Source organism: Neobacillus dielmonensis, from assembly GCF_000612665.1.
GTDB classification, from domain to species: Bacteria; Bacillota; Bacilli; order Bacillales; family Cytobacillaceae; genus Neobacillus; species Neobacillus dielmonensis.
The window spans coordinates 1-57,671 of record NZ_HG942046.1 but is presented as its reverse complement, the minus strand read 5'-3'; the positions used below and the strand labels follow the sequence as shown (position 1 = coordinate 57,671).

57 protein-coding genes and 1 other annotated feature (1 of these 58 running past the window's edge) are annotated in these 57,671 nt (G+C 40.4%); of the genes, 3 read left to right on the top strand and 54 right to left on the bottom strand.

Features of this window, described 5'->3' with window-relative positions; translation table 11 throughout:
• The 46 genes from BN2425_RS05970 to BN2425_RS05745 form a co-directional block, all read right to left on the bottom strand.
• Window positions 1-560, bottom strand: partial view of a dihydroorotate dehydrogenase gene (locus BN2425_RS05970; RefSeq protein WP_042456230.1) — the 5' portion only. The gene continues 382 nt to the left of window position 1, outside the view; 560 of the gene's 942 nt are visible here — the first part of the coding sequence; the start codon lies at window positions 558-560; the stop codon falls past the left edge of the window.
• Entirely contained in the window at window positions 557-1,330 is a 774-nt protein-coding gene (locus BN2425_RS05965; RefSeq protein ID WP_042456228.1) for a dihydroorotate dehydrogenase electron transfer subunit, read from the bottom strand. The genes BN2425_RS05970 and BN2425_RS05965 overlap by 4 nt, the downstream gene beginning before the upstream one ends.
• Complete coding sequence (gene carB / locus BN2425_RS05960) at window positions 1,327-4,533, bottom strand: carbamoyl-phosphate synthase large subunit (protein ID WP_042456226.1); 3,207 nt, start codon at window positions 4,531-4,533, stop codon at window positions 1,327-1,329. Before carB ends, BN2425_RS05965 begins: the two co-directional genes overlap by 4 nt.
• Window positions 4,526-5,617 carry a carbamoyl phosphate synthase small subunit gene (locus BN2425_RS05955; RefSeq protein WP_042456224.1) on the bottom strand — a complete coding sequence of 364 codons (1,092 nt, stop codon included), beginning with the start codon at window positions 5,615-5,617 and terminating at the stop codon, window positions 4,526-4,528. Before BN2425_RS05955 ends, carB begins: the two co-directional genes overlap by 8 nt.
• A complete protein-coding gene (locus BN2425_RS05950) occupies window positions 5,614-6,900 on the bottom strand; it encodes a dihydroorotase (protein WP_042456222.1) in 1,287 nt (428 codons plus the stop codon). Before BN2425_RS05950 ends, BN2425_RS05955 begins: the two co-directional genes overlap by 4 nt.
• The gene (locus tag BN2425_RS05945) at window positions 6,860-7,801 is read right to left on the bottom strand and encodes an aspartate carbamoyltransferase catalytic subunit (protein ID WP_042456558.1); all 942 of its coding nucleotides are present in this window, start codon (window positions 7,799-7,801) and stop codon (window positions 6,860-6,862) included. The genes BN2425_RS05950 and BN2425_RS05945 overlap by 41 nt, the downstream gene beginning before the upstream one ends.
• A gap of 164 nt (window positions 7,802-7,965) precedes the next feature.
• Entirely contained in the window at window positions 7,966-9,276 is a 1,311-nt protein-coding gene (locus BN2425_RS05940; RefSeq protein WP_042456220.1) for a solute carrier family 23 protein, read from the bottom strand.
• 159 nt (window positions 9,277-9,435) lie between these two features.
• Window positions 9,436-9,978: a bifunctional pyr operon transcriptional regulator/uracil phosphoribosyltransferase PyrR gene (pyrR, locus tag BN2425_RS05935; protein WP_042456219.1), complete on the bottom strand. Its 543-nt coding sequence runs from the start codon at window positions 9,976-9,978 to the stop codon at window positions 9,436-9,438.
• A 238-nt stretch (window positions 9,979-10,216) separates the two neighbouring features.
• Window positions 10,217-11,128, bottom strand: coding sequence for an RluA family pseudouridine synthase (locus BN2425_RS05930; protein ID WP_042456216.1), 912 nt, complete (start codon window positions 11,126-11,128; stop codon window positions 10,217-10,219).
• On the bottom strand, window positions 11,100-11,591 hold the full coding sequence (lspA, locus tag BN2425_RS05925; protein ID WP_042456214.1) for a signal peptidase II: 492 nt from the start codon (window positions 11,589-11,591) through the stop codon (window positions 11,100-11,102). Before lspA ends, BN2425_RS05930 begins: the two co-directional genes overlap by 29 nt.
• Before the next feature lie 79 nt (window positions 11,592-11,670).
• Window positions 11,671-11,964, bottom strand: coding sequence for a hypothetical protein (locus tag BN2425_RS05920; RefSeq protein WP_042456212.1), 294 nt, complete (start codon window positions 11,962-11,964; stop codon window positions 11,671-11,673).
• A 158-nt stretch (window positions 11,965-12,122) separates the two neighbouring features.
• Window positions 12,123-14,894 carry an isoleucine--tRNA ligase gene (gene ileS / locus BN2425_RS05915; RefSeq protein WP_042456210.1) on the bottom strand — a complete coding sequence of 924 codons (2,772 nt, stop codon included), beginning with the start codon at window positions 14,892-14,894 and terminating at the stop codon, window positions 12,123-12,125.
• Between the two features lie 74 nt (window positions 14,895-14,968).
• Window positions 14,969-15,203, bottom strand: a binding site (T-box leader).
• A gap of 50 nt (window positions 15,204-15,253) precedes the next feature.
• Window positions 15,254-15,769, bottom strand: coding sequence for a DivIVA domain-containing protein (locus tag BN2425_RS05910; protein ID WP_042456208.1), 516 nt, complete (start codon window positions 15,767-15,769; stop codon window positions 15,254-15,256).
• 83 nt (window positions 15,770-15,852) lie between these two features.
• Window positions 15,853-16,626, bottom strand: a complete 774-nt coding sequence (locus BN2425_RS05905; protein ID WP_042456206.1) for a YlmH family RNA-binding protein — start codon at window positions 16,624-16,626, stop codon at window positions 15,853-15,855.
• A 29-nt stretch (window positions 16,627-16,655) separates the two neighbouring features.
• Entirely contained in the window at window positions 16,656-16,919 is a 264-nt protein-coding gene (locus BN2425_RS05900; RefSeq protein WP_042456204.1) for a YggT family protein, read from the bottom strand.
• A gap of 6 nt (window positions 16,920-16,925) precedes the next feature.
• The gene (locus BN2425_RS05895; RefSeq protein WP_042456202.1) at window positions 16,926-17,378 is read right to left on the bottom strand and encodes a cell division protein SepF; all 453 of its coding nucleotides are present in this window, start codon (window positions 17,376-17,378) and stop codon (window positions 16,926-16,928) included.
• A gap of 11 nt (window positions 17,379-17,389) precedes the next feature.
• Entirely contained in the window at window positions 17,390-18,067 is a 678-nt protein-coding gene (locus tag BN2425_RS05890; RefSeq protein ID WP_042456200.1) for a YggS family pyridoxal phosphate-dependent enzyme, read from the bottom strand.
• An 8-nt stretch (window positions 18,068-18,075) separates the two neighbouring features.
• Entirely contained in the window at window positions 18,076-18,891 is an 816-nt protein-coding gene (pgeF, locus tag BN2425_RS05885) for a peptidoglycan editing factor PgeF (protein ID WP_042456198.1), read from the bottom strand.
• A gap of 75 nt (window positions 18,892-18,966) precedes the next feature.
• Window positions 18,967-19,230 carry a YlmC/YmxH family sporulation protein gene (locus BN2425_RS05880; protein WP_042456196.1) on the bottom strand — a complete coding sequence of 88 codons (264 nt, stop codon included), beginning with the start codon at window positions 19,228-19,230 and terminating at the stop codon, window positions 18,967-18,969.
• A gap of 92 nt (window positions 19,231-19,322) precedes the next feature.
• Entirely contained in the window at window positions 19,323-20,102 is a 780-nt protein-coding gene (gene sigG, locus BN2425_RS05875; RefSeq protein WP_042456194.1) for an RNA polymerase sporulation sigma factor SigG, read from the bottom strand.
• Window positions 20,103-20,260: 158 nt separating this feature from the next.
• Entirely contained in the window at window positions 20,261-20,980 is a 720-nt protein-coding gene (sigE, locus tag BN2425_RS05870) for an RNA polymerase sporulation sigma factor SigE (protein ID WP_042456192.1), read from the bottom strand.
• A gap of 44 nt (window positions 20,981-21,024) precedes the next feature.
• On the bottom strand, window positions 21,025-21,963 hold the full coding sequence (gene spoIIGA, locus BN2425_RS05865; protein ID WP_042456191.1) for a sigma-E processing peptidase SpoIIGA: 939 nt from the start codon (window positions 21,961-21,963) through the stop codon (window positions 21,025-21,027).
• Window positions 21,964-22,183: 220 nt separating this feature from the next.
• The gene (gene ftsZ / locus BN2425_RS05860) at window positions 22,184-23,326 is read right to left on the bottom strand and encodes a cell division protein FtsZ (RefSeq protein WP_042456190.1); all 1,143 of its coding nucleotides are present in this window, start codon (window positions 23,324-23,326) and stop codon (window positions 22,184-22,186) included.
• A 45-nt stretch (window positions 23,327-23,371) separates the two neighbouring features.
• The gene (gene ftsA, locus BN2425_RS05855) at window positions 23,372-24,667 is read right to left on the bottom strand and encodes a cell division protein FtsA (RefSeq protein ID WP_042456189.1); all 1,296 of its coding nucleotides are present in this window, start codon (window positions 24,665-24,667) and stop codon (window positions 23,372-23,374) included.
• 118 nt (window positions 24,668-24,785) lie between these two features.
• Complete coding sequence (locus BN2425_RS05850; RefSeq protein WP_042456187.1) at window positions 24,786-25,148, bottom strand: small basic family protein; 363 nt, start codon at window positions 25,146-25,148, stop codon at window positions 24,786-24,788.
• Window positions 25,148-25,879, bottom strand: a complete 732-nt coding sequence (locus tag BN2425_RS05845) for a DUF881 domain-containing protein (protein ID WP_042456185.1) — start codon at window positions 25,877-25,879, stop codon at window positions 25,148-25,150. The genes BN2425_RS05850 and BN2425_RS05845 overlap by 1 nt, the downstream gene beginning before the upstream one ends.
• Before the next feature lie 37 nt (window positions 25,880-25,916).
• Window positions 25,917-26,621: a DUF881 domain-containing protein gene (locus BN2425_RS05840; protein WP_042456556.1), complete on the bottom strand. Its 705-nt coding sequence runs from the start codon at window positions 26,619-26,621 to the stop codon at window positions 25,917-25,919.
• The gene (locus tag BN2425_RS05835) at window positions 26,602-27,393 is read right to left on the bottom strand and encodes a cell division protein FtsQ/DivIB (protein ID WP_042456183.1); all 792 of its coding nucleotides are present in this window, start codon (window positions 27,391-27,393) and stop codon (window positions 26,602-26,604) included. Before BN2425_RS05835 ends, BN2425_RS05840 begins: the two co-directional genes overlap by 20 nt.
• 220 nt (window positions 27,394-27,613) lie before the next feature.
• The gene (murB, locus tag BN2425_RS05830; RefSeq protein ID WP_042456182.1) at window positions 27,614-28,522 is read right to left on the bottom strand and encodes a UDP-N-acetylmuramate dehydrogenase; all 909 of its coding nucleotides are present in this window, start codon (window positions 28,520-28,522) and stop codon (window positions 27,614-27,616) included.
• 63 nt (window positions 28,523-28,585) lie between these two features.
• Window positions 28,586-29,689, bottom strand: coding sequence for an undecaprenyldiphospho-muramoylpentapeptide beta-N-acetylglucosaminyltransferase (gene murG / locus BN2425_RS05825; protein WP_042456180.1), 1,104 nt, complete (start codon window positions 29,687-29,689; stop codon window positions 28,586-28,588).
• Window positions 29,690-29,939: 250 nt separating this feature from the next.
• On the bottom strand, window positions 29,940-31,040 hold the full coding sequence (spoVE, locus tag BN2425_RS05820; RefSeq protein WP_042456179.1) for a stage V sporulation protein E: 1,101 nt from the start codon (window positions 31,038-31,040) through the stop codon (window positions 29,940-29,942).
• A gap of 47 nt (window positions 31,041-31,087) precedes the next feature.
• Window positions 31,088-32,440 carry a UDP-N-acetylmuramoyl-L-alanine--D-glutamate ligase gene (murD, locus tag BN2425_RS05815; RefSeq protein WP_042456177.1) on the bottom strand — a complete coding sequence of 451 codons (1,353 nt, stop codon included), beginning with the start codon at window positions 32,438-32,440 and terminating at the stop codon, window positions 31,088-31,090.
• Complete coding sequence (gene mraY / locus BN2425_RS05810) at window positions 32,441-33,415, bottom strand: phospho-N-acetylmuramoyl-pentapeptide-transferase (RefSeq protein WP_042456175.1); 975 nt, start codon at window positions 33,413-33,415, stop codon at window positions 32,441-32,443.
• Between the two features lies 1 nt (window position 33,416).
• Window positions 33,417-33,866, bottom strand: coding sequence for a hypothetical protein (locus tag BN2425_RS05805; RefSeq protein ID WP_042456174.1), 450 nt, complete (start codon window positions 33,864-33,866; stop codon window positions 33,417-33,419).
• A 2-nt stretch (window positions 33,867-33,868) separates the two neighbouring features.
• Window positions 33,869-35,329 carry a UDP-N-acetylmuramoyl-L-alanyl-D-glutamate--2,6-diaminopimelate ligase gene (locus BN2425_RS05800; RefSeq protein ID WP_042456173.1) on the bottom strand — a complete coding sequence of 487 codons (1,461 nt, stop codon included), beginning with the start codon at window positions 35,327-35,329 and terminating at the stop codon, window positions 33,869-33,871.
• 165 nt (window positions 35,330-35,494) lie between these two features.
• Window positions 35,495-37,414, bottom strand: coding sequence for a stage V sporulation protein D (locus BN2425_RS05795; protein ID WP_042456172.1), 1,920 nt, complete (start codon window positions 37,412-37,414; stop codon window positions 35,495-35,497).
• A gap of 128 nt (window positions 37,415-37,542) precedes the next feature.
• A complete protein-coding gene (locus BN2425_RS05790) occupies window positions 37,543-39,774 on the bottom strand; it encodes a penicillin-binding protein (protein WP_042456169.1) in 2,232 nt (743 codons plus the stop codon).
• On the bottom strand, window positions 39,771-40,127 hold the full coding sequence (ftsL, locus tag BN2425_RS05785) for a cell division protein FtsL (protein ID WP_042456167.1): 357 nt from the start codon (window positions 40,125-40,127) through the stop codon (window positions 39,771-39,773). Before ftsL ends, BN2425_RS05790 begins: the two co-directional genes overlap by 4 nt.
• Window positions 40,128-40,191: 64 nt before the next feature.
• Window positions 40,192-41,127, bottom strand: a complete 936-nt coding sequence (gene rsmH / locus BN2425_RS05780) for a 16S rRNA (cytosine(1402)-N(4))-methyltransferase RsmH (protein ID WP_042456165.1) — start codon at window positions 41,125-41,127, stop codon at window positions 40,192-40,194.
• Window positions 41,128-41,210: 83 nt separating this feature from the next.
• Window positions 41,211-41,642, bottom strand: a complete 432-nt coding sequence (gene mraZ / locus BN2425_RS05775; RefSeq protein WP_042456164.1) for a division/cell wall cluster transcriptional repressor MraZ — start codon at window positions 41,640-41,642, stop codon at window positions 41,211-41,213.
• Window positions 41,643-41,878: 236 nt separating this feature from the next.
• Window positions 41,879-43,513, bottom strand: a complete 1,635-nt coding sequence (bshC, locus tag BN2425_RS05770; RefSeq protein WP_042456158.1) for a bacillithiol biosynthesis cysteine-adding enzyme BshC — start codon at window positions 43,511-43,513, stop codon at window positions 41,879-41,881.
• A gap of 91 nt (window positions 43,514-43,604) precedes the next feature.
• Window positions 43,605-43,994, bottom strand: a complete 390-nt coding sequence (locus BN2425_RS05765) for a DUF3397 domain-containing protein (RefSeq protein ID WP_042456156.1) — start codon at window positions 43,992-43,994, stop codon at window positions 43,605-43,607.
• Window positions 43,995-44,897 (bottom strand): 2-dehydropantoate 2-reductase, encoded by a 903-nt coding sequence (locus BN2425_RS05760; RefSeq protein WP_042456154.1) that lies wholly within the window; start codon window positions 44,895-44,897, stop codon window positions 43,995-43,997.
• Between the two features lie 157 nt (window positions 44,898-45,054).
• The gene (locus BN2425_RS05755; RefSeq protein WP_042456152.1) at window positions 45,055-46,596 is read right to left on the bottom strand and encodes an acyl-CoA carboxylase subunit beta; all 1,542 of its coding nucleotides are present in this window, start codon (window positions 46,594-46,596) and stop codon (window positions 45,055-45,057) included.
• A gap of 22 nt (window positions 46,597-46,618) precedes the next feature.
• A complete protein-coding gene (locus BN2425_RS05750; protein WP_042456150.1) occupies window positions 46,619-46,831 on the bottom strand; it encodes an acetyl-CoA carboxylase biotin carboxyl carrier protein subunit in 213 nt (70 codons plus the stop codon).
• A 12-nt stretch (window positions 46,832-46,843) separates the two neighbouring features.
• Complete coding sequence (locus BN2425_RS05745) at window positions 46,844-48,181, bottom strand: acetyl-CoA carboxylase biotin carboxylase subunit (protein ID WP_042456147.1); 1,338 nt, start codon at window positions 48,179-48,181, stop codon at window positions 46,844-46,846.
• 234 nt (window positions 48,182-48,415) lie between these two features.
• Between BN2425_RS05745 and BN2425_RS05740 the strand changes: the two genes are divergently transcribed.
• The gene (locus BN2425_RS05740; RefSeq protein WP_042456146.1) at window positions 48,416-48,892 is read left to right on the top strand and encodes an N-acetyltransferase; all 477 of its coding nucleotides are present in this window, start codon (window positions 48,416-48,418) and stop codon (window positions 48,890-48,892) included.
• 123 nt (window positions 48,893-49,015) lie between these two features.
• On the opposite strand, the gene BN2425_RS05735 is transcribed toward BN2425_RS05740, so the two are convergent.
• From BN2425_RS05735 to BN2425_RS05720, 4 genes are all read right to left on the bottom strand, one after another.
• Window positions 49,016-49,648 (bottom strand): RsfA family transcriptional regulator, encoded by a 633-nt coding sequence (locus BN2425_RS05735; protein WP_042456144.1) that lies wholly within the window; start codon window positions 49,646-49,648, stop codon window positions 49,016-49,018.
• Window positions 49,649-49,809: 161 nt separating this feature from the next.
• Complete coding sequence (locus BN2425_RS05730) at window positions 49,810-50,568, bottom strand: enoyl-CoA hydratase/isomerase family protein (protein WP_042456140.1); 759 nt, start codon at window positions 50,566-50,568, stop codon at window positions 49,810-49,812.
• A 98-nt stretch (window positions 50,569-50,666) separates the two neighbouring features.
• A complete protein-coding gene (gene rpmF / locus BN2425_RS05725; RefSeq protein ID WP_042456138.1) occupies window positions 50,667-50,840 on the bottom strand; it encodes a 50S ribosomal protein L32 in 174 nt (57 codons plus the stop codon).
• Window positions 50,841-50,922: 82 nt separating this feature from the next.
• Window positions 50,923-51,450: a YceD family protein gene (locus BN2425_RS05720; RefSeq protein WP_042456137.1), complete on the bottom strand. Its 528-nt coding sequence runs from the start codon at window positions 51,448-51,450 to the stop codon at window positions 50,923-50,925.
• Window positions 51,451-51,741: 291 nt separating this feature from the next.
• On the opposite strand from BN2425_RS05720, the gene BN2425_RS05715 reads away from it, so the two are divergent.
• The gene (locus BN2425_RS05715) at window positions 51,742-52,953 is read left to right on the top strand and encodes a nucleotidyltransferase (protein WP_042456135.1); all 1,212 of its coding nucleotides are present in this window, start codon (window positions 51,742-51,744) and stop codon (window positions 52,951-52,953) included.
• Window positions 52,954-53,143: 190 nt separating this feature from the next.
• Here BN2425_RS05715 and BN2425_RS05710 read toward each other — a convergent pair whose 3' ends face one another.
• A complete protein-coding gene (locus tag BN2425_RS05710) occupies window positions 53,144-54,172 on the bottom strand; it encodes a SepM family pheromone-processing serine protease (RefSeq protein WP_042456133.1) in 1,029 nt (342 codons plus the stop codon).
• 8 nt (window positions 54,173-54,180) lie between these two features.
• Window positions 54,181-54,960 (bottom strand): patatin-like phospholipase family protein, encoded by a 780-nt coding sequence (locus tag BN2425_RS05705; RefSeq protein ID WP_042456131.1) that lies wholly within the window; start codon window positions 54,958-54,960, stop codon window positions 54,181-54,183.
• A 189-nt stretch (window positions 54,961-55,149) separates the two neighbouring features.
• On the opposite strand from BN2425_RS05705, the gene ylbJ reads away from it, so the two are divergent.
• Window positions 55,150-56,370, top strand: a complete 1,221-nt coding sequence (gene ylbJ, locus BN2425_RS05700) for a sporulation integral membrane protein YlbJ (RefSeq protein WP_042456129.1) — start codon at window positions 55,150-55,152, stop codon at window positions 56,368-56,370.
• A 9-nt stretch (window positions 56,371-56,379) separates the two neighbouring features.
• On the opposite strand, the gene coaD is transcribed toward ylbJ, so the two are convergent.
• Together coaD and rsmD are read right to left on the bottom strand one after the other, a co-directional pair.
• The gene (coaD, locus tag BN2425_RS05695) at window positions 56,380-56,877 is read right to left on the bottom strand and encodes a pantetheine-phosphate adenylyltransferase (protein ID WP_042456127.1); all 498 of its coding nucleotides are present in this window, start codon (window positions 56,875-56,877) and stop codon (window positions 56,380-56,382) included.
• A 12-nt stretch (window positions 56,878-56,889) separates the two neighbouring features.
• A complete protein-coding gene (gene rsmD, locus BN2425_RS05690) occupies window positions 56,890-57,450 on the bottom strand; it encodes a 16S rRNA (guanine(966)-N(2))-methyltransferase RsmD (protein ID WP_042456126.1) in 561 nt (186 codons plus the stop codon).
• Window positions 57,451-57,671: the final 221 nt, after the last annotated feature.

Below are 57,671 nucleotides of genomic sequence, written 5' to 3'. Positions count from 1 at the left end.
CCATCTGCTCCGCCAGCCTCAACTGCCTTGGCCATTTCCACAATATTAGTCACGTTTGGCGATAGTTTTACGTAAACAGGAACCTCTGAAACTTGCTTTACTTTACGGGTTAGTTCCTTTGCCACCTCTGGTATAGTGCCAAAGGCAATGCCTCCAGTTTTAACGTTTGGGCAAGATATGTTTAACTCAAGAGCGTGAACATTGGGAGCAATTGATATTTCCTTTGCAACTTTCACATAATCCTCTTCAGTAGAACCGGCAACATTGGCAATGATCGGCACATCATATTGTGACAACCACGGAAGCTCTTGTTCAATGATTTTCTTCATACCCGGATTTTGTAAACCAATCGCATTTAACATACCTGATGAGGTTTCTGCCACCCGCGGTGTCGGGTTCCCGAAACGAGGTTCTGCCGTTGCCGCTTTAATCATGATGGCACCCAGTTCACTTAAGTCATAAAATTGACTGTATTCCTTACCAAAGCCAAAGCAGCCTGATGCCGGCATAACCGGATTTTTCAGTTTCAGCCCCGGCAATTCAATATTCAATCTGCTCATATTAAAACCTCCCCGGCCCGGAAGACTGGACCATCCGTACATACTTTTTTATACGAGGTCCCTGATGGGTCATCCTTCTCTTTGCATACACAGGCAAAACAGGCCCCGATGCCGCAGCCCATCCGCTCTTCAAGGGATAAAAACACCTTTTGATCAGGGTAGCCTTGCTGCAGTGCTCTGAGCATCGGTACCGGTCCGCATGCATATAGACAATCAAATTGGATATTTTTTAACACATCTGTTACAAATCCTTTTGTTCCATATGTTCCGTCAACTGTGGCAATGAATGTTTTTCCATACTTTTCAAACTGTTGTTCATAAAATACAGCGGCGACCGTTTGAAAACCTAAAACATGAATGACCTTTACCCCTTTTGCCGTCAGCTGTTTGGACAATTCATATAGCGGTGGAACTCCAATTCCTCCACCAACAAGGACTGCCGTTTCCCCGGCAGAGACTTCATCAACCGGGAACCCATTTCCCAGCGGCCCAAGGATATCTAGCTCCATTCCTGCCCTCATTTCGGATAGCATCTGCGTGCCTTTTCCATCTTTCCGATAAATAAGCGTCATTTGCTTGGAAATGGGGTTATAGGAAGAAATACTGATTGGTCTCCGTAAAAGCGGGTCCCAATGATTTGAGACCCGAATGTGAACAAATTGACCTGGAGCGGTGATTTCGCGGACTAATTCCGCTTGAACAATCAGTTCATAAATATCGGCTGCGATTTCGGTTCGGCTAAGAATTTTACAAATTTCCTTTTTCATCATGCAAACACAGCCTCCCGGTCAGGAGTATTCATGGCTTCCGTAGAGAAATTCATCGACTCAATTACCTTTAGGATGGCCTCGGCTGTATCAAGAGATGTTAAACATGGAACTCCGTTCTCGACTGCCTCACGGCGGATTCGGAATCCATCTCTCTCTGGCTGTTTGCCTTTGGTCAGGGTATTGATGATAAACTGGGCTTCACCCTGATGAATGACATCCAGCACGGTTTGGCCGTCTGCGCCAATTTTCTCCACTACCTTAACAGGAAGTCCTGCTTGAGTAAACAAGGCTGCGGTTCCGCTGGTGGCCATCAGTCTGTAGCCGTTTGCGGCAAACCTTGCGGCAAGCTTTAGGGCTTCTTGTTTATCCTTATCGGAGACTGTGAACAAGACTGTCCCGAACTTCTGAATGGAAATCCCTGATGCTACTAAGCCTTTATATAAAGCTTTTTCTAGAGTGGAATCCTTGCCCATTACTTCCCCGGTCGACTTCATCTCCGGTCCAAGAGTGATATCCACATCTTTTAACTTTGCGAATGAGAAGACAGGAACCTTGACAAAAACCCCTTTCTTCTCGGGAACCAAACCTGGATCGTACCCTTGGTCGGCTAAAGAGAACCCTAAAATTGCCTTGGTCGCAATTTTAGCCATTGGGACATTGGTAATTTTGCTTAAGAATGGGACCGTCCTGCTTGATCTTGGGTTTACCTCAATAACATATACTGAGTTGTCCGCTACCACATATTGAATATTCAACAGCCCGACAATTCCAAGTCCTAAGGCTAATTTTTCCGTATAGTTCACCAAAGTTTGTTTTATCTCTTCCGATAACGTCTGTGGCGGGTATACGGCAATGGAATCACCCGAGTGGACCCCTGCCCGCTCAATATGCTCCATGATACCTGGAATGATTACTTGTTTCCCATCACAAATCGCATCCACTTCAATTTCTTTCCCAGTGATATAACGGTCAATTAACACTGGATGCTCAGGATTGATTTTTACTGCATTTTTCATATAATGGAGCAGTTCTTCTTGGTTGTAGACAATTTCCATTGCCCGACCGCCAAGTACATAGGATGGCCGGACTAAAACAGGGTAGCCAATTTGCTCTGCAATAACGACTGCTTCTTCCACCGATAATGCTGTTTTTCCAAGCGGCTGTGGTATATCGAGTTCTTCCAGTGCCTGTTCAAACTTATCACGGTCTTCCGCACGATCTAATGCTTCCAAGCTGGTACCTAGAATTTGCACTCCATTTTCAGAGAGCTTTGCCGCTAGATTAATAGCGGTTTGGCCGCCAAACTGAACGACAACGCCCATTGGTTTCTCTAAATCGACGATGTGCATCACATCTTCTATGGTCAGCGGTTCAAAATAAAGCTTGTCAGAGATACTAAAGTCGGTTGAAACCGTTTCAGGATTGTTATTGATTATTATTGCTTCATAGCCTGCTTCTTTAATGGCTTTAACAGAATGGACTGTTGCATAATCAAATTCAATCCCTTGACCAATCCGGATCGGGCCGGAACCGAGAACAATCACACTTTGCTTTTTTGTCACCAAAGACTCATTTTCTTCTTCATAGGTACCGTAGAAATATGGAGTTTCCGACTCAAACTCGGCTGCACAGGTATCTACCATTTTATACACTGGAATAATATTCAGATTCTTACAGAATTCGTAGATATCTTTTTCGTTTGCTTCCCACAGCCCGGCAATCTTCTTGTCCGAAAATCCCTTTTGCTTTGCCTCTTTAAGCAGGTCCCCATGAAACGGATTTGCGGTTAACTTTGTTTCAAGCTCAATGATTCTTTCAAACTTCTTTAGGAAAAATAAATCAATTTCGCTCCAGTCATGGATCGTTTCAATCGTTACTCCACGCTTTAGGGCCTCAGCTATGTAAAACAACCGCTCATCTCCTGCTTTGCGGATGCGCTTTTCGATAATGGAATCATTAATTTCAGCCGCCCCGTTTAATTCAAAATGATATACACCAGATTCAAGCGAGCGAATTGCTTTTAATAAGGATTCTTCAAATGTCCTGCCAATGGCCATAACCTCGCCGGTGGCCTTCATTTGTGTTCCTAATCTTCTGTTTCCTGATTCAAACTTATCAAACGGCCATCTTGGAATTTTCGTTACGATGTAATCAAGTGCCGGTTCGAAGCTGGCATAGGTTTTCCCCGTTACCGGGTTCAGCATTTCATCTAACGTTAAACCCACGGCAATTTTAGCTGCAAGCTTGGCAATTGGATAACCGGTTGCCTTTGATGCGAGGGCAGAAGACCTGCTTACCCTTGGATTTACCTCAATCACATAGTAGTTATAACTGTTTGGGTCCAGTGCGAGCTGCACATTACAGCCACCCTCAATACCGAGCGCGCGAATAATCTTCAATGAAACATTACGAAGCAGCTGATATTCTCTATCTGCAAGAGTTTGGCTTGGTGCGACGACAATGGAATCCCCTGTATGTATGCCGACAGGATCAATATTTTCCATATTACAAACGACAATCGCATTATCTGCACTGTCACGCATGACTTCGTATTCAATTTCTTTAAAACCTGCAATGCTCTTTTCGAGCAGGCATTGATGAACCGGGCTGTTTTTCAATCCGCTTGTGACAATTTCCTCAAGTTCTTCTCGATTGTTGCAAATACCGCCGCCAGTGCCGCCTAATGTGAAGGCAGGACGGACAATTACTGGAAAGCCAATTTTGTCAGCAAAAGCAATCGCTTCGTCTAACTGATGAACGATTTCACTTTCAGGGACCGGCTGTTCTAGCTCGTTCATTAGCTCGCGAAATAATTCACGGTCCTCAGCCTGATTGATGGCTGACAACTTGGTACCTAGAATCTCAACGCTACACTCGTCTAGGACTCCCGATTTTGACAATTCCACAGCCAAATTGAGCCCGGTTTGGCCTCCTAGAGTGGCCAACAGAGCATCCGGCCGTTCTTTGCGAATGATTCGGCTGACAAAATCGACTGTCAATGGTTCAATATAGACGACATCCGCCATCTCTGTATCGGTCATAATGGTGGCAGGGTTAGAGTTTACAAGAATCACACGGTAGCCTTCTTCTCTCAGCGCAATACATGCCTGGGCTCCGGCATAATCAAATTCCGCTGCTTGGCCGATAATGATGGGTCCTGATCCGATTACTAAAATGGAGTGAATATCTTTACGTTTAGGCATGGGATGTAACCTCCTGTTTTTGTGATTCAATTAATGCGAGAAATTGATCAAATAAGCCATTGGCATCTTCCGGTCCTGGTGAAGCCTCCGGATGGTATTGAACCGTAAAGGCAGGGAAATCCAAATGCTTTAAGCCTTCTATTGATTCATCATTGACCGCAATATGTGTAACCGCTAATCTAGTATTTTTTACGGACTCCATCTCAACTGTATATCCATGGTTTTGTGAAGTAATCGCCACTTTTCCAGTTTCTAAATCCCTTACAGGGTGATTGGAGCCGCGATGTCCGAACTTCATTTTGACTGTATCGGCACCGCATGCAAGCGCAAATAATTGATGCCCCAAGCAAATTCCAAACAACGGAACTTTTCCCAGAACTCCTCTCAGCATATCGACTGCTTCTGGAACATCCTTGGGGTCCCCTGGTCCATTGGAAAGCATGATTCCGTCCGGACTTAAGTTTAGGATTTCTTCGGCTGTTGTATAGTAAGGAACCACCACAACATCGCAGCCCCGTTCATTTAGTTCACGCAATATTCCATGTTTCATGCCAAAATCCACAAGGACTACTCTTTTTCCTCGTCCCGGACTTGGGTACGCATTTTTGGTTGATACTTGCCGCACTTGATCGATAGGAAGTTTTGTTGAACGCAGTTTTTTCATCACTTCCTGTGCATCGGCTTCGATACTGCAGATGGCCCCTTTTAAAGTGCCATACTGACGAATGATTCTTGTTAATTTTCGTGTATCAATCCCAGCAATGCCTGGTATCTTTTTCATTTCAAAGTATTCATTTAAGGTAAATTCACTTCTCCAATTAGAAGGAAACTCAGCCGCTTCTTTTACGATAAAGCCTTTTACGGCCGGATGTATGGATTCAAAATCATCCCGGTTAATTCCATAGTTTCCGACCAAAGGATAAGTAAGGGTTACTAATTGGCCGCAATACGAAGGGTCAGAAAGAATTTCTTGGTAACCTGTCATACCAGTATTGAATACAACTTCTCCAATTGTTTCTGTGTCACTGCCAAAACCTTCGCCTACAAAAATTGTACCGTCTTCAAGAATTAATTGTTTCTTCATACCGTAACAGCTCCCTTTTCCCAAACGATGTTTCCTTCAGCGATTGTTAACACAGGCCAGCCTTTACAATTCCAGCCAGAAAATGGTGTGTTTTTACCTTTTGATAAAAATTCATCCGGGTTAATCATTCGCTCTTCATCCAAATCTAGTAGTACTAAATCAGCCGGAGAGCCCACTTCTAATTTTCCATATGGAAGTCCGAAGCTTCGAGCAGGTTTTATTGTCATCCAGTCAATCAGCTGCTTTAATGTAATGATGTTTTTTAATACAAAATTCGTATAGAGCAATGAAAAGACTGTTTCTAGGCCAACAATGCCAAATGGTGCCAAGAGCATTCCTTCATTCTTCTCTTCGGTCGTATGCGGGGCATGATCCGTCGCAATAAAATCAATCGTTCCGTCTAAAAGGCCCTCGATTAACGCCTGCTTATCAGCGTCATCGCGTAGCGGAGGGTTCATTTTAAAATTAGGGTCAAGTCCTGGAATGTCATCTTGACTTAATAATAAATGGTGTGGTGTTACTTCCGCAGTGACATGAATACCCGCCCGTTTCGCGTCACGCACCGTCCGGACAGATTCCTTTGTGCTGATATGGCAGACATGATAATGGCAGCCTGAAGCTTCAGCCAACAGGACGTCCCTAGCAATTTGCACCGACTCACAAACGGACGGAATTCCATTTAAGCCATGCAGCTTGGAGAATGCCCCTTCATGTACACTGCCTTTATTGATTAAGGTATTTTCCTCACAGTGCGCTACAATCGCCATATTTACTTCTTTTGCTTTTTTCATGGCCTCGAGCATTTTTGCGGCCGATTGAACTCCAACCCCGTCATCGGTAAATGCAAATGCTCCCGCTGCTTTTAAGGCCTCAAAATCTGTCAAATCCTGCCCTAGTTGCCTGGTGGTAATCGATGCATACGGCAGGACCCGGACATTTGCAGTTTCCTTAATCCGTTTCTGCAGGTTCTCCATTTGTTCCTTTGTATCTGGTACCGGTCTTGTATTTGGCATCGCTGCTACGGTAGTAAAACCGCCGCGTGCTGCTGCCTTAGTGCCAGTCGCGATCGTCTCCTTTTTCTCTCCCCCTGGCTCCCGAAGGTGGACGTGAAGATCAACAAATCCTGCAGAGACCAACAGCCCTTCAGCATTGATAGACCTGTCTGCACTCTCAGAAACTTTTTCTTGTATTTTAGTAATAATCCCGTTTTCTATTAAAATATCGTTTTGTTTCTTTTCTCCATTAGATGCTATGTAACATGCGTTCTGAATAAGTAGTTTCATATTGTTTTCCTCCTTTTAAACTTTCGATTGCGCGTTTTAGGACCGCCATCCTGACAAACACGCCGTTTTCCATCTGTTTAAAGATTCTTGAACGGCTGCATTCAACCAGGCTGTCAGCTATTTCAACATTACGGTTAACGGGGGCCGGATGCATAATAATGCTATGCGGTTGCATCCTCTTTTCTCTTGCTGTCGTTAAACCAAATTGCTGATGATATTCACCTGCTGAAAAACTTTCTCCCTTTTGATGCCGTTCATGCTGAACACGGAGCAGCATCACAACATCCGCTTGCGTAATCGCTTCGTCAATGGGGCGATATTTCGAAAAATTAAAGCCCCTTGTGTCAAACCATTGCTCAGGTCCTGAGAAAATAACTTCGGCACCCAGTCTTGTCAGGACGTCAGCATTGGATCGAGCTACCCGGCTATGCCGGATGTCACCGATAATCGCAATTTTCAGCCCGGCAAAGCGGCCAAATTCTTGGTAAATCGTCATTAAATCAAGAAGGGATTGGGTTGGATGGTGTCCACAGCCGTCGCCGCCATTTATGATTGGGATATTCACTTTTCCTGTCAGCCCATCGAAGTAGCGGTCCTGATCATGACGGATCACTATCGCTTTTACCCCTATGGCTTCCAATGTTTTCACCGTATCGTAGAGGGTTTCCCCTTTTTTGACACTCGATGTCTGCACTTCAAACGGGATGATCTCTAAGCCTAATTTCCTTTCGGCCATTTCAAAGCTGCTTTTCGTTCTCGTACTTGCCTCAAAAAATAAGTTTGCGGCAAATATCTTTTCTTCCGGACACCATTTCATACCTCGTTTAAATTGTCCAGCATCATTCAATATTTGATAAATTTCCTCAACAGTTAATTCATTTGTGGTTAATAAATGATGCAACATGTGAATTCCACCCTTCTTAATTTGGCTAAAAAAAGCACCCTAACGCTTTGTCAGGGTGCTTTAACATCTGCTTAACTGGAGAAAAAATAGTGAATTTTCATCCCGTTCTAAGCTAACACCCTTATAAGCCTCTCTGGACTTCATTTAAAAGGTTTTGCTGGTTATGCAGTTTTCTGATCATTGTTACCTTCCGTTTCAAACATATTTTCACTCGCAACTGGTCTTCCTGGAAGTATTAGATTTAACAATACCCCAATAATGGCTGCAAGAGCCATACCCTGAACTTCGATATTAAATGGAAGCTTTACAACTGCCCCTCCGATTCCAATAACTAAAATAACAGAGGAGATCACAAGGTTTCGATTATTCGCAAAGTCTATCTTACTATCCACTAACATCCTTAAGCCTGATGAAGCGATGATCCCAAACAACAGAATAGACACACCACCCATGACAGGTGTCGGAATAGTACCAATTAGAGCAGTCATTTTACCAATAAACCCAAAGATAATTGCAAATATTGCGGCTCCTGCAATGACGTAGACACTATAAACTCTTGTAATGGCCAAGACTCCAATATTTTCTCCATAAGTAGTTTTTGGCGGCCCTCCGATTATGGCTGAGATTAGAGTGGCAGTACCATCACCAAGTATCGATCTGTGTAAGCCTGGTTCTTTAATATAATCTCTTCCAACGACCTTGCTTAGAACAAGCTGATGGCCGATGTGTTCAGATAATGTTACTACGGCAACTGGCACCATTAAGGCAACTAAATCCCACGAGAACTTCACTTTGTAGCTGACAAAAGGAATTAGAAAATCTGGCATTTCAAACCAATGTGCTTTTAATACTGGTGAAAAATCCACTATCCCAATTAGTAAGGAGTATACATATCCAACGATAATACCTGCTAAAATCGGGATAATGCTTAACATTTTCTTGGCGTAAATGGTAAAGATAATGGTTGCCGCCAAGGTTACCAAGGCTGCCGAGAAATGGAGCATGCTGTATTTTCCGGCGGGATTATTCATCGCCATACTTACAGCTGTACCGGAAAGCGCTAGGCCAATGACAATAATGACAGGACCAACAACAATCGGAGGAAGCAGATTCATAATCCATCTGTGTCCTGCTCTACTGATGACCAAAGCAACTATGCCATATACCAAACCTGCTAAGAATGTACCGACCATCGCTGCTCCTGGACCGCCTGCAGCCTTCGCAGCAATAACTGGTGCAATAAACGCAAACGATGATCCTAGATAGGCCGGAACTTGCATTTTGGTAATCAATATGAAAGCTAAGGTTCCTAGTCCGCTCGATATTAGAGCGATTGCTGGACTTAATCCGACAAGATACGGAACGAGAATGGTTGAGCCAAACATCGCAAACAGGTGCTGCAGGCTTAATGTCAACCACTGCGACGTTTTTGGTCTATCTTTAACATCTAAGATTATATTCTTGTTATTCATCTTCATTCTCCCCAGTTTTTTTTATAGTCTCTATTTAGGATTTGCTTTCCTTAAAAAAATAACCCTCTTTGTCCATAGAGATACAAAGAGGGTTAGAGAATGCCTAATAGCAATTCCCCCTTTGTCAGACTCTCAGGACTGAATTAAAAGGGCGATTATTTAATTTTCAAAAATACTAACTTGATCTGCCTGATCAACTTCAGATAACTCAACGACAATTCTTTCAATGCTAGATGTTGGAATATTTTTTCCTACATAGTCTGCCCGTATTGGAAGCTCTCGATGACCACGGTCCACTAAAACAGCTAACTGAATCGCTGCCGGCCGGCCAAGGTCAATTAGAGCATCCAGCCCGGCTCTAACCGTTCTGCCAGTATATAAAACATCGTCAACAAGGATCACTTTTTTGTCATTAATACTAAAAGGAATATCGGAACCTTTCACAAGCGGTTCTTGGTTATCCGTCTTAATTGTTAAATCATCCCGATATAAAGTGATGTCTAATTCGCCCACCGCGATTGAATTTCCTTCAATTTCTTCAATCCTAGTTGCAAGGCGCTTGGCTATAAAGATGCCCCTTGTGCGGATGCCAACGAGCACACAATCTTGGATCCCTTTATTTTTTTCAATGATTTGATGGGCAATTCTAGTCAGTGCTCTTCCAATTGCCTGCTCATCAAGTACAACAGCTTTTTGAGTCATAAATTTTAGCACCTGCTTTATAATAAAATTGTTGATTTCCGTTCCAATCAACTAAATCAACTTATACTTTTAACACCAGATAAAATAAAAAACCTCTCATCCGATATGGGTGAGAGGGAATAGGTAATTTTAAATTACAGGCATGATAAACACCTGTTATCCGTTCCTTCTCAGCCTCACGGGACTGATTTAAAGGCTTATTAAACTATTGTTATCTTACTGTAATTTTGAACCCCTGTCAACGATTATTTCTCAATGAATCCAGTAATTGTTCCATATATTCCGGCAGCGGTGCTGAAAATTCTAAATACTCATTTGTTCTCGGGTGTGTAAACCCAAGGATGCCAGCATGCAACGCTTGTCCACCAATATCTAACGTCTTTTTCGGACCATACTTTGGATCACCCGCAAGTGGATAGCCGATGTATTTCATATGAACCCGAATTTGGTGAGTCCTACCGGTCTCCAATTGGCATTCAATAAAAGTAAAATCCTTAAAACGTTCGAGGACATGAAAATGTGTAACAGCGTGTTTCCCATTATCCACCACCGTCATACTTTGCCGTTCCTTTGGATCCCTCCCTAGTGGAGCATCTATTGTCCCGAAATCATGGGGGATGATTCCATGGACTAATGCTTTGTATTTCCTGGTAACAGTTTTATTTACTAATTGATTCACTAGGCCTTCATGGGCCATATCATTTTTGGCAACCATTAAGAGTCCTGATGTATCTTTATCAATCCGATGGACGATTCCTGGCCTTAGGACACCGTTTATACCTGATAAATCTTTACAGTGGGCCATAAGGCCGTTAACTAATGTCCCTGTCAAATGGCCTGGTGCGGGATGAACCACCATTCCCTTTGGTTTATTAACAACCAGTACATCCCGATCTTCATAATAAATATCCAAATCCATTTCCTCAGGTACAACATCTAATTCCTCTGGTTCTGGTATGTTTATTTCTAGTTGGTCATTAAGGCTGCACTTATAATTTGTTTTGACTTTCTTTCCATTTACTACGACATTTCCTTCTTTTATCCATTCCTGGACCTGTGTTCTTGACCATTCCTCATTAAGACTGGCAACCACTTTATCAATGCGGTCTCCCACCTGGTCTTCAGGAATGGTGTGATCCATTTTCTCCATACGATTTCTCCTTTGACGACTTCTCTTCCAACAGCATTTGAATAATAAGTAAACCTACTCCGATGACCAGAGCGGAATCAGCAATATTGAAGACAGGAAAGTTATAACCAAAAATATAAGAGTGAATAAAGTCCACCACTTCTTTCCGGAATACTCGATCAATAAAATTGCCAATTGCTCCTCCAAGCATAAATGCAAGAGAAACTCCTAATAGCCTTTTACCCTTAGCATGTTTCTGCATGTAAAAAACAATGGCTGCAATGACAATGATCGTAATCAGATAAAATAGCCACATTTGTCCTTGCAAGATTCCCCAGGCTGCACCGCGGTTACGATGGGATGTAATGTACAAAACATTGTCAACGATAGGAATACTCTCTCCTAAATACATTTTGGAAAGTATCAACCATTTAGTAAATTGGTCTAATAAAATTATGAATACTGCGATTAAGTAATAAAGCATGATTATACCCCCAAAGAATAGCCTAAACTCATTCTTTTGAATTTTAGCATACTTAATCGCATTATCACAATGTAACTTATTAAAATGAGGATAAAATTGGTTTTTTGAAATAGCTAATAATATCCTCAGTATCTTTGGATGACCTAATGGTAGGGATCATTTTCATAAGATCCACCGGAAGTAATTCTCCAGATAGCTCACACTGACCATATGTACCGTCGGTTAGTTTTTGAAGAGCGAGTTCAACATCTTTAAGCTCTTCTTCGAGCAGAGGTGTCATCCAATCATTACTGTGTTTATTTGTTAATGACTGCTGAATTTCAAATTTGGTTTGACGGAGTTCCAATAACAGCTTTTCCTGCAATGCATTCATAGTGTTGTTACCTCCGTTTCGTCATTTGTTTTATTATTTGGCGCCAGCTTTAAAGTGACACACTAAAACATTTGACAACTGCAACAACAATTAACGGAGGTGGTAAATATGTGAACAAAATGGAAAAAGTCCCGATTTTACGGGACTTCTTCACTAATTTAATTTAAGTTTGCGTAGTTCTCTTCTACTACATGGGCACAACGATGGCAAAGTGTCGGATGTTCGGGGTCCTGCCCAACCTCAGGAGTCACTGTCCAGCAGCGATCACAGGTTTCACCTTCAGCCTTGGTTACAACAATTGCTGCTGTATCCAATTTCACTGCATTTTCAGGGGCATCCTCGTAAGAACCCGCCACTTCAAAACCAGAAACAATAAACAGCTGTTGTAAATTTTCTTTAATAGAGTCTAACAGATGTTTTGTCTTCTCGTTTACATAAAGTGTTACTTTAGCCGTTAACGACTTTCCAATAACCTTTTCATTTCTGGCTTCTTCAAGTGCTTTTAATACATCATCACGTAGTTTCATGAAGGAATTCCATTTTGCTTCAATCTCTTTTGCACCTGGAAGTTCCTGATATTCAGGCATATCGGTTAATTGAACACTTTCTTCCTCCACACCAGGAATGAACTGCCATACCTCATCAGCGGTATGAGAAAGAATTGGTGATACTAATTTGGACAAAGCAACTAATGATTCATATAAAACAGTTTGAATAGCCCGTCGCTCCGGATTAGATTTTGCTTCAATGTAAAGAACATCTTTTGCAAAATCTAAATAAAATGCACTTAAATCAAGAGTACAGAAATTATTGACTGCGTGGTAAATACCCGAGAACTCATAATTTTCATACGCATTATGAACATATTTAATTAATTTATTTAATTTAACCAAGATAAACTGATCTACTTCACGCAGATTTTCGTAGGCTACTTTATCTTGGTTCGGATTGAAATCAGCCAAGTTGCCGAGCAAGAAACGGAATGTATTACGAATTTTGCGGTAAACTTCCGCAACCTGCTTTAAGATGGCGTCAGATACACGTACATCCGCCTGGTAATCCACAGAGGCAACCCATAGACGCAAAATATCTGCACCTAATTGATTCATCACTTTCGCTGGCACCACTACATTCCCTATCGACTTACTCATTTTTCTTCCTTCGCCATCAAGAGCAAACCCGTGGCTCAACACCCCTTTATATGGTGCTTTACCGGTAACTGCAACTGCGGTCGATAAAGAAGAGTTAAACCAGCCGCGGTATTGGTCTGAGCCTTCCAGATAAAGGTCTGCTGGCCGGACTAAGTCTTCGCGCTCCAACAGGACAGCTTGGTGGGAAGAACCGGAATCAAACCAGACATCCATGATATCTGTCTCCTTTGTAAAAATACCGTTCGGGCTTCCAGGATGGGTAAATCCTTCAGGGAGCAGGTCTTTTGCTTCCCGCTCAAACCAAATGTTTGATCCATGCTGGCGGAATAATTCAGAAATATGGTTGATCGTTTCGTCAGTTATAATTTCTTGGCCATCTTCAGCATAGAAAACAGGAATAGGAACACCCCAAACGCGCTGACGGGAAATACACCAATCACCGCGGTCACGAACCATATTATGAAGCCGGGTTTCACCCCATGCTGGCACCCACTTCGTTTCCTTTACAGCTTCAAGCAATTGCTCGCGGAAATCTTTAATAGATGCAAACCATTGTGCTGTAGCACGGAACATAACCGGTTTCTTTGTTCTCCAATCGTGTGGATAAGAGTGTGTAATAAAGGATAGCTTTAATAAAGCCCCTGCTTCTTCCAATGCCTGACCAATTGATTTATTGGCGTCTTCATAGAATTGACCTTCAAATCCAGGTGCCTCTTCTGTCATATAGCCTTTATCATCTACAGGACAAAGGACGTCTAAACCATATTTTTGACCAACGATGAAGTCGTCTTCCCCGTGCCCAGGTGCGGTGTGAACACAGCCGGTACCGGCATCCGTTGTCACATGCTCGCCAAGCATGACTAAAGAATCTCGACCATATAATGGATGTGAACAGATAATATTCTCTAAATCCGTTCCTTTCACCTTCTGAACGACAGATGGATTTTCCCAGCCGATTTCCTTTGAAGCTGCTTCTAACAGGCTTTCTGCAAGAAGATATTTATGTCCGTTAACAGCAACGACAACATATGTCAAATCCGGATGAACGGAAATGCCAAGATTTGCAGGAATAGTCCAAGGAGTTGTTGTCCAGATGACAATTTCTGTATCTGTATCAAGGACTTGCTTGCCGTCTTTTACTTTAAAAGCGACATAAATGGACGGTGATCGCTTATCTTTGTATTCAATTTCTGCTTCAGCCAACGCTGATTCGCTGGATGGGGACCAATAAACCGGCTTTTTGCCTTTATAAATGTAGCCCTTCTTCGCCATTTCACCAAAAACCTTTATTTGCTGTGCTTCATACTCTGGTTTTAAGGTAATATATGGATTCTCCCAATCACCCCGAACACCCAAGCGCTTAAATTGTGTTCTTTGATTATTAATTTGTTCATACGCATATTTAGTGCAAAGCTCACGGAATTCCGCAATTGACATTTCTTTGCGTTTTACCCCTTTATTAGTCAAAGCCTGCTCAATTGGTAGGCCGTGAGTATCCCATCCTGGCACATAAGGGGCATGAAAGCCGCTCATTGACTTATAACGGACGATGAAGTCCTTTAAGATTTTATTTAAAGCATGGCCCATATGAATATCTCCATTGGCATATGGAGGACCATCATGAAGGACGAACATCGGACGGCCTTTTGTCCGCTCCTGCACCTTTTGATAAATATTCATTTCTTCCCATTTTGCCTGAATTTCAGGCTCACGTTTTGGAAGATTGCCACGCATTGGAAATTCCGTCTGCGGCATTAATAACGTATCTTTGTAATCCATTTTTCTCTTCCTCCTGTAACACATTCATAAAAACAGAATAGCCAAAAGACAAATAAAAAAACCCTCCCATCCCCAAAAGGGACGAGAAGGTTTATTCCCGCGGTACCACCCTGATAGACAGAACTCACCGTTCTATCCGCTCATGCTTCGTAACGTGAAAAAGACGCTAAAGTCTACTATCCTAAAAGAAGTTCGTCCTTAGAACTCGAGGGTGATTTTCTGATCCTACAGCTTTTCCGGACTTTCACCCTCTCCGGATCGCTTCTTAAAAGCTTAAAAGGATCGTACTGTCCCTGTCATCGTCAAAAACTATTCATTAATACTTGTTAACAAATTATATGCTACAAATTCCTCATTCGTCAAGCTAAGGAATCTTCTTCTTCATGAAGTTGCAACTCTGTTGCATCCACTTCATACTCCAATAGGTGATCCCAATCATCCGTATTAAGCATATCCAGCTGTGCTTCGATCAGCATCTTAAACCGGGTACGGAAAACTTTTGATTGTTTCTTTAAATCCTCAATCTCCATTGCAACTTTCCTGGCCTTAGAAAGAGATTCATTAACAATTCGATCAGCGTTTTTTTCAGCTTCTTTAATAATTAGTTTTGCTTCCTTTTGTGCATTGCGCTTGACTTCCTCACCGGCTTCTTGAGCAATGACAATAGATTTATTTAGTGTTTCTTCGATACTGGTAAAATGGCCTAACCTTTCCTGCATTTCATTCAGTCGCTCTTCCAGCTCTTTCTTTTCACGAAGCACTAATTCATAGTCCTTAATGACTTGGTCTAAAAACTCGTTTACTTCATCTTCATCATAGCCCCTGAACCCTTTATTAAATTCTTTGTTGTGAATATCCAACGGCGTTAACGGCATAATGCCACCTCCATGCAATCTCTACACTATATGTATTTACAACTATTCGACAAGTTCTTATAAAATCCTCCAAAAATCACAAATTATTTTTGGACTCCAATGTTTATTTTCCACTTATCTTTTTTTGTTTTTCCTTCAATTTCCATTAGTTTGGTTCGACCATAACCACGGGCAGATATTAAATCTCCTTCAGCACATTGAAAAGAAGGATTTTCTTGCTTAGTCCAATTTACTTTTACAAGTCCTTGCTGAATCAAAGTCAGTGATTTTTGCCTAGAAAGATGAGATGCGCCTGATAAAATGGTATCTAGTCGCAGGGATGATACGGTTAACTCATGCTGTTCCCACTTTTCTTGAGACTGAATAGCTTCTTCGACTTGTACTTCAACTAATTTGACACCTGCTCTGCCAATCGAATCGACGTTTAGTTTAACATAATCACTGATCTCTTTTGCAGCAAAGAATTGGATGCGCCCTTCATCCATTAATATGTCACCAAACTTACTACGCTTTAGTCCAAGAGACATTAGTGTGCCTAAAACCTGTCGGTGCTCAATGGTAACAAATTTTTTGGGGTAGTCAATCTCAAATAAACTAATCTGAAAGTCTTCAGATTCCACTTGAAAGTAGTCTGGGAAAAGCAGCGCCCTGTTCCGTTCTGTTTCTTCTCTTCCTCCAAAGAATTTATATTTTACATCAGCATTTTCACCAATGATTTTTTTTAAGATATGCTGCTCTCTGGGGTCAAGAAAATCGGTAAGTTTAGGGCTGTATTGCCCTTCAACATAGCTCTTCCATTGTAGTACCTGGTCGATATATTCGCGTTCTTCAGGGCGAAAATGCTGATATATATTCATTTCTCTACACACAACCTAAAATCGAATTCTTATACAAGCCATAGGTACACGCTATGCAACCCGCTTCTGGCAAAATTTAAGATTAGGAACGCCACAATTGGCGAGATATCGATCATTCCAATTGGCGGTATGATTTTTCGAAACGGCTCTAAATAAGGTTCACAAATATTGGCTAGAAATCGTCCAATGGATGTTTCCCTAGCATTGGGAAACCAAGACATTAATATATAAATAATTAACGCCCAAGAGTATAAGGAGATCAACTGCTGTAACAGACTAAATATAAAAGCCATGAATGATTACCACCTTGTATTTGGATTCTCCGGTTCCGGAATCAGATCTGAGATATTTCCCGATACCTCAACATTGTCAGGGGTACATAAAAAAATACTTAATCCAATTTTCTGGATGTCCCCGCCAAGTGCAAAGACGGCACCACTTAAAAAGTCAACTATTTGTCTGCCCTGTTCCTTGTCAATTCTCTGCAAATTCACCACAACAGCACGGCGGTTTTTTAAGTGTTCGACAATTTCTGGAGCCTCAGAATTAGAATGCGGTTCGACTAAAATTACCTTCGATGACTTTCCCTGTTTTACCGATTGTTGCACACTTTGGATGCTGACAACATTCTGTCCTTTAATGGGCTGCTTCCTCGGTTTAATTGGTTCAACCTGTTCCACTTGGTCACCGATCGTTTCATCAAAATCATCTTCTAAAAAGAAAAATGTTTTAATTTTTGATTTTATCGTCATTTTCTTCTCTCCTAACCATCTTCACCAACAAGTGCTGTCCCTATTCTCACCATGGTTGCCCCTTCCTCGATAGCAATGACAAAATCGTTGGACATTCCCATTGAAAGTTCAGTACAAGGGGCAAAGTCTAGATGACAGTCTTGGATTTGGTCACGAAGTTCTCTTAATCTACGGAAACAATCACGAATAACTTGCTCATCATTTGTTAAAGGAGCCATTGTCATCAGCCCCTGAACCCGGATTTTTTCAAACGGGCGAAGTGATCGAACAAAGTCTACGACCTCTTCGGGATGCAGACCATGCTTGGATTCTTCCTGAGAGACGTTAACTTGTACTAAACAGTTAATTGGGCCGTTTGCTCGTTTATTAATTTCTTCTGCTAGAGACAATCGGTCTAGAGAATGAATATAATCCACTTTATCAATAATATTTTTTACCTTCCGTGACTGGAGCGTGCCAATATAATGCCAAACCGGCTTGTCCTGCAGGATGTTCCATTTTTCTAGTAATCCCTCATCCCGGTTTTCTCCAAGATGTTGTATTCCTGCTTCTAACGCCTCTTTTGCTCTCTGGACACTGACATACTTTGTCACTGCAATGATCGTAACCTCATCAGGGTTCCGTTCTGCTTTACGGCATGCTTCATTTATCTGCTGTCTAATTTGTTCAAGCTTTGCTGCTACATTCATAGATAAATCTAAATCTCCTTCCTGCCAATAAAGCTTAACATTCTCCCAGTCTTACCTAAATCTTTTCGATGGGAAAAAAATAGGTTATCACAGCTGGTACAATATCCTGTCGTTAAAATATTCTCTTCAAGAACTCCAGCCTTCAGGAGAATCTGCCTATTTAATTGACGTAAATTTAATGAGTATTGCCCATCACTAATTAAATTATAGGGTTTATCATCGACATCTTCTAGTATATTTTCCACTAAGTTAACGACACGATTATCCACAATATAACATTCTTCGCAAATGCAAGGTCCAATGACGGCATGAATTTCTTCAGGACCTATTCCTTCAGTTCCCCATGCTTGAACCATATGTTTTCCAATTTCATGGACGGTTCCTTTCCAACCTGCATGCGCCAAGCCAACCATGTTGAACTTTGGCGCGATAAAATACAATGGGACACAGTCGGCGAAGCAGAGAGTCAACAGGATGCCAGCCTCATTGGTATAAAAACCATCTGTATCTCTAAAAGCATCCTGATATGAATCGGCACCTAATCCACGGTCCTGCCTTGTTACTTTTTTTATTTTTATATCATGGGTTTGCTCGGCGCCTACCCAGCAGTTTAAAGGAAATTTAAGCTTAGCTGACAAGGTAAGTCTATTTTTGAGCACATCATCAATAGAATCTCCCACGTGAAAGCCCATATTAAAGGATTCAAAGTACCCCTTACTCGAACCGCCATGTTTGGTTGTCATTCCGACTACCAAATCAGGATATTGGTCTAACCAGTTTTCAATTGATAAATAGGATGGATTGTGTAAAGCAAAAGGCTCCATAATACTACCTCTTATGTTTTTCTATAGTTTACCATGAAAACGAAGAATGGTCACAACAAAATACAGTTTTCAGGGTCAAGCTTCGTCTGCTACAGGGTCATCATTTGGCCGATGTCGCACCAAAATGACATCTTGCCCAATTTTAATGATATTTTTCCATGGGATCACAACATCCTCATCCTTTCCAAAGAATCCAAGAACCCTGCCGTTTCCAGAAATCACAACTGCTTCAATCTTCCCAGTCGAAACGTTAATTTCAATATCCCCAATATTCCCTAACCTTTTGCCATCTGATACATTTACGACATCCTTTATCTGAAATTCGGAAATCCTGACCATTTTCACCACTCCCAATTTCCGTACTATATCAAAATATATGATGATATTGGCTGTTTTATTAAATATAAAAATAAGCTGCCCTGCCGGACAGCTTAACTCTGGATATTTTTATTCATTTGCCGGATAGCGGCTTTCTCTAAACGAGAGACTTGTGCCTGGGAAATTCCAATTTCCTCTGCAACTTCCATTTGAGTCTTTCCTTGAAAGAAGCGCTTTCGTAAAATTAATTTTTCCCGCTCATTTAATCGGCGCATTCCTTCTTTTAAAGCAATTTCTTCAATCCAGTTGATATCTTTATTTTTCTCGTCACTTAATTGGTCCATCACATATATGGGGTCGCCGCCATCATTATAGATCGGTTCAAACAGTGACACTGGATCTTGTATTGCATCAAGTGCGAACACTATTTCCTCATGAGGAACTTCCAATACCTTGGCAATTTCCTCTGCAGTCGGTTCACGAGAGGTTTCACTCATTAAGCGCTCCCTCACCTGAAGTGCCTTATAGGCAATATCTCTTAAGGAGCGCGATACCCGAATCGGGTTATTATCGCGCAAATAACGCCTGATTTCACCAATAATCATTGGCACAGCATAGGTTGAAAACTTTACATTTTGTCCCAAATCAAAATTATCAATTGATTTCATGAGTCCAATACAGCCAACCTGAAACAGGTCATCAACAAACTCGCCACGGTTATTAAACCGCTGGATTACACTTAAAACAAGACGTAAGTTTCCGTTTACGAGTTTTTCTCTGGCAGATAAATCGCCTTCTTGCATTTGTTTGAAGAGTATTCTCATTTCTTCGTTTTTTAATACAGGAAGTTTTGAAGTGTCTACACCGCAAATTTCTACTTTATTTCGAGTCAAATCTTTTCCCTCCTCGAGAGAGCTGCTGTACAAAAAACAGTATCTCCTTGAGGAGGAAAAATATGCACCTGTCATGTGCTTAAGACAGGTGCATACGTTCGAAAAACCAGTTAAACCTTCGGAGTCATAAGGGTTTTATTACGGTAAATTTTTTCCACCTAAACCATTTTATTGAACTCTTTTCTTAACCGTTTAATGATTCGTTTTTCTAAACGAGAAATATAGGATTGGGAAATCCCTAGCATATCAGCTACATCTTTTTGTGTTTTTTCTTCTCCGTTGGTCAGACCAAATCGAAGCTCCATGATTTGCTTCTCTCGATCTGAAAGCTGGTGCAAAGCTTTAGTTAGCAATTTGCGATCGACATTTGCTTCCAGGTCTTTGGTAATAATATCATCATCTGTTCCCAACACATCCGATAATAACAATTCATTTCCGTCCCAATCGATATTTAACGGTTCATCAAACGACACCTCGGACCTAATTTTATTATTTCTCCTTAAGTACATAAGAATTTCATTTTCAATACATCTTGATGCATATGTAGCCAGTTTAATTTTCTTCTCAGGATTAAAGGTATTTACCGCTTTGATTAAACCAATGGTTCCAATACTAATCAAGTCCTCAATATTAATACCTGTATTTTCAAATTTTCGGGCTATATACACGACTAATCGGAGATTACGTTCAATTAATATAGAACGTGCTGCTTTATCGCCTCCAGGTAGTTTTTTTAACAGCATTTCCTCCTCGTCCTTACTCAAAGGAGGCGGCAGGGCTTCGCTTCCACCAATATAAAAGACTTCATCTGTTTTAAAACCTAATTTTATTAATAATTTATTCCAGTAGTAGGATAAGCGAAGTCTCCAATTTTTCATATGTTTTCCTCCTTCTAATTTATGTTTTTCTGAGTATAGTATTATTAACTTACTTTCTCGTTATCTCCTTGGTGCTGTTGACCTGTTAGCATTTTGGGATGGACAATGCACTGAAAGGCATCCTCCGCTGACAGTTCTTGCATGGTAAAGGACACCAATCCTTTTTCCCACAAATATTGAGTTCCATTTTGCTCAATCAAGATATGGTCAGGTTTTATAGTGAAAATAAGTTGATGTTCTTGTCCTACCACCCGGCATGGAACGATTCTCAGCCTGTTTTGCCATTCTTCAGGCAACGTGCTCTCTTTCATTTCTAGAGGGTCAGGGTTCTCAGCTAAAATCTTAATTGGTTCCGGAACATCCTCCCATTGCTTTTTTACAGAAACAAACATTACCGGCATCTTTGAAACGGGGTCATATAATTGATTTCCGCTATCAACTAATCCTTTATAATGAAATGTTTGGCCATCCATCATTAGGCTGACTGATACAATTTGGTCATAGCGTATTTTCGTCATCTCTATGGCTTCTATATTTTTCTTCGAGAAGTGCCAGGCTATTGGGAATCCAATAAGTACAAACCCCCAACTAATCGGGTCACCAAAACCTTCCACACTAGACCGCAGAACTTCCGCTGTCAACCTTGAATCATATTGAATAAAGAAATGGACACCGATTAATGCCCCGCCAATTAAAAAGGTGGCAACGTAAAAGGTCATTAGCGCCTTAATAAAAAAAGAAAGTCGCTTATAACCAAAAACCATTAACACCATGATGACTGAAAATAACAGTTTGGAAATGGGGTGGCTAGAGTACAAATGTAAGGAGGTAAAATTTAATAAAATAATGATGGATCCAATTAATCCACCACCCAAAACCCTCCAAAAATGAACCTTTCGTTTTAGAATAATGGCTGTTAAATAAAGGAGCAGGCTGTCAAATAATAGATTAAGAGACCATATCACATCCAAATAAACTGTCACAAAGCTTCCTCCTTTACCTATGAAGGAGATTTAACATTTGTATTCTGTTTATGGAAAAGTATATCCTACTTGAAGGCTTGAAGTGTGTCACTTTGTGGAATCAAAAAAACAGAAATTTTCCCTATTCTAAACGTAATTTGTCACAGAAAACTTGGGAAGGTGATTTTGAGGCTAATAATAACAAAAGCATGACCCTTTTGGATCATGCTTTTGTCTTGTATTATCTTCTACGATTTCTATTACGTAAGAATGTAGGAATATCTAATGTTTCCTCCGGATACGGAGTGTTGTTATTGTTATTGCGGACTGGTTCCGGCTGGACTTCTTCGCGCTTTGGCTCGCGTTTTACCGGAGCAGGTTGTGATTTTGGCTGTCCAAATGTTGGACGGGTCGGTTTCGGCTGAATAGCTTCTTCATTAAAGCCCGTTGCGATTACTGTTACAATGATTTCATCTTTTAAACTTTCATTAATAACAGAGCCAAAGATCATGTTGACTTCTTGGTCAGTTGCAGTAGCAACGATATCTGCGGCTTCTTGGACCTCATACAGGCTTAAGTTTGAACCGCCTGTAATATTCATCAATACCCCTTGTGCACCATCAATAGAAGTTTCTAGAAGTGGTGAATTGATTGCCTTTTTAGCAGCCTCTGCAGCTCGGTTTTCACCAGATGCTACACCAATCCCCATTAGGGCAGAACCTTTGTTAGACATAATTGTCTTAACATCAGCAAAGTCTAAGTTGATTAATCCAGGTGTAGCAATCAAGTCAGAAATCCCTTGAACCCCTTGGCGAAGGACGTTGTCCGCTTCACGGAATGCTTCAAGCATCGGGGTGCTCTTGTCGACAATTTCAAGCAATCTATCATTTGGAATGACGATTAAAGTATCCACAGCCTCTTTCATGGAACCAATCCCACCTTGAGCCTGTGTAGAACGTTTCTTTCCTTCAAAAGTAAATGGACGAGTCACAACTCCAACTGTCAAAGCACCTAAATTGCGGGCAATTTGAGCAATAACCGGTGCAGCACCAGTCCCCGTACCACCGCCCATACCTGCGGTAACGAATACCATATCAGCCCCGCGTAATGCTTCCTCAATTTGCTCCTTGCTTTCCTCTGCCGCTTTCTTGCCTACTTCTGGATTTGCTCCTGCTCCAAGACCGCGAGTTAATTTAGCGCCGATTTGCATTTTTACTTCTGCTTTAGACAGGTTAAGTGCTTGAGCATCTGTGTTTACAGCAATAAACTCTACACCTTGAACCCCATGTTCAATCATTCTGTTAACAGCATTATTGCCGCCGCCGCCAACACCAATGACTTTTATAGTTGCGAGGGAATCTAAATTTGTATCAAATTCTAACATGAAAAATCCTCCTAATTCGTCACTTATCCCTTTTCGAATCATCCTTTATTCGAAAAAGTACCCCAGGAACTTTTTGACTTTTGATGACATCTTTTCTTCCGAATGCTTCTCTGGCTTCGCTTTAGGCTGTTGCTGCTTTTGCACCCGTTTTTCAACTGGTTCTGAAACCGAAACTTGTGAACTAGAAATGCTTCCTGGTAATCTAGAATTTTTGTAAGCATATTTGATTAAACCAACTGCAGTTGTATAAAGCGGTTCCCTAACGCCAATATAATCAGGCTGAGCGATACGGACTGGATTTTCAAAGATATCCTGTGCTAATTCCAACATTCCTTGCATTTTAGCAGTACCGCCCGTTAACACAAAGCCACCTGGCAAGTCGGTCACGCCTAGGCGTTTTAATTCCTTGGCAATTAATTCAAAAATTTCTTCCATTCTAGCTTCAATAATTTCAGAAACATAAAGCTGGTTAAATTGTTGGTGTTGGTCGCTTCCAATAACGGGTACACTAAAAAATTCATCTTCTGATGCGTGGTCATAAAAGGCATGTCCATATTTGATTTTTATATTTTCCGCATCCTCTGTTGAAGTGTGCAACACTTTTGAAAGATCGTTGGTGATAAGGTCCCCACCAACTGGAATTACACTTGTTGCTTTTAAATATCCATCCTCAAAAACGGCAATAGTAGTTGATCCTCCACCGATATCAAGAAGAGCGGACCCGAGATTTTTTTCATCCTTAGATAATGCATAATCTCCTGCAGCTAGCGGCTGGAGGATAATATCGGAGAAATTGAGACCGGCTCTCTCCACACAGCGGATAATATTAGCAAGAATTGCATTGGACCCTGTTACCAGGGTGCCTTCCATTTCCAAACGGACACCTATCATTCCGCGTGGATCATTTATTTCATCTTTACCATCTAAAATAAATTGCTTTTGAATGACTCCCATATTGACTCTTTCAGGGGGAATGGACCCAGCATATGAAGCTTCAATTACACGAATGACATCATCGTTTGTAATCTCGCGGTTTTGGCCGGAAACAGCAACAATTCCATGACATGGCTGCAGGCTAATATTGTGGCCGGGAATCCCGACAACTACCTCATTAATCTCTAAGCCTACCATTCGTTCCGCCTGCTCAATTGCCCTTCTAATAGAATGAACGGTATCGTCCATATCAACAATTGACCCTTTGCGCAGACCCTCGGATTCTACATTTCCTACGCCAATTATATTTAACGAGCCTTTTCCTGAATCATTGACCATTTCCCCAATGATAACTTTTACACTGGATGTACCGATGTCAAGGCTAACATATATATCATTGCTGTTCATTCTCTGGCACCTCCTTTAATATTCTTCAGTCGAACAACAATCCATTCTTTCAGGTTCAATTCCTAAGTAATATATTATAAAATTATTCGTCACAACTGAATGATTCCCTTTAAAAAATTTAACTTTTTTCTAATTTTTCTTTGTTCGTTGACCATTTTGTCAATAAAATTCGACGAATTACAGCAATATTCTGAAACAATCTGACACCAAACGCAAAAACTGCTGCTAAATACAAGTCTACACCAAGATGGACACCGAGAAAAGCTAAACTTGCAGCTAAAATGATATTAAAAAAGAAACCTGATACAAATACCTTTTCGTCATATATATTTTGTAAATAGGCCCGAATTCCTCCGAATAATGTATCGAAAGCAGCTAATACAGCAATCGACAAATAATTGGAATATTCATCAGGGATTCTTATTTCTGTTAGCAGCCCAAGTACGATTCCTGCAATCAGCCCTACAACAGGAAGCCACATTAGGAACCGCCTCCTTCCTTAACCGACTCCATATAGCGGATCCGGATTGGATTCTCATAAGCAGGAACTGTGATCTCTGTAGATGGTTTGGTAACAGAAAGCCTCAGGCTTTCCGTAAAAAATTCGTCTTTCGCTTTCGAAACGTTCATTCGATTGTATAACTTTTCAGCAGTAGCAAAATCCTTCACTATAACTTTAATCTCAATGGGAAGATCCTTAATTGTATGACCATCAATTTTGGTTTCTGTATTAATATCCCGGATAACGGTTGTATTAATAATTCGCTGCCCATCAATAGAAATTGACTCCGCTTGGTACATGTTTAATTCATTTACTAACCTTTTTAATAGCTCAGGTGGAACAGTAGATGTGGGAGTATAACCAAGCTTTATATCTTCAATTACAGGTTCAATTTCCAGAGTAACCCCTGGCCCTTTTACTTCCGTTAATCCTGTTTCCTGCTTTAATTCTAAATAGGTATCTTTTAATGCCTGCTCCTTGCTTTGCTTTCGCTTAGATTCATAGGCTGATAGTTTTTCCTCATAAGAACGGATTTCCGTGAGTAACTGATATTGCATTTCCTTTTCTTTTAGTAAAGCCTCCCGGAGCTGCCAGATATCTCTTGTATCCCTAACTTTCGGTTCTGTAACGGTTTGAAACTGAACGGCAATCATAAATCCAATAAGCGCCGAAATCAATGTAAAACGTAACGTTACCTTTTGTCTGTCCACTATTTTCACCTAACCTTTTCTATTTTTACCGTGGACATTAACTTCCTAAAACGGGATTTAAGACAATTTCATTCTCTTTTTCAAGGGTAAAAACAATATTGTCATTGACGAGCTGGTCCTTTACCCCTCCTGAAAGGTTAATGGCAGAGGACAAAACATCAGGATCCCCAATGGCGGATATGACAAATGGAGCAGGATGAGGCACTCCGTCAACGGTTATCACGGGCCCATTACAAACTATATACGAGCTGCTCGTCAACCGTTGTCCATTAATCGCTACAGCGGCTGCTCCTGATATGTAGAGTTCATTCACCACATTAAAGACATGGTGTTCGTGAACAAGATAGTTGTTCACATTATCTTCTTGCGGATCATATGCACCATCTGCAAGGGTAATTTTAACCCCTTTCCCTTTTACCTTCACTTTTCCTAAGTACATACGATATTTTTCCGTATCTTTAGCAAGACTAGTAAAATTCTCAGCCTCTTTGGCTAATTCTTTTTCTTTTTTTTGAACTTCGTTTTGTCTTTGGCTTAATTCCTTCTGCAGTTTTCGATTCGTTTCCTCTTGAGCAATCAATTCATTTCTTAAGGATAGCGTTTTTTTATACTGGCTATCTGTCATATCCTGTTTTGTCTGCTGATTTTCTATTTGCGTAAGGTGGTAGGAAATAGCTAAAATGAAGCCAAGGACAAGGCAGACCATGGATAAAATCACATGTTTACCCTTCACCTTCATCATTTTCAACCTCTTTTTCCTCCACTTCCGTTTCAAAGGCCTTAAAATAAGATCCTACTTCCAAATCAATGATCCCCTTTTTATTGGGGTCCAATTGGCTAATAATGGAAGGGTAATGGACCATTTTTTCTGAGAAACTCCTGATTGTCGCACTTACTTCAAATCCATCATTCATATACAACGACACATGATACTGGTCAGTCTTTTTAGGAGTATGGTGTATTTCTGAGATGGAATTCAGAATAGCAGTCGGAAGGCTTTCCAATTCATGTACCATTTCATTAAGGATATCCCCTTCCTCAAAGCCAAATAAAATCGGAGCATTATCTGGAGCCTGTTCAAGTTTTTTCGCCGTTAAAATTTTGCCATTCTCCATCACAGGAAAATAAAAACGATCCTGCTTCATATAAGCAATTCTATTGTATTCATTAACCTTTATGAGAACCTTATTCGGCAACTGTATCTTGACATCAGCACTTTTTATTTCGGATAATTTTTTTACTTTGGCTTTAATATCCGCTTTTTTTACTTCCCAAATATTCGTGTCCTTTAAAAGTCCAGACTTGCTAATAATCTCCTCTTGGGAATATACATGATTTCCAGTAACAGCAATTTTTTTTATATGACTTAATGGTGATTGAGTATAGGCAATGACTGCAATCATCACAAAAAATAAAAACAACAAAATGATAAGCCGCTTGTTTGCTTTCTTTCGTCTCTGCTCCTTTAATTTTGGTATACGGTCTTCAAGAGCAACGATTTTACTTTTCTCCATTCTTATTCCCCCAAATAAAAAGCAGCTGCTCATTTGCTTAGGCTTGTCCCTAACCGTTGTTTTCCGGCCCAAGAAGAGAAAACAACGGCATGAAAAATCATGCCGTCTTTCATTTTCTACTAAATTTCAACCTATAATATTATCGATTATTATAACACAATATTTGTCATTCGTAAGAAATTTCTTTCCCAATTCCTGAGAAAAATCAAGTCATGATCAATTATTTTCTGCCGATAATCTCCACTTCTGTTTCCATGGTTACATGGTACAGGTTATAAATCGTTTCTTTTACATGATTGATTAAAGCAAGAACATCATCAGCGGTGGCATTTCCAGCATTCACGATGAAATTGCCATGCATTTCGGAAATCTTTGCTCCGCCAATACTGAAGCCTTTTAATCCAGCTTGTTCAATCAGTCTACCTGCATAATTAGGAAGTGGATTACGAAATATACTTCCTGCACATGGATAATTCCAGGGCTGGGTTTCTTTTCGATAGTCTTTATTTTTCTGCATTTGTTCAACAATGCTTTCTCTGTTTCCCTGTGTAAGCTCAAACACAGCTTCCAGCACAATTCCCGGCCGTTTTTTCTGCAAGATGGATGTTCTGTAGGAAAACTCCATTTCCTCATTCGTAAGCCATGCCATGGTACCATCTTTAAACAAAATGTGAGCCTTGGCTAAAATTTTGCTGATATCTGAACCATGAGCTCCAGCGTTCATATAGACAGCGCCGCCTACAGAACCGGGAATACCACTGGCGAATTCCAGACCCGAGAGCCCCTTCTTGCTAATCTGTGTAGATAAACTGACCAATGAATGGCCTCCACCCACAGTAATTTTCGTTTCTGATATATCCAGATGATTGATACCCGAACCAAGTTTAATTACAACCCCATCAATTCCCTTATCGGATACTAAAAGATTTGAACCCCGGCCAATTGCCCGCCAATCTACTTGGTTCCTATTGATCACATTCATGACCTTTTTTAAATTTTCAATGGATGATGGTTCAACAAAAATGTCGGCAGGACCGCCTATTTTAATGGTTGTATGAGAACTCAACGGTTCATTTTGCTTTACTTTCCCAATATTTAATTCCTGCAATTCTTTCAGGATTCTATCCATTTTACCACCCAACTTTCCAATCCTGTATATACTCTTTAGTTTATGCTAATAGCTCGGGTTGGGCTACCTCTGTTTTTCCCTCAAAACCTCTTCAATTAGCTTATATAGTCTGTCAGCTGAGTCAGGAACACCCATTGTTTTTGACTTATGTTTCATTTCTTTAAGAGTTTCTTTATCCAATAAAATGAGGTCCATCTGACTAATCAAACTACTGCTTGTTAAATCTTTTTCTAATAATACCACGGCTGCGCCTTGATCCCCAAGTGACCGAGCATTTTTCTCCTGATGGTTATTGGTTACATAAGGGCTGGGGATTAGAATGCTGGGAATCCCCAATGAAGTGATCTCCGCGAGTGTGGTTGCTCCTGCCCTAGAAACAACCAAATCAATGCCTGCAAGGACTTCAGGCATATTATGAATAAATGGTTTGATGACCACATTTTTTGGATTTCCAACTAAGTCTACTTCTTTTTTGACAGCTTCAAAGTGAACATCCCCTGTAACATACAACACTTGATACGGTTTGCCGGCCAATTCAGGCAATGCTTTTACAACAGCCTCATTGATTGGTCTGGCACCTCTGCTGCCACCAAAAATCAGCACAGCAGGCATGGTCGTGCTTAACCCTGCGGATAGACGTCCCTTTACACCGTCCTTGCCAAGTACTTCAGAAGCCCTTGGGTTGCCTGTAAAAGCAATCTTATGTTCTGGAAAATATTCCTTCGCTTCCTCAAAACAAATTGCCACTTTGTTCACATATCTGCTTAAGAATTTATTGGTCAGACCTGGGACACTGTTTTGTTCGTGAATGATTGTCGGAATTTTAAGCTTTGCTGCAGCATATACAACTGGCCCACATACATATCCACCTGTTCCAATGACGACATCCGGCTGAAACTCTTTTAGGATGCGCTTGCTGTCCCGAACTCCTTTAACGAAACGCATTACAGTTTTGACATTTTCAAAAGAAAGCTTTCGTTTAAATCCAGTAATATAAATTGATTTAAACGGAATGTCTTCCCTTGGGACAATTTTGCTCTCTAAGCCGTTCTTTGTACCTATGTATAAAAACTCGGCGTCTTTATTGCCTTTTTGAATTTCCCTTATAAGCGCAAGTGCAGGGTAAATATGTCCCCCAGTACCCCCACCGCTGACTGCTATCTTCATCTTCTCACCTCAGAAAAGTTCTAAACACATTCTACTATAAAAGTTTATGAAATAAACCCAATGATAAAATAATGTTATTGAAATGTAATGAAACCCCTATCTTTTCAACAGGCTCTGTTAAACAATCATGTTGATTTTTTAACTCTGTTGATTGGAGTCCGCGGGTTCGCTGAGCGACTGGTGCGGAAATCAACCGCCAAAATTAATAGAGCCTTTCAACAAAAAAGAACCCTGTTAACGTACAGGGTCTTTAAAATCTAGAATAACGGCTGATATTAAGTAGAACACCTATGGCCATTAACATTAGTGTCAGCGATGAACCTCCATAGCTTAGAAACGGCAATGTAATCCCTGTAACAGGCATTAACCCCGTGACAACACCAATATTGATCATTACTTGTATCGCTACCATAGCAATAATTCCAACAGCAAGAAAGCTGCCATACAAATCTGGGGCACCTAACGCAATCCGAATTCCCCTCCATAACAGTAATGCAAACAACAGGAGAATAAACGAGCCACCAATAAAACCTAATTCTTCAGACAGAATCGCAAAAATAAAGTCTGTTTGCGGCTCCGGCAGATAAAAAAACTTTTGTCTGCTTTCACCTAGTCCTAGTCCAAACAGTCCACCCGGTCCAATTGCGTAAAGCGATTGAATGATTTGGAATCCACTTCCCAATGGATCAGACCAAGGATCTAAGAATGAAGTAATCCTTTTAATCCGGTAAGGGGCAGATATAATCAAACCTACAAAACCAGCCAATCCTAATAATCCTAAGAAAACAAAATGGCTAACCCTTGCTCCAGCAATAAAAATCATCACGACGCAGGTCCCCATCATGACGGTTCCTGTCCCTAAATCCGGCTGAAGCATAATCATAGCAAATGCAACAAAAGCGAGCCCTAAGGAAGGAACCAACCCCTTCTTAAAGGAAGTTATGTGCTTTTGCTGTTCAGATAAAAACTTCGCCAAGAAAGCAATCATGGCCAGTTTCATAAACTCAGATGGCTGAATAGAAAAGGCACCCACCCCAATCCAACTTCTTGAACCATTCCGGACATTTCCAATACCTGGTATTAGCACCAAAACTAATAAAACAAAACAAACAATTAAAATCGTCTTCGACCACGTTCTCCATGTCCAATAATTAATATTCATAATAAAAAACATGGCCAGTATCCCAACACCAGCAAACAAGGTTTGCCTTTTAGCAAAGAAAAAGGAATCCTGAAATTTATATTCAGCCCAAATTGCACTTGCACTATAAACCATAATAAGGCCTACTGCCAAAAGTGTAAATGTTACAATCATTAAAATAAAATCAGGAGTCGTTCTCTTTGTCGGCACCGTAAACACCTCAACTGCAAGTTTTAAGGCTGTCCTTGGACAGGCCCTTACTTAAGCTTATGCACGGCTTCGATAAAAATGTCTCCCCTGACTTCAAAACTTTTATACTGATCCCAACTTGCGCACGCTGGAGATAACAGGATAACGTCACCTGGGTTAGAAAAACCATAGGCAGCCGGCACGGCCTTTTCAACATTATCGACACGCTGAATTACATTTATTCCCGCTTCTTCGCCAATCCGTTCAAGCTTTTCAGCCGTCTGCCCAAAGGTAATTAACACTTTTACATGTTCTAAATAAGGGAGGAGCTCATCAAACTCATTCCCACGATCGAGCCCTCCGGCAAGTAAAATCACTGGAGCATCAAATGCCTTGAGGGCATTCGCTGCCGCCAAGATATTGGTAGCTTTAGAGTCGTTATAGAATTTACGGCCATCAATCTCTGTTACATATTGAAGCCGATGTTTCACTCCAGTGAAAGACTCAAGTACCTTTTGAATGGCATGATTGTCTACGCCAGAAAGTTTAGCAGCAGCCATGGATGATAAAATATTTTCCAAGTTATGTACACCCGGTAAGGCAATCTTTTCAATCTGTATAATCTTTTCTTGTTTAAACCATATCCATCCATCCGAAATATACGCACCCTCAGTAAGTACCTTTTTCGTCGAGAAAGGAATGATAGTAGCTCTGGAAGAATTGGCTATTTGAAGTGTTTCTTCCTGGTCTGCATTGACAATTAAATATTCTAATTCCGTTTGATTTTTAGTAATATTAGCTTTTGCTTTAATATATTCTTCCTTCGTTCCATGATAATCTAAATGAGCATCATAGATATTTGTGATAATAGCAATCTTTGGATTAAATAGAGTAATCCCCATCAATTGGAAGGATGATAACTCTATTACAATCGTGTTGTCCGCCGTCGCCGTTTGGGCAACCCCCGAAGCAACGGTTCCAATATTCCCAGCGATTAACGGGGCTTTATTTCCTGCGTTTAGCATCTCATACACAAGGGTTGTTGTGGTTGTTTTTCCATTTGTTCCTGTAATGCCAATAAAAGGAGCCTCAGATATTTCATAAGCAAGCTCCACTTCTGTAATAACAGGAATATCCCGTTCAATAGCTCCTTCAATCATTGGATTGTTATAGGGAATACCAGGATTTTTAACGATCAACTCAAAACCCTCATCTAGAAGTTCCACTGGGTGCTCCCCGCAAATTACCTTAATACCTTGTTCAAGCAGCCCCTGAGCTTCGGGATTTTCCGAAAAAGGCTTCCTGTCATTTACGGTGACAAAAGCACCCAGCTTATGAAGAAGTGCTGCAGCAGTAACCCCACTTTTGGCTAAACCCAGCACTAGAATTTTTTTATGACGATACGTTTCAATCTGCTTCAATTACAACCACACCTCGATATAGATTCCTAAAATAGCAAAAATTAAACCAACACTCCAAAACGTTACAACCACGCGCCATTCTGACCATCCGGCTAACTCATAGTGATGGTGCAGCGGACTCATGCGGAAAATCCGTTTGCCAGTGGTTTTAAACGATGCCACTTGTAGAATAACAGACAATGTTTCAATAACAAAAACTCCGCCGATAATAATAAGCAAAATTTCCAGCTTAGTCAAAATGGAAATAGCCGCGATGGCTCCTCCAAGTGCCAGTGAGCCTGTATCCCCCATAAATACTTTCGCAGGATGGGCATTGAACACTAAGAAACCTAATACTGCTCCAACAATGGCCACAGAGAAGATTGCAATTTCCATTTGTGATTGATTCCAAGCAAGTACAGCAAATGCACCAAAGGCAATCGCCGCCGTACCAGATACCAGGCCATCTAATCCATCAGTCAAATTAACCGCATTAGAAAAGCCAACAAGCCAGAAAATAATGAACAAGACGAAAAACCATCCTAGTTCGATGGTGGTATTGGTAAACGGGATACTGATTTCGGTTGAGAAACCACTTTGTCTATATACAAGATAGAAAATAACCGATATGATAATTTGCCCTAATAGCTTTTGCTTTGATGTTAATCCAAGATTTCGCTTCAGGGCCACTTTAATAAAATCATCTAAAAAGCCGAGCAAACCGAACCCAATGGTTACAAGCAGGAGCAAATAGGTTTTAACTGTCGGTTCTGAAAATTTCCCTGTCATTACGATGGTTGTAATAATAATGGAAAATAAAATCATGATTCCGCCCATTGTAGGAGTTCCAGATTTTTTTTGGTGCGATTTAGGACCTTCCTCCCGGATGCTTTGTCCAAATTTCAACCTTCGTAAGAAGGGGATAAAGATAGGAGAAAGTAATACTGATATTAAAAACGCCATTATAATTGTGAAAAATATAACTTGCTCCAACATATTATCCCCTCCTTTCTCCATTATTTTCCTGTTTACTTGAAATGACATTAAGCATTACAGCAATATCATATGTTTGTTTATTTTTTTTAAGAAGTTTTTTCTCAGATATTTTAAAATTCGTGATACTCATGTTTTTGTCGATGTCTCCATTTAATTTTTCAATATAATGTTTCAGAATTTCTGATACCGCGATGTCCAGATGACTTGTATAAAATACTGGAAAATGATTAGGCGTATATGGGGGAAGTGGTTTATTTTTATCCCAGATAACCGCCACGGCCCCGTTTGCAATTGCCTCAGAGAGTTCACCAGACGCCTCACTAAGCGGGATAAATAAGCCTCGGCTTTGCAGTACAGAAGCCTGGTCACATACTGTATGAATCCATATTTCGTCTTTGACGCCTTGCCTATCAAGAAATATTTCCCCTAATTGTTTCACAGATAACAGCATTTTTATCTCTCCTCAATTGCCTTACGGGCAACAAGCCGGTCATCAAAATCATGTACTTCAGTGCCAATTATTTGGTAGGTTTCGTGCCCTTTTCCAGCAATTAAAATGACATCCCCTGCTGATGCATGATTAACTGCATAGGTGATCGCTTCTTTACGGTCTGGTATAACTTGATAGTTCTTTCCTTGAACACCTGCTTCCATCTCATTTAAAATCCCCAGCGGGTCCTCACTTCTCGGATTATCAGACGTAAAAATCGGATCAGTAGCCAGACTACAGGCGATTTGTGCCATAAGCGGGCGCTTTGTCCGGTCCCTATCCCCTCCGCAGCCAACGACAACAAAAATTCTTTTCTTAGCAAATTGCTTTATCGTGTTTAGGACATTCTCTAGACTGTCAGGTGTATGGGCATAGTCAACGATGACAGTAAAGTCCTGTCCCGCTTGTATAAGCTCAAACCGGCCAGCGACTCCTTCCAAACCTTCGAGTGACATAATAATTTCTTCAATTGAAATTCCTGAAACAATGGCGGTCGAAATACTGGCCAAAACGTTATATATACTGAATTTCCCGATAAGTTTTATTTTAATGGGATAGGCTTTACCGCCAACGATAATATCAAACTTTGTGCCAGAAGGAGTCATATCGATATTTTCGGCACGAATGTCAGCTATGGAATCAATACCATAGGTAACCACATGTGCTGATGTAGCCTTTGAAAACATAATAGAGGCTGGATCATCCGCATTTAACACCGCAAATTTGGGACTGCTGTGGTCAAAGGTATTGCCAAGCTGCGCAAATAGAAGGCTTTTTGCATGCCGGTATTCATCCATTGTTTTATGGTAATCAAGATGATCCTGTGTCAAGTTAGTAAAAACAGCAACATCATAATCACAGCCATGGACTCTCCCCAAATCAAGAGCATGTGAAGATACCTCCATCACGGCAGTTTGCACCCCCTCCTCCACCATTTGATGAAATGTTTTTTGGAGGGTTAAGCTTTCTGGTGTTGTATTTTTAGTCTCCAAGACCTTTCCGGCAATTTTGGTATACATCGTGCCTATTAACCCAGTCTTATGTCCGTGGTCAAAAAATACTTTTTCAATCATATGACTGGTGGTGGTTTTCCCATTTGTTCCTGTTATGCCGATTAATTTCAGTTTTTTTGTAGGCTGTCCATAAAACGCATCAGCCAGTACCGCCATTGCTCTTTGCGTATCATTTACGATTACGACCGGAATATCAAGCGGTAATTGCCGTTCGGCTAGAATGGCTGCTGCCCCTTTTTGAACAGCTGATTCAGCAAAATCGTGACCGTCTACTGTATAGCCATTTATACAAATAAATAGGCTTCCAGGGATTACTTTCCGGTTATCATTTTCAATTGACGTAATCTCAGGGTCTGAACCCGAATATGGAGTTAACGGATGTAATGTCTCTAGCAGCTGTGTTAGCTTCATGTTAATCTCAAATCCTCTCATGACCATACATCTAATTTGCAAATCTTTCTTTGTCAGTAACCTGACGAATGTTCATCTTATTTTACATGAAAATAAATATTTTTGCTATTGCTATTGACATATTTGTTGATTTATAAAAAAGACTGGTTCTTTAGCTTCCCTGCTTTAGTCGCCCTTTCCAAAATATAGCCGGATTTTAGAACCTTCCTTTACCTTTGTCCCAGGTGCTGGGGACTGTCTGACCACGATATCTCCATCTCCACTGGCGTCAACCTGCAGATTATAAAGCTGTTCATTCAGTTCAAGTTTTGACATTCCAACAAAATCAGGCAATGTAATTGGTGCCGTTTCAGGCCATTTAATTTTCTTTTCGATTTGATCTTTTCTCGGCTCAACTCCCATAGCACTTAGTCCGTCTTTCATAATATTACCAACTATTGGCGCACTTACGGTCCCCCCGAATGCGGTGACTCCTTTTGGATTGTCCACTGCGACATAAACAACCAACTGCGGATCATCAGCTGGGGCAAATCCGATAAACGATACAATGTAATTGTTCTCTAAATATCGGCCGCCTTGTGCCTTTTGTGCTGTACCCGTTTTTCCACCTACCCGGTAAGAATCGACAAACGCTTTTCCCCCGGTTCCTTGGGCAACAACGCTTTCAAGTGCTTGACGAATTTCTTTGGATGTTTCTTCAGAAACGACTTTTCTTTTTGCAACCGGAGTATTTCTCATCACTACTTCATTTGTGACGGGATCAATCAACTCTTTGGCAATGTAGGGTTTATACAAAGTTCCGCCGTTGACGGCTGCCGAAACAGCTGCCACCTGCTGAATCGGTGTAACTGAAACCCCTTGCCCGAATGCAGTGGTTGCCAATTCAACAGGACCCACCCGGTTTAAATTAAATAAAATCCCCGTACCTTCCCCTTGTAAGTCAATTCCGGTTTTCTGGCCAAATCCGAAGTCTTTAATGTATTGGAACAACTTTTCTTTCCCGACGCGCTGCCCCAACTCCACAAATCCTGGGTTACAAGAGTTTTGTACGACCTCCAAAAACGTCTGGTCACCATGTCCACCTCTTTTCCAGCATTTTAACCGCGCTCCAGCTACTTGGACGGATCCAGAATCATGAAAATGCTCGTCCTCCAAGTCTACTTTCCCTTCCTCCAACGCTGCAGCAAGAGTGATAATTTTAAAGGTAGAACCAGGCTCATAAGTCATCCAAACAGGTAAATTTCGATTATATACCTCCTGGGAAACATTCTGGAAGTTTGCAGGATCAAAAGTAGGCCGGCTCGACATAGCCAATATTTCCCCATTATTGGGATTCATCGCAATCGCAATAATGCCATCGGGATTATATTTTGCTTCGGCAATATCCAATTCTCTTTCAACAATCGTTTGGATTTTGCTATCAATGGTCAACTTTAAATCCAATCCATTTACAGGTCGCTCATAGTCATCGGCCATATCGTTCATTCTTTCCCCTTTGGCATTGGCATAAAATTTAACCGATCCCCGTTCGCCATTTAACTCTTTATCATAATACTTTTCCAACCCCATTAAACCTTGGTTGTCCACTCCGGCAAAACCTAGTACATGGGATAAATAGCTGCCAAAAGGATAATGTCTTTTAGAATCTTCACCGATATAAACCCCATCAAGACCAAGTGCTCGGATTTCCTTAGCCTTTTCATGGGAAATTTTCCGCCCTTCTTTAATTCTGACAATCCTTTCCTTTTGGGTAATCTCTCGGTAAGCCTTTTCCTTTGTGATATTCAAAACTCCCGCCAACTTTTCAGCAGTTGTTGCAGGGTCTTTTATTTGTCTAGGAACAACCCATACTGTGGGGGCACTGACGTTCGTCGCAAGCGGTACTCCATTCCGGTCGACAATTTCTCCCCGTTCAGGTTCAAATGGTATATTTCGGCTCCATGAGTCTTTAGCGCGTTCTGTCAGCATATCTCCGAGGTAAAATTGTACATACCCAAGCCGAACATCGATGATCAAGAAAATAAGTATTCCAACGAAAAGTGCAATCAGTAACCGTTTACGGACAGTAACATTTGAAACACGCATGGCACTTTAGCCTCCTCATACAGTATCGTTTATTTATATGCTTGTACATCAGAGGTTTAGAACGATACGAATGACAAATGGAGTACCCAAAAAAACAAGGCTGACCATACAGGTCAGCCTTGTTTTACCTAATCCTTAACCTTTTCTTCAGTTTCCTCAGTTGTTTTGCTTTCATTTTCGGCCATGGTTTGCTGATTGTTCCACTGTTCTTCAGGTGTCTTTAATTCCACAATTAGGTAATCTCCATCTATTAGTGGCTCTTTTGGTTTAATGCTCTGCTGAACCACATAACCTTTGCCTTTCGAATTTAATTTCAAATTGGAAAGATTAGTTACTTTCATGACATCCCTTAGTGACCAGCCTGTCATATCAGGAGCAGTCAAATCTCCATCCGTCTGTAAGATCACTTTTTCCCCTTCTAAAATAGTGGTTCCAGCCTCAGGCAATTGTTTAGTAACCTTTGTCCCATTTCCAAGTAAAATGACATCATACTCTTGATCCTTCAACTGTTTTTCTGCATCAGCAACGGATTTCCCCGCTAAATCAGGGACTTTATTCACGGATGCTTTTTCAACTTCGGAAGGCTGAATATTTAAATAGTGCAGACTGTTTTGCATAACCGGGTTAAAAATCGCTGATACTGGTATAGCACCTTGTCCTGCTTCTTCTCCTTGCAAGTCAGGCTGCTGGACAGCAACGTAGACTATTAATTTCGGGTCGTCTTTAGGGGCCATTCCCAAAAAGGAGAACATATAACTATTAACCCCTTTTAAATATCCTCCAGGTCCCGGTATGTTTGCTGTACCGGTTTTTCCTGCCACACTATAACCATCTAGTTTATATCTGCCTCCTGTTCCGTTCGGAGAGGTTACAACCGTTTCCAAGTAATCTCGTACTTTAGCTGCCGTTTCTGCAGAAATGGGAGTCCCAACTACTTCTGGAGAAGTCTCCTCAACAGTTTCCTTCGTATCATGATTTACAATACTCTTGATGATATGTGGCTTTAACATCTTACCATCATTCGCAATAGCGGTGGCAGCCTGAATTTGTTGTATTGCTGTTATGGCTGTACCCTGTCCATAAGCAGTTGTAATTTTCTCACTTGGATAGGTATACTGAATTTTCCCCGATGTTTCATTTGGTAATTCAATTCCAGTAGGTTTATCAAAACCAAATTTCGTTAAATACTCTCTGAATCTATCAAATCCTAATTTTTCATTGGCAATCTTAGCAAACGCAACGTTGGAAGAACGCTGCACTCCCTCAAGGTAGGTAATAGAACCCCATCCAGACCCATTATGGTCATGAATTGGTTTATCCTTGTCCGTTACTCGGTAAGAGCCTGATTGATAATATTCATTAGGATTAAAAACATTCTCTTGTACCGCAGCAGCCAAAGTGAAAATTTTCATTGTGGAGCCTGGTTCATAGGAAGTTTCTATGGCCTCATTATGCCAGCTTTGACTAATACCATCTTTTGTTTTTGGATCGAAAGACGGGCGTTGTCCCATTGCCAATATATCACCTGTCTTTGGATCAGCAACAATGGCAATGATTTTCTTCGGTTTATATTCTTTTTCCACTTTGGTCATCGCATCTTCTAAGAAGGTTTGAATCTTTTGGTCGATAGTTAAATATACATCGTCCCCATTTTGCGCTGGCGTCACTTTTTCTTTGCCGTCAGGAAGAATATACCCCCAGAAGTCACTTTCATAGTTAATCTTTCCATTTTTCCCTGTCAATTGATCATTCAGGGATTGTTCGATTCCCATTTTCCCAATTGTTTTATAGTTTCCGTCTTTTTGCTCCACTTTATCGGCATATCCCACTACGTGGGAGGCGAATACGCCATTTGGATAAAATCGCTTCGAATCTCGGATAAAAGTAATCCCCGGCAGTTTTTCCTCTTCAATCTTTGATTTTGTCTCCTGGGTGATATCTCGTCCCGATTTTCCAAACTCGACTTGAAATTTACCTTTTTTCGTTAAAATACCATAGATTTCAGATTCATCCATATCAATGTATTTTGCTAATTCCTTAGCCGTTTTGCTTGGGTCTGTCACGTGTTTTGGATTTTTAGGATCCGTCGTCATCTTCTTATCCAAAATAGCAACCAATTTGTAGGAGGCAGTATCTTCGGCAATTACTTCACCATTTTTGTCATAAATTACCCCTCTTGCAGCCGGCAAAACATCTTTTCGGATATATTTCTGTTCTGCTTTAGCCGCCAGTGGCTGCCCTTTAACTTCCCCTGATATTTGAATTGAAAAATATCTGATGAGTAATACAAAAAAGAGCAGGCCGAATATCACAAATAATATGGCTGCTCCTGCATTCATATAGGGCTGTTTCTTGTTCATTTCTCCTGCACAACCTTGACGTTATTTTCATTTAAGACAAGACCCATGTCTTTTGCTTTTTGGTAGATTCGCTCATAAGTGCTCAATTCGCTTACCTGCACTTCTAAATCCCCATTGACCTTTTGTTGTTCCTTTACCTTGGCTTCCACTGTTTGGATATCTTTATTTAACTCATAGATTTTAGCTTGAGTGGAAATGAGTGTGATTCCTCCAAAACATACCAGACCGGCAAAGGCTACTCCAATAATCTTTTCCCCCGGAGTAAGCCAGGATTTTCTTATTTTGATTTGATGCTGTTTTTCAACTTTCTGTGTAACTTTCTGCTGTTGCAATTCCCTGGCAAGATTACTCATCATTTCCCCTCCATCTTATATTTTACTAATAAAGACCTTGCGGCAGCGCCAATCAGGCGCTCACTTATATTTTCTCTGCAATTCTCAACTTTGCAGAACGGGCACGATTATTGTGTTCCAGTTCCTCTTCCGTAGGAACAATTGGTTTTCGGGTAACTAGTTTTATAATTGGTTTATATTCATCTGGAATCATTGGCAGCCCAGGAGGCAGATTAGCCGCTGCTTCACTAGCGCTTTTAAAAGTAGCTTTGCATATTCTGTCCTCTAGAGAGTGAAAGGTTATGACACTAATTCTCCCGCCTGGTTTCAACAATTGAATCGCTTGATCTAATGATTTTTCAAAAACAGCCAATTCATCATTTACGGCAATTCTTACCGCCTGGAAAATCCGTTTTGCGGGATGTCCGCCTTTCCTTCTCGCAGGTGCTGGTATTGCTTCCTTAATAACATCCACCAGCTGTCCGGTTGTTTCAATCGGTTTCACCTGTCGAAGAGCTTCAATTCTCCTGGCAATTTGTTTGGAGAATTTTTCTTCACCATACCTAAAAAAGATACGAACTAACTGTTCATATGACCACTCGTTAATAACCTCATAAGCAGATAGGGATGCTTCCTTATCCATTCGCATATCCAACGGGGCATCATGATGATAGCTAAAACCTCGTTCAGGGGTATCTAACTGAGGCGAAGATACACCAAGGTCATAAAGAATACCATCCACTTGGGTTATGCCTCTCATGTTAAGCTCCTCTGTTAGATTGAGAAAGTTGCTCTTAATGATGATTAAACGATCTTTGTACTGAGATAGTTTTTCTTTTGCGTGTGCTATAGCTGTTTCGTCCTGATCGAATGCATATAATCGACCTCCGTCACCCAGCTTTGAGAGGATGAGTGAGCTGTGTCCCGCTCCACCTAGGGTGCAATCTACATAAATCCCATCAGGTTTTATGGCTAATCCATCTACGGCTTCCTCTAATAGCACAGTTTTATGTTCAAACATTAACTTACCACCTTTTCCAATCGCAACGAATATCGGGATGCTAATTTTTGTATCGCAGAAAATATATTAACATAATTTAACCATTAAATATCAAAGCCAATCATATTTTCTGCAATTTCTGCAAAGGAATCCTCAGATTGTGAAAAATAGTCTTCCCATATTTGCTTACTCCAGATTTCAATACGATTAGAAACACCTAATACAACACATTCCTTTTCTAGCTTTGCATATTGCATTAGTGGCGCTGGGATATTCACTCTTCCTTGTTTATCAAGTTCACTCTCTGTTGCACCGGAAAAGAAGAATCGGGTAAAGGCACGGGCATCTTTCTTAGTCAGAGGTAAAGCCTTTAACTTCTGTTCAATTTCTTTCCACTCTGATAATGGGTAACCAAACAAACATTGGTCCAGACCCCTGGTTATAACAAAGGTTTCCCCTAAGTTTTCACGGAATTTGGAGGGCACAATAATTCGGCCTTTAATATCAATGCTGTGATGGTACTCACCCATGAACATACCCACTACCCCCACTTTCTATTAAAAATGTACCACATTCCCCCACTTTCCACCACTTATTTTTTATCTATTCGCCCTAAAAATTAGAAAATCCTTTTTTTCAATGAAATTTAATAAAAAGGATTGTTAATTTCAGCTTTAGGTGCTTCGCCTTCCGCTCCAATCAACTGGTCTACAAAGATCAACATTTACTACTTAACGCAGGCAATAAAAAAAGATGACATAATAGTCATCTTCTAGATTTTCACGACTTTATGATAACCGTCAAATTCAAATGGCTGCATCATAAGTTCTTCTATAAAATTTAGTCCGTACTGGTTTAAGTAATAAAACAGATTCCACATTCTTTCCTGAGGACTGCCGTCTGGCCTCAATGCCAAATCTACCCGGGTATACTTATTCAGAATAATATTGTGTCTATGTTTCACCGAATCTTCCAGCTTCGTTTGCATAAAGCTAATTTCTTTCAGTAAATATTTTTGATTCTTGTCTACCAGCCCTAAAAGGCCTTTGTCGATTTCAAGCGTTTTTGCTTCTATACGTTGATATTGGTTTACCAATTGGTCTTTAATGTCTGTAAATATTCCCTCTAAGTCTTTGTCTTTAATCGTATCCAGAAATTCTTCCTTTCCCATCTGAGCGCCACTTTGCAGTACCGTAGACAGGTCCAAATTTAACTCTTTTATGTCGGTTTCAATGGCACGATCTAAAAACGTAATATTTAACCGTGGAACAATAGGCGGCAGTTTTATACAAAAATGTTCAAAAACGAGCTTTAATTCCGCCCAATAGGCAATTTCACCAGGGCCTGCTATAAACGCAAGCGTTGGAAACAGCCACTCCTGCATTAAGGGCCTGGTTACCACATTATTGCTTAGAAATTCGGGTTTTTCCTCAGCTAGCTCCAGCAATTGTTCTTTGGTTAAAGAGATCTTCCCACTTTTCCCCACAAATCGGCTTGATTCATGGTCATATTCTAATAAAATCCGATCACCTTTGGTGTGGTCATAGTAAAATAAATTTGCTGCACGTTCGTTTGCCTCAATGGTTAGTACAAATCCTTTTTCTTCGATTTGCTTTTGCTGATCCAATAATGAGGAAGTGATCTGCTCATGGTCTTTAATCTGTTCCGCAAGAAATTGTTTCTGCAGTTGCCGAAAACTTTTGTCACCGGAGTCTACAAGTAAGAGTCCATAATCCTTAAACAATTCCATAATGATATGCGCAAAAAATTCTACAAAAGTAGTCGACTGATGAATCAGTTTCTTAGCGAAATCAATTAGTTGATTCGTATGGCTGGTTTCACCAAAATTCCCTATTAAATTTTCGACCCACTCCAGACAGACCTCCTTATTTAAAGGAATATCGGAAACCATCTTCTTCTGCAGTACCCTTTCAGGATAGGTCCATTTATCCACTTTTTCCTCTACCGGTACAAATACGTGATTCACTTCCTGAAAGTCGTGATCCTCACCGGCAATCCAGAATACGGGAACGACAGGGACCCCAAGCTGCCTTTCCTTTTGTTCCGCCAATTTAATAATCGAAATTACTTTATGTATTGAGTATAGCGGACCTGTTAATATTCCTGCCTGTTGTCCCCCAATAACGACAACACTATTTTCTGTCTTAAGTTTATCTAAAGACTTCCTGACAGCCATAGAAGATGGCAGCCCATCCATAAATTTTTGAATATAGTCCGCAACTTCTTTCCGAAGGAACGTTCTAGTCTTTAGTTCATCCAAACGCTTGAAATCTTCATTAATATCGTTTGTACGATAATGAAAAAAAGGCATGATTACATCTGATTGTTCAATATATTTCGAAGCAAACCGATTGGCTGCCGGTACCGAGAGATTTAAAATCTCCATTTATGTACTCCCTTTCTACCCAAATTCATTCTTTTAAAGAGTATACCATCTCCTGCCCCATTCAAAAAAAATTTTTGCTTCAAATTTTTCATCACAATGTAAATACAAGTGCACGATACACTATTCCATATAGTGTTAAAGCGATATAGGCAGTAAAAAATAATATAAAATTAAAACGCCAAAAACCCTTTACTACTCTTTTTAAATCAATTTCCTGCTTTATCTTCCAATTCAGTATCACCAAAACCATGGCTGTTACAATCATAACTAGAAAAATTAACCAAGTAAATGAGCGTTGCCAAATAGTCTCCATTAAAAAATAGACGGCAATTATAAATAGAACCGTTGAGTAGTCAAGAGCCTTATGAAACGACTTCCGGGTATTTTTCGTAGCCATTTTAAAAATGAGCAATACTAGAAAGAATCCCAAAAAAGGCATTGCAAATAAGACGGATAATACCATTGAAAGGAGGACACTCATTTACACTCTCCCCCTTCCATCCAATTCTTTTCCTTGAATCATCCAATATAAGGCTTCTAAAATTGGAGCGGGCTTCTTCTTACTAACAGCCTCTTTCTGTAAATAACCAAGAATTGCCTCAACCTCTGTTTTTCGTCCAGCCTCTAAGTCTTTCAACATCGATGATTGGTTATTGGCAGTATTTTGACATATGCTAAGAACTCTCTTTAGTTGTTCATCTCCATTTACTATGTTTAATATAAAACAAACTTCTGAAGTCAATTCTTGAGCAGTTTTCAGATAGTAAGGATTGGTAATCAACTTGCCATTTGTTACTTGAAGGACAGCCGTTAACGGATTGATAACAGCATTTACAATTAATTTATTTACCAGTAACTCTTTATAATTCTCCTGAAAAATAACTGGAAAGTTTTCTGAGACAGCTGATGTAAACTCCAGTAACAGATCTGGCTTTCCTTTAAAAACTGCCACATTTGTTACTCCTTCCCCGTTATGGCAGACTGTATTCATGCTCTCTCTCACTGCCCCATGTTCTACCGTTCCGACAAAAAGATTATAGCCCTGAATCGATTCTAGCTGTTCTAGGTGTCCCATACCATTTTGCAAAAATAACAAATTGCTTAATGGACCAGTAAACATACGGACTTTTTCTATAATTGGCTGAAGTTGATACTGTTTTACTGTTATAATAGTTAGTTGCTCTGTCCCTTCCCAATCGTCAAACGTCTTGGCTTGAGGGGGGAAACAGGTTTGATTACAGCCTTTTTTTACCCATAGCCCATTTTGGTTAATCTCAGCTGCTTGTTCTTGTGTCCTTGTATAAAGGGTTACCTCAAAATCCTTGCTAAGATAGGAGGCAAATAATAGTCCAATGGAACCTGCACCGATAATTCCAACCTTCATTGATAACTCCTTCTTTTAGTTTGTTATCCCTATTTTATCAAAAAAGACTTGCTCCCGTTATAACGATTTTTTGTGGCATGTTAGTTAAACTGAGTGTTTATTTTCATTTCTAAAATAAAAAATTCCCTTATCAGCCATACGATAAGGGAGTATTGTGCTAAACGGGGTATACAGGATGTTTTCTTACACTAAATTGCAACTCTTTCGTTTCATACAAAGCAAAACGCCGAATAAGTATTTCTCGCAATTCCGAAGGAGCTGCTATTTCATCTACGATTAATTCTGAAGCCAGCTTATAGATATCGATGTGCTCTTTATATTCTTTTTGCCTGGCCTGAACATACGCAATTCTTTCTTTAGGGTCAGTTATTTCGTTAATTTTATTTGAGAAGACAGCATTTACGGCTGCTTCCGGACCCATCACCGCTATTTGGGCAGTGGGTAGGGCGATACAACAGTCAGGCTCAAATGCTGGACCCGCCATCGCATAAAGGCCTGCACCATATGCTTTCCGAACAATTACAGAAATTTTCGGGACCGTTGCTGAACTCATGGCAGCAATCAGTTTGGCTCCATGTCGAATAATCCCCGCCCGCTCAACCTTAGTCCCGATCATAAATCCAGGCACATCTGCCAAGAAAAGTAATGGAATATGGAAAGCATCGCAAAGCTGTATAAATTTTGCTGCTTTATCGGAGGAATCGACAAATAGGACCCCGCCTTTTACCTTTGGCTGGTTCGCAATTAATCCGATTGCCCTTCCATTTATCCTTGCCAGACCTGTAATAATTTCTGGGGCAAAAAGTTTTTTGATTTCATAGAAGCTATTTTGATCAACCAGATTGTCAATGCATTCATACATATCAAAAGGTGCATTTTGATTTTCAGGTATAATGGCCTCTAAACTTCTGTTGGCCAGGGCAGCTTTCCCTGCTATTATTCTTGGTTTCTCCTTAAAACTTGGTGGAAAATAACTGATATATTTTTTGGCCGATTCAATCGCTTCTTGTTCACTAAAAGTAAGGACATCCCCGCAGCCACTGACGGAACAATGCATCCTGGCACCGCCCATTTCCTCAAGAGTAACCTTTTCACCGATTACTTTTTCAGCCATGCGAGGTGACCCTAAATACATGGAAGCATTTTTGTCCACCATAATGACGATATCACAGAAGGCTGGTATGTACGCGCCTCCGGCTGCCGAAGGTCCGAACAACAGGCACACTTGCGGAATCATTCCAGAAAGCTTGACTTGGTTATAGAATATCCTTCCAGCTCCGCGCCGGTTTGGAAACATATCTAACTGGTCGGTTATTCTTGCGCCAGCCGAGTCAACCAGGTAAAAAAGGGGAACTTTTAATTTTTCAGCCGTTTCTTGAATTCGAATAATCTTTTCTACCGTTCTTGCCCCCCAAGATCCAGCCTTAATTGTCGAATCATTGGCCATTACACAAATGGTCTGTCCATTTACCTTTCCAATAGCCGTTACTACGCCATCTGCAGGGAGATCGCCGGCAGTAAAGTTAGCAAACTTTCCATCTTCCTCATATTTACCATCATCAAATAATAAAGCGAGACGATCCCGGACAAACAGTTTATTTTGCTCCCTCGCTTTCTCATGGTATTTAGGATGGCCGCCATCTTCAATTATCCTTCTATTTTTGTTTAGTTGGCTAGTTAAAGTCCTATCTTCAGTCAAGGAAGTTCCTCCTTTAAAAATATTAAACTAACACGAGCAATACATCGCCTTCGTTTACAAAATCCCCAATGTTCACCCTCAATTCTTTCACTGTTCCCTCAGTCTCACTTTCAATCGGAATTTCCATTTTCATTGACTCAAGCGTGATTACTTCTTGGCCAGGAGTAATTTGATCCCCGACTGCAACAAGGATATTTAATACAGTACCTGCCATACTTGCAGTAATTTCTTTCATATTTCTTCACTCCTAATTCACTAATTTTTTTGTGAGAAAGTTGGTTGTGTAATTTCCATTTTGAAAGTCATGGTTTGAGAGAATAGATTCAAAAAGCAGCTGATTCGTCTTAATCCCCTCAATTTGAAGCGTTTTAAAGAAATGTCGTGCTCTTGCCAATGCTTTGTTTCGTGTTTCTCCATAAAAAATGCATTTAGCAAGCATCGGGTCATAAAAAGGGGTAACCATTCCGCCTTCCTCATATCCATAATCGATTCGGGCCCCTTCTTGTGCGTTCCAACTAAGTTTCGTAATCTTTCCTGGTGATGGTAAAAACCGAACTGGGTCTTCTGCATATAGCCGAAACTCAATCGCATGCCCAACAGAGATAATTTCTGATTGATGCAGCGGCAGCGGCTGACCTTGGGCAATGAGAATTTGCCACTTTACTAAATCCAGCCCCGTTATCATTTCAGTTACCGGATGTTCAACCTGAAGTCTCGTATTCATTTCCAAAAAATAAAAATTTTCCTGTTCATCCACAATAAATTCAATGGTCCCGGCATTTGAGTAGTTGACCGCCCTTGCTGCTGTTAAGGCTGTCTCAAACATTTTTTGCCTCACCTGTGTCGACAAAAACGGTGAAGGAGACTCTTCAATTACTTTTTGATGTCTTCTCTGGATAGAGCAATCTCTTTCAAATAAATGAAGAACATTGCCCTGACTGTCACCAAAGATTTGCACCTCTATATGTCTGGCATTACCGATATACTTTTCGATAAATACCTCCTCGGACCCAAAGTAGTTCATAGCTCTTGCTTTAGTCGATGAGTAAGATTTAACGAGCGCTTGCTCATTCTCGCATAAGACCATTCCAATGCCCCCACCGCCGCCGCTTGCTTTAAGCATCACCGGGTATCCGATCTCTCCAGCTAATTTACATGCTTCCTCTACTGTCTTTAAGCCCCCATTACTACCAGGAACAACAGGAACACCGGCATTCTCCATCGTTTGACGTGAGGCAATTTTACTTCCCATTAACTCAATGGTTTCCGGCCTTGGTCCTATAAACGTCATTCCTGAGTTAATCACCAGTTTGGCGAAATGGGCATTTTCAGATAAGAATCCATAACCAGGATGAATTGCGTCCACGTTTTCTTGTTTTGCAATCGTGATGATCCTTTCAGCCTGCAAATAGGAACTATGAACCGGTGACTCGCCAACGTAAACAGCCTTATCTGCTTGTTTAACAAATGGCATCTCTTGATCAGCGTCTGAGTAAATGGCGACTGTTTCAATCCCCATATCCTGGCAGGTTCGTATAATCCTCAGGGCAATTTCTCCCCGATTTGCAATTAGAATTCTTTGCATAACATTACCCCTTTCACACCAGCATATTCCTCCCAAATATTATGTTTCTACATCCTGATTATGAACTCCTGCTGCCTTTGTAAACGCTTCCTGTGTTTATTTGAAGAATTTTTCGTTAATTTGTTATATAATGAATTTAGTATTAATGTTAACAATCTAAAAACTACTACTTCCATGTTATTCAGCATTATTTGAATCTATACAGATTTCAACATAATACCAGGAGGATGGCTGATGGGGACAAAGGTGGAGAAACTCAAAGTAAATTTTAAAACTCTTGAAGAGTTTAAAAAATTTAAAGAATATGGACTTCAGGAACTTTCTATGCTTGAAGATCTCGAAGCAAATATCGTGGATAATGATAGTGAGTCACCTTTTTATGGCGTTTATTTTGGGGATAAATTAGTTGGCCGTATGAGCTTATATCAAATTGATGCCAAATTCGACCGCTATTTTTATCCCGCACAAAATTACTTGGAATTATGGAAGCTTGAAGTATTGCCTGAATATCAAGGCAAAGGATTTGGAAAACAGTTAGTTGAATTTGCTAAAAGCTTTGGTCTTCCGATCAAGACGAACCCTAGAATGCAATCACGGGATTTTTGGGAGAAAATGGGGTTTTCTAGTGTTGACTATGACATGGAACGGGACCGCGGCGAAAATCCACTTGTCTGGTACCCTGAAGGTGTTGCAGCACAACAGAGTCAATAAACTCTAGAAAAAGCGCCCGGCATTCATTGATGCCGGGCGTTCTCGTCTATTATGCAGACTAAAAAATCTGCCTATACCTCACTATTTCTAAATGGTAACAATTTTAAATACTATACTACCTGGCTATTTTTCTACTCTTTCAAGGTTACCATTTTTGTCCATCTGAAATTTCACTTTCTTTTGTCGGTCCTCATCCTGCAGCACCACCATTTTTCTTGCCCGTTCCATGATTTCCATTAGTGATCGGTAGTCCTCTTCAATAGCCCTTAAATTTTTGGTCAATCTTTCATTCTCAGCAGCTAAATAGTATGTCTTCTTTTCTAATTCTTTTATTTTTTCAAAGGCCTGTTTTTTCTCATCTTCTGCTTTCACTGTTTCTTCTGCTTTCTTTTGAAGATCATTTAAAAAATGAATTACAGCGGAATAATTAATCGAATCCCCGGCCTGATTGGCGGGCTGACTCTGAACTTCAGTCGGAGTCTCAGCCGTTGTGGAAGTTTGATGAGCGGTGCTTGAAACAGCTTGTTTTTTCAATTCTTTTCGTTGTTTTTTTGCTAGTTCAATTCCAGATTTATATTGTTTCCTGACAAATGAATTCCAACGAAATCCGCAGGCCGCAGCTGTTCTTGAAAGCTGTTTGCCCACTTCCTCAAATGCTTGCAGCTGGGTTCCGCCTTCACGTATATGTCTTAATACTACCTCTGCGAGCAATAAATCCTCGTCTTGTGACCAAGCATCCTGTCGAGTTGGCGACATAAGATATTCCCTCCTAGTAGTGTTTTTATCATACATATGCATCTACTAGAAAAGATAGACTTAAACAAAAGTAGTGTTTTTATCTTTATTTCTTTAAAAAAACTATTTGTTCTAACTGGACAAACAGAAATGGTTTCGCCTCCTTGAATGTCCGTTAAGTCCTATCGATTTTTATTGATAAAAGCAGTAACATAGCTATGATGGGCGTCACTTTCCCAAAGCCATGCACAGTTTTTTACTTCCGCTTCTATTCTGTCGCGCAGGTTGGATTCTGTCCATTTACGCACCCAAATTTTCTTATAGGCCTCCAGCACAGCTTGATCAGTTAAAAGTAGTTTTCCTAAAAAACTTTCGCAGGAAAAAATTGGGCTCCCTTCATATAGTGCATTGAAAAAACCTATATCGTAAAAAAATTCGGCTGTCTGTAGTTCGGCTTCCATTAGAATTTTCATAGCAACAGAATGGGGAAGCTTTTCAGCAAGGATAGAGCCCCCGCCCCAACCGGTTGTAATCGCTTGCTTACCTTGGACAAACCCAGCCTTTATTCCTTTTTTGGCAAGCCGGAAATCGCAGGCACTGGCAAGTTCCATTCCGCCACCTAACACCGTTCCATTGATTAGGGCGATTGTTGGCACAGGCAATGTCATAATAGAGTAAAGAATATCTGCCATCTTAGCCAGCATTGGGTACGCTTCTTCTTTTGTATGCAACAACTGGAAAATAGACAGATCTCCTCCAGAACAAAATGCTTTTTCTCCCTCACCGGTAATAACCAGCGCCTTACTAGCTTCTTTTCCTGCTAGTCTAATCGCTTCCGCTAATCCATGCATTACTTCATAATTAATAGCATTTCTTTTTTCGTTACGTGTGATAGTAAATAATATATAACCCTTCTCTCGTTTTTCAATTTGATAGGACAAGCGCCTCTTCCCCCTTGCTCGAATTTGGATATATGTATATAAAATGACAAAAGCACAAGGGCAAATAAGCTCCTTGTGCTTTTTAAGTCTAGTTGAAATTAGTCGTTAACTACTTCTTTTCCTTTGTATGTTCCGCAAGCTTTACATACACGGTGAGCTAGTTTCATTTCACCACAGTTTGGGCATTCTACCATACCAGGAACATTTAATTTAAAATGAGTACGACGCTTTCTTTTTGCAGTTTTAGAAGTTCTTCTAAAAGGTACAGCCATTTTTCCCACCTCCTTAAAGAATATAAAGAAAGTAATGAAGGCCAGGAAAAAAGGTCCTTCACTTTACTTCTTGAATTTCCGACTATGATTCGGAAGAAGATTTGTCTTCGTCAAAAAACTTTGCAAGTCCTGCTAGTCTGGGATCAATCTTATTGGACTCTGATTCTTCGGAGATAACCTCCCAGTCCTTACCGGATTGTGGTGCAGCATCCTCCGATTCCACATCATCACAAAAGACTTGCATTGGAACCTCGAGTAGTAGGATTTCACGAATAATTGGGGTTATATCAATTACTTCACCCTTAACCCGATGTGTTTCCTCTTCTGATTGAACAACAGAATCTTGCAGGAGGAATGTTTCAGTTGTTTCGACATTAATTGGATATTTTACATCTACTAAAGTACGAGAACAAGGAAGGATTAGATACCCTTCAATTTTAAGGTGAAAGGTGACCTTGCTTGAGTCAATATCTCCATGGCCTGTTATATGCATAGGAGAAACTTCCCGAATGGTTGGATCGTCTTTTTTGATGTCATCAATCCGAACAATTTCATCAATCGGAAATTCCTTGTTTCGGTATTTTTGTAACTGATTTAATGTCCATTTCAAATGAATCACCCCAAGGCAACAAAGGTAATTATAGCCTTCGATAATATTTTTGTCAATGTTTTTTCTTTACACCAATTCGAGAGTGTTTTCTTTAAAAACTAGGTTATTAATTTCTTCCCTAATCAAATGGGTTATAAACCTACACGATACAGCCATTTATAAAAGAAAATTCCTTTTTAGTCTGTCCAACTCAAGACCTATGCAAACATCCTCCTTTCTATCCCATTATGATTGAATATGTATAAAATTTGCTATAATGATTAAAAACAGAAGTTGAATAAGGAGAAAAAAATGAAGGCTGTAGGAGTTATAGTTGAATATAATCCATTCCACAACGGACATGCATATCATTTGCAGGCTTCTAAACAGGCTGCCAATGCTGATATTGTCATTGCTGTCATGAGTGGAAACTTTTTACAAAGGGGAGAACCTGCCTTAGTGTCAAAATGGCAACGTACTAGAATGGCCCTTCTGAATGGGGCTGATTTAGTTTTTGAACTCCCTTATCGTTTTGCTGTACAAAAAGCGGAAACCTTTGCCTGTGGTGCTGTGTCCCTGATAGGTGCAGCAGGCTGTGACTATTTGTGCTTTGGCAGCGAAAGCGGGGACCTCTCCAGCTTCTATCGAACTATTGATTACTTAAATGGTCACCAAGAGCATTTTAATCGTTATATCAAACAGGCAATCAATACAGGGGTTAGTTATCCGAAAGCAGCTTCCCTAGCTTTTCATCAATTAGCTGATTCAGATACATATATTGATTTATCATTGCCCAATAATATCCTAGGATTTCATTATATTAAGGCAATTAGAGAGCAAAACAGCCAGGTCAAGCCGCTGACAATTCCAAGAAAAAATGCCGGATATCATGATATCGACTTTTCTTCTGCCAACATTGCTAGTGCAACTAGTATTCGCAAAGCAATCTTTGAAAATCAATACGACAGTTCTCGAATAAAGCAATATATGCCAACAGCTACCTTGCAGCTCCTAGACGAATATTATGTCAATTATGGGCTGCTTCATCACTGGGAAACCTACTGGCCTTATTTGCAGTATCGCTTAGTCCATTCCAGTCAGCTTGAACTAAATGAAATATATGAAGCTGAAGAGGGCCTCGAAAACCGATTAAAGGCAACAGCATTAGTTTCTGATAGTTTCCAAGAATTTATGCAAAAAATTAAAACCAAGCGGTATACATGGACAAGATTGCAGCGTTTGTGCGTTCATATCTTAACCAACACTAAAAAAGCGGAGGTATGGGGACTGTCGGACACTGCCTCTTATCTTCGCTTACTTGGTATGACCCCTGCTGGAAGAGACTATTTGAACAAGCAGAAAAAACATTTTGATCTGCCGCTAGTTTCAAAGCTCTCCTCTTTTAATGGAAGTGAAATCGAACTTGATATACGAGCAGCCAGAATTTACACACTTGGGGTCTCAACCCGAAAAAAAACGGAACTGTTAAAACAAGAGTTTGAGCAACCGCCGATTTTAGTTTAAAGGTTCGGTAAACTTTGACTGTTGATTTTACTCCAGTCGTTCAGCGAACCCATTTGAGTGCAAGGGAACCACATCGGTGATGAAAGTGCCTGCAGGAGTCGGGCGATTTCTGCTCCAATCCAATCAACAGAGCTAAAACCATCAACATCTCACTGAGCAAATAAAAAAAGCTGAGCAAGTACTCCTTGCATCAGCTTTCTTTCTTACCAGGCATTTTCTCTAAATAGGTAATCGCATCATCAAAAGTATCGATTGGAACAATTTTCATATTTGTTTTAATATCGCGAGCTGTCTTTAATGCCGCCCGATAATTTGAATCCTTTGCTCCTTGTTCGTTGGGGGCAAAGAAGATTTCTGCGCCTGCCTTATCGGCAGCGACAATTTTTTGTTCAATCCCACCAATCGGTCCAACTGTCCCTTCTGAATCAATCGTACCTGTTCCTGCTATTTGATACCCTTTTGTAAAGTCCTTTTTGGTTAACTGATTGTATATCTCCAAACTAAACATTAACCCAGCAGACGGACCACCAATTTCTGCGGTATTAACCTTCACCTCTGGGTCAACATCGATTTCTTTATCATCTACTAGGGAAATGCCGATCCCAGCTCGTTTAGGTTCCTCTTTAAAGGGTTCTATAGACAATTCCTCAGTCTTTTCCTTATCTTTTCTTAAATAGGTTAAATTCACTTTGTCTCCTGCTTGTTTTTTTCCAACATAATCAATAAATTCCTTCGAGGATGTGAACTTAACCCCATCTACTTCAAAGATTCGGTCTCCTGCTTTAAGCTTTCCTGCCGCTGGCATATCTGGGATGACCTGCATCACGTAGATACCTTTATATTTATAATTCACCTCAAGGCCTGCTTTCCGATATGCTGTTTCAATAGCATTCAGTTTAGAGGAATCCATTAAGTGCAATTGTCTAAGATTATACTCCTCCTCTGTTTCATGGGGATTTAAAATTTCCTCGGCTGGGTAAATTTCTTCATAGTCTTTTACTTTGGCTTCTAAATATGAGTAAATGTTTGCCCTTCCCATACGTACGGTCGTTAACATAAAATTTCCTTTTTCTTTATAGCCATTCTCCACTTTAATAATCGGAGCCAACTCTTTGGCCATTCCAGGCTTTGAAATATAATACGGTAAGGAAATGTACATTCCCCCTATTAAAATTAATGCGATTAAAAAAAAGGATCCTATAAACAGTTTTTTACGCAAGCTTTATGTCACCGCTTCCATTCATTAATTACTTTGTTAATTTGGTTTAAATGTTTTTTTGCTTCTTCCTCACCTGTTTTAATGATTTCCTCTATATTTGTAAAGGCTTTGGAACTAAAATTTTCGACAGGCGGCCGGATCATGATATCTGCGGTTATTTCTCTATAATAGACCACTTCTGTTTGCATGATGTCAATGCTTTGCATAATAACATCATAAATAGATGTAATTTCAGCATTTCTTTTCACTCTAGATACATCTACGGCAATGACAATATCTGCCCCCATTTCCTTAGCAACTGATATTGGGACACGATCAGAAACTCCACCATCTACAAGAATCCGTCCCTGGTATTTTTCCGGTACGAATATTCCCGGTATCGATACACTTGCTCTTACAGCTTCAGCTACTGGTCCTTCCTTAAAGACCACCTTTTCTCCTGACAATAAATCGGTTGCCACGATTCCAATCGGAATTGATAAATCTTCAATGTTTTTCCCATGTGTAAACATCCTAATAAAATCCTTCAGTTTCTTTCCAGAAATAAAACCCATTCTAGGAACAGTGAAATCCAAAAAATACTTCCTTTTAAACGCGGTCGAAATTTTATATAAGCGGTCCAAATCAATACCACTACCGTAAAAACTGGCTACTAGCGCACCCATACTGCTGCCGGCTATTAAGTCGATAGGAATTCCTTCATCCTTTAAGACCTTGATTATCCCCAAATGAGCAAACCCGCGTGCACCACCGGAACCAAGTGCTAAACCAATTTTAGGCTGCTCCATCGTTTCTACCTCCTGACGCAGGATTTGATACTTTTTTAAGTTAACTTGGTTCATTCTTATGGTCTAAAATAACGTCCTATGAGTATATTTATGTTATATGAGGACAAGACATCTTGGAAGGAATATCGCTATTTTAACACTCATTATACCTTATTGCATAGATAACCCTCTACAAAGGAGGCCTCTAGTTTGTTTCGGTCAAAACTAAAAACTATCTTTCTAGCTGTCACAGTTACTTTAATGGCCATTTCACTGATTGCTTATCCACAGCAAGCTCTTGACGCTTCGATCCGCGGCCTCAAGATGTGGTGGGAAATCGTCTTCCCATCCTTACTGCCTTTCTTTATTGTTTCCGAATTATTAATCGGTTTTGGGGTTGTTAAATTTATTGGGGTGTTACTGGAGCCGCTGATGAGACCGTTATTTAAAGTCCCAGGGGTGGGTGGATTCGTTTTAGCAATGGGGTGGGCTTCCGGAAATCCTGCAGGGGCAAAATTTTCAGCACGGTTGCGTCAGGAAGGCCAGTTAACACAAATTGAGGCGGAACGGCTTGCTTCCTTTACGAATTCCTCCAATCCCTTATTTATTTTCGGGGCTGTAGCGGTCGGATTCTTCAATAATCCAAAGCTAGGCATCCTTTTGGCCTTGGCTCACTATTTAGGCAATATTGCTGTTGGTTTGATCATGAGGTTTTATGGGAAAGAGACACCTGACGAAAGTAACCGTGGCAACCGGTTTAGTTTTCGGACTGCCCTTTCAGCCCTTCACCAAACGAGAATGAAAGATAACAGGCCGATTGGAAAGCTTCTTGGTGATGCAGTGCAATCCTCGTTCCAAACCCTATTAATGGTTGGGGGATTCATTATATTGTTTTCAGTGATCAATAAATTGCTCTATCACTTACATATAACTGCAGCCCTGGCAAAAATAGTAGAGGTAATATTAAGTGCCTTATCGTTTCCCGATATGCTGAGCATTCCGTTTATATCAGGATTATTTGAAATCACCTTAGGAAGTCAGTTAACCAGCGAAGTCGAAGAGGCCACTTTACTTCAGCAAGCAATTTTGACAAGCTTTATTTTGGCCTTTGGAGGGTTTAGTGTTCAAGCTCAAGTGGGAAGTATACTAGCCCAAACAGACATCCGGTTTAAACCTTTTTTTATTGCAAGAATTTTGCAAGGTATATTTGCTGGACTGTTTACAGTAATTTTCTGGAACCCAGTATATGTAAAATTCAGCAGTCATGAGCAGCCCTCTCAAGCTCTTCCTGTATTTGGAGACGGGAAGCTGACCCAAGATATTTATCATCGACTAGTTGAGATAGGTCCGTTAATAACCATTTTATCATTATGTATTTATGTTCTCTTTTTGTTCATCCAAATCAAGAACCAAAATATGAAAAAGAGCTAGGCTTCATGCCTAGCTCTTTTCAACATCATCCTGAAACTTCAGCCGCAATTCTTTTTCCACAATGGGTGGAACAAGTTCTGTAATCCTTCCATTGTATTTGGCAGCCTCTTTTACAATGCTGGAGCTCAAGAAAGAGTATTGGTTATTAGTCATCATAAAGAACGTTTCAATATCATTATTAAGAAATCGGTTCATAGAAGTAATCTGCATCTCATATTCAAAGTCCGAAACAGCTCGAAGTCCGCGAAGGATCGCAGTTGCATTCACGCTTTTGGCATAATCAACAAGCAAACCGGAAAAGGTATCCACGGAAACGTTTGGAATATCTTTGGTTACTTCTTGAATAAGATGAATCCGCTCCTCAACTGTAAATAATGGATTCTTTGCGGAATTATTTAATAATACAACATAGACTTTTTCAAAAACCTTGGAGCCTCTGCGGATAATATCCAGATGTCCATATGTAATTGGATCGAAACTGCCTGGACAAACGGCTATGCTAGCCAAACTAATTCCCCCTTAATTCCCTTTAGAGTTTAAAAAAATGGTTACTGCTGTAATTCCATATAACTCATGTTTTATTTCTGTAAAGGCTCCCACCATTTTGGGTAATACAACGTCAGTACTATGCTCACAAACAATAACACCACTTGGAGCTAGTATATTCTGCTCGTCCATTTTCTCCATTAATTGAACCAACTGCTGCTTTTTATAAGGCGGATCTAAAAAAACATAATTAAACTGGATATCTCGTTTGATTAAAGCTTTAATGGCTCGATCCGCATCATTACGAAAAACTTCAGATTTTTCCTCAAATCGGCAATTTTTAATATTTTCGTGAATGACCGAAATAGCTTTCGCATCTCGGTCGATGAAAATGAGATGCTCTAAACCTCTGCTGAGGGCTTCTATCCCTAATCCCCCACTGCCTGCAAAAAGGTCTAATCCAATTCCACCATCAAAGTACGGTCCAATCATATTAAAGATTGCTTCTTTTACTTTATCTGTCGTTGGCCTTGTCGTATTACCCGGTACTGCTTTGAGGGGTCTCCCTTTACAAATGCCTGATACCACACGCACGAAGTTATCACCACATTTTTATGTATTCATTTTCTTTATCCATCCTACCATAAGTTTTGAAAAAGTGACAAATATGCCGCTGTCTTTCTTTTTATTTTGGCTCTGTTAAACGATAATGTTGATTTTTTAACTCTGTTGATTGAAGCGGAAGGCGCTCGACTCCTGCGGGAGTACGGGGCTGGGGAGACCCCGCAGGCGCTATGCGCCGAGTTATCATGAAC

Excerpts from the sequence above, each read along its gene's own strand:
- lspA (WP_042456214.1), bottom strand. The coding sequence starts at position 11,591 with ATGCTTTATTACTTAATCGCAGTATTCATAATTTTATTAGACCAATTT.
- BN2425_RS05910 (WP_042456208.1), bottom strand. The coding sequence starts at position 15,769 with ATGCCGTTAACGCCGTTGGATATTCACAACAAAGAATTTAATAAAGGG.
- BN2425_RS05790 (WP_042456169.1), bottom strand. The coding sequence starts at position 39,774 with ATGAACAAGAAACAGCCCTATATGAATGCAGGAGCAGCCATATTATTT.
- carB (WP_042456226.1), bottom strand. The coding sequence starts at position 4,533 with ATGCCTAAACGTAAAGATATTCACTCCATTTTAGTAATCGGATCAGGA.
- BN2425_RS05890 (WP_042456200.1), bottom strand. The coding sequence starts at position 18,067 with ATGAATGTAGCAGCAAAGCTTGAACAAATTAGACAGCAGATAAATGAA.
- BN2425_RS05750 (WP_042456150.1), bottom strand. The coding sequence starts at position 46,831 with ATGAAAGAAATTACTGCAAGTATGGCAGGTACTGTATTAAATATCCTT.
- mraY (WP_042456175.1), bottom strand. The coding sequence starts at position 33,415 with ATGTTGGAGCAAGTTATATTTTTCACAATTATAATGGCGTTTTTAATA.
- murB (WP_042456182.1), bottom strand. The coding sequence starts at position 28,522 with ATGGATAGAATCCTGAAAGAATTGCAGGAATTAAATATTGGGAAAGTA.
- BN2425_RS05745 (WP_042456147.1), bottom strand. The coding sequence starts at position 48,181 with ATGCAAAGAATTCTAATTGCAAATCGGGGAGAAATTGCCCTGAGGATT.
- BN2425_RS05905 (WP_042456206.1), bottom strand. The coding sequence starts at position 16,626 with ATGAATATATATCAGCATTTTCGCCCTGAAGAACGCGAATATATCGAC.
- pgeF (WP_042456198.1), bottom strand. The coding sequence starts at position 18,891 with ATGGAGCCTTTTGCTTTACACAATCCATCCTATTTATCAATTGAAAAC.
- BN2425_RS05740 (WP_042456146.1), top strand. The coding sequence starts at position 48,416 with ATGGGGACAAAGGTGGAGAAACTCAAAGTAAATTTTAAAACTCTTGAA.
- bshC (WP_042456158.1), bottom strand. The coding sequence starts at position 43,513 with ATGGAGATTTTAAATCTCTCGGTACCGGCAGCCAATCGGTTTGCTTCG.
- ftsZ (WP_042456190.1), bottom strand. The coding sequence starts at position 23,326 with ATGTTAGAATTTGATACAAATTTAGATTCCCTCGCAACTATAAAAGTC.
- BN2425_RS05920 (WP_042456212.1), bottom strand. The coding sequence starts at position 11,964 with ATGAATGCATTGCAGGAAAAGCTGTTATTGGAACTCCGTCAAACCAAA.
- BN2425_RS05955 (WP_042456224.1), bottom strand. The coding sequence starts at position 5,617 with ATGAAGAAACAATTAATTCTTGAAGACGGTACAATTTTTGTAGGCGAA.
- BN2425_RS05735 (WP_042456144.1), bottom strand. The coding sequence starts at position 49,648 with ATGTCGCCAACTCGACAGGATGCTTGGTCACAAGACGAGGATTTATTG.
- BN2425_RS05805 (WP_042456174.1), bottom strand. The coding sequence starts at position 33,866 with ATGCTGTTATCTGTGAAACAATTAGGGGAAATATTTCTTGATAGGCAA.
- BN2425_RS05940 (WP_042456220.1), bottom strand. The coding sequence starts at position 9,276 with ATGAATAACAAGAATATAATCTTAGATGTTAAAGATAGACCAAAAACG.
- BN2425_RS05765 (WP_042456156.1), bottom strand. The coding sequence starts at position 43,994 with ATGAGTGTCCTCCTTTCAATGGTATTATCCGTCTTATTTGCAATGCCT.
- BN2425_RS05840 (WP_042456556.1), bottom strand. The coding sequence starts at position 26,621 with ATGATGAAGGTGAAGGGTAAACATGTGATTTTATCCATGGTCTGCCTT.
- ftsL (WP_042456167.1), bottom strand. The coding sequence starts at position 40,127 with ATGAGTAATCTTGCCAGGGAATTGCAACAGCAGAAAGTTACACAGAAA.
- ftsA (WP_042456189.1), bottom strand. The coding sequence starts at position 24,667 with ATGAACAGCAATGATATATATGTTAGCCTTGACATCGGTACATCCAGT.
- BN2425_RS05880 (WP_042456196.1), bottom strand. The coding sequence starts at position 19,230 with ATGGTCAGGATTTCCGAATTTCAGATAAAGGATGTCGTAAATGTATCA.
- pyrR (WP_042456219.1), bottom strand. The coding sequence starts at position 9,978 with ATGACTCAAAAAGCTGTTGTACTTGATGAGCAGGCAATTGGAAGAGCA.
- BN2425_RS05760 (WP_042456154.1), bottom strand. The coding sequence starts at position 44,897 with ATGAAGGTTGGAATTATCGGTGCAGGTTCCATTGGACTATTATTTGCC.
- BN2425_RS05795 (WP_042456172.1), bottom strand. The coding sequence starts at position 37,414 with ATGCGTGTTTCAAATGTTACTGTCCGTAAACGGTTACTGATTGCACTT.
- BN2425_RS05850 (WP_042456187.1), bottom strand. The coding sequence starts at position 25,148 with ATGTGGCTTCCTGTTGTAGGGCTGATTGCAGGAATCGTACTTGGGCTG.
- murG (WP_042456180.1), bottom strand. The coding sequence starts at position 29,689 with ATGAAGATAGCAGTCAGCGGTGGGGGTACTGGGGGACATATTTACCCT.
- BN2425_RS05965 (WP_042456228.1), bottom strand. The coding sequence starts at position 1,330 with ATGATGAAAAAGGAAATTTGTAAAATTCTTAGCCGAACCGAAATCGCA.
- sigE (WP_042456192.1), bottom strand. The coding sequence starts at position 20,980 with ATGAAAAATTGGAGACTTCGCTTATCCTACTACTGGAATAAATTATTA.
- BN2425_RS05950 (WP_042456222.1), bottom strand. The coding sequence starts at position 6,900 with ATGAAACTACTTATTCAGAACGCATGTTACATAGCATCTAATGGAGAA.
- BN2425_RS05705 (WP_042456131.1), bottom strand. The coding sequence starts at position 54,960 with ATGGAGCAGCCTAAAATTGGTTTAGCACTTGGTTCCGGTGGTGCACGC.
- BN2425_RS05895 (WP_042456202.1), bottom strand. The coding sequence starts at position 17,378 with ATGACGATAAAATCAAAAATTAAAACATTTTTCTTTTTAGAAGATGAT.
- ileS (WP_042456210.1), bottom strand. The coding sequence starts at position 14,894 with ATGGATTACAAAGATACGTTATTAATGCCGCAGACGGAATTTCCAATG.
- mraZ (WP_042456164.1), bottom strand. The coding sequence starts at position 41,642 with ATGTTCATGGGTGAGTACCATCACAGCATTGATATTAAAGGCCGAATT.
- rsmH (WP_042456165.1), bottom strand. The coding sequence starts at position 41,127 with ATGTTTGAACATAAAACTGTGCTATTAGAGGAAGCCGTAGATGGATTA.
- BN2425_RS05900 (WP_042456204.1), bottom strand. The coding sequence starts at position 16,919 with ATGGCTTTTATATTTAGTCTGTTACAGCAGTTGATCTCCTTATACTCT.
- BN2425_RS05835 (WP_042456183.1), bottom strand. The coding sequence starts at position 27,393 with ATGGAGAAAAGTAAAATCGTTGCTCTTGAAGACCGTATACCAAAATTA.
- BN2425_RS05800 (WP_042456173.1), bottom strand. The coding sequence starts at position 35,329 with ATGAAGCTAACACAGCTGCTAGAGACATTACATCCGTTAACTCCATAT.
- BN2425_RS05930 (WP_042456216.1), bottom strand. The coding sequence starts at position 11,128 with ATGGAGAAAATGGATCACACCATTCCTGAAGACCAGGTGGGAGACCGC.
- rpmF (WP_042456138.1), bottom strand. The coding sequence starts at position 50,840 with ATGGCTGTACCTTTTAGAAGAACTTCTAAAACTGCAAAAAGAAAGCGT.
- BN2425_RS05715 (WP_042456135.1), top strand. The coding sequence starts at position 51,742 with ATGAAGGCTGTAGGAGTTATAGTTGAATATAATCCATTCCACAACGGA.